Origin of the sequence: Corynebacterium sp. CCM 9204 (assembly GCF_041357695.1) — a bacterium.
Classification (GTDB): domain Bacteria; phylum Actinomycetota; class Actinomycetes; order Mycobacteriales; family Mycobacteriaceae; genus Corynebacterium.
Window position 1 is genome coordinate 807,272 of record NZ_JAUERX010000001.1, and the last position, 57,671, is coordinate 864,942.

Below are 57,671 nucleotides of genomic sequence, written 5' to 3' on the forward strand. Positions count from 1 at the left end.
GATGATGGTCTGGATGATACCCGCGGTGGTCACGGACACCACAGGATTCCTGCCGCGTGTGCGTAGTGCACGGGCGAGCGCCATTCCCGTGAATCCGAGGGCGATGAATCCGGTCATCTTGACCATGCCTCCTCCGGAAATCAGGATCCCGGAAAATATGATCATCGCCCATCCGGGTATCCGGTCCCGGAGCATGGGAAGGGATAGTCGTTCGATGCCCCGTAAACCGAATTCCATCCCGAGTAGCAGAAGCCCAAGCAGCACCGCTTCGTTGTGAATGCCGCCAACGAGATGCAGGAGTGTGAGTGGATTCAGTACGCCGAGCCAGAGTGCAGCCTGAACCCCGACCCCACATCTCGTCGCAAGTCTGGTCAGCGCCCATCCTGCAGCCGCGATCCCGAGGACGGCGAGCACGCGGTGAAGATATACTCCGACGAATACCGATTCGCCGGACATGGCGTAGATGGCTGCGGAGATGCCGCTCGCGACGGGACCGTAGGGGGACGGTGAATGGGACCAGATCAATGGAACGGATCGGGCGAGGGGATTGTCGGGCCCGAGCAGGTCAACCGGCCCAGCACTGTATGGGTCAAGGCCGCGAGCGGTAATCGCGCCTTGCGCGAGATACGAGTAGATGTCCTGGGTGAACATCGGGGCGCTTAGCGCTATGGGCAGGGTCCATGCCACGCAGGTTCGCTGTAGCTGCCCGGTACTGACGCGGATGGTGTGTCTCCGGCTCTGCAGGAGGTTCGCTCCGACGAACGGTGCCATGAGCACCCAAGCAATGACGATGAGAGCAACCCCCGTGAGTGCGACGGTCGATGAGGTCTGGAGCATACGCTGCATGAGCGACCCGCCGGGGAAGGAACGGTAGATGTTGTCCGTCACGGGGAGTGCTCCCGCTCCGAGAGCCCCGAAGCTCAGCATCAGGGCACCGACGGTTCCGACCCAGCGGAGAAGAGCGAAGCGCAACGGAAGTAAAGCGGACCCTTCGATCGGAGTGTCCGGAGTGCCCGGGGTCCGATCAGGACGGTGAAGTGACGCTGACCGGGACCCTGCTGATCCCAACCTGGGAAGTTCCCCGATGAGGGCGCGGAGGATCGCTGTTCGTCGGTGGGGAACATCTGGCACACGGGCATTCTAACCGTGTTCTGCCCGAATGAGGTGTATGAGTGGCGCTCGCCGGTGGCGTTATTTTCCATCCGGGGGTGCTTGTCGTTCTCTTTCCACACCCCCGTATGGATTCGTTGGAGGCCGGGTGGCCCGAGGATGGTTCGGTGGGGCAGGGATTCCCAAAGGGCACTGGAAAGGTGATGCCCGCGAAGTGGTGCTGTCGTGAAATATGCGGGGTCGGCCGTATCCTTACCGGTTGGACAATGGGAATGAATTACGGAACACTTGTGTTGTCTAATGACAGACGGCGGGCGTGACCCACCGTTGAACGACGTATCCCGATTGTCCGGAATCCGTTGGTTCCGTGATTGTGGGAACTACGGGCTGATTCCGGGGGCGGTTCAGGAAAACCGTATCCGAGAGAGCAGGAGGTGACATCGATGACGACAGTGCGACAAGATCAGTTGGGGTCACCCTGGGAATCTTCAGCGGCGACCTCCCGGTATCAGGACGGCGATACCCGCCGTGCGATCCTTCGGACGCTACTCGAGCACGCTCCGGTGAGTGCCTCCGCCATCGGCGCGCACCTCGGTTTCTCTGCCGCCGGAGTACGTCGCCATCTGGACATTCTGGTCGGAGAAGATCTGGTTGAGGTCACTCGACCTGTGGGACGTGGTCGCGGTCGCGGCCGTCCCGCCAAGGCCTTTCGTCTCACTGACCGCGGTCGGGCCACGTTTGGCCACGACTATGATTCGCTTGCCGCATCGGCTCTGCAGGCTCTGCGGGAGACCGGCGGTGAGGAGGCCGTTCGAGCGTTCGCTCGTCGGCGTATCTCCACAATCGTCGCCGGGATACCTCCCGCGGACGATGATGAGTCCGTCCCCGCGACAGCCCGCGCGGTGGCGGATGCTTTTTCCGCCCACGGCTACGCCGCCACGGTGCACCACGCCGGTGGAGGTGTGCAGATCTGCCAGCACCATTGTCCGATTTCTCAGGTCGCCTCCGAGTTCCCGGAACTCTGTGAGGCGGAACATGAGGCGATCTCCAAATTGCTGGGAAATCATGTTCAACCACTGGCGTCCATCGTAGAAGGACACGGAATCTGCACCACCAATATTCCGGCCGGGCAGCTCACTTTGACCCCCATATCTCATACTCCTGATGAAAGGAGAGGCTAAATGACCCAGGCCCAAGAAAAGCCGGTTGTCGACGCCCCCCGCACCGATGAGGAAATCATCGAATCCATCGGCGCCTACAACTATGGTTGGCACGATACAGATGTCGCCGGCGCATCCGCGAGGCGCGGACTCAGCGCTGAGGTGGTCGCAGACATCTCCGGAAAAAAGAGCGAACCAGAATGGATGCTCAAGAATCGGCTAAAGGCGCTCAACATCTTTGAGCGTAAGCCGATGCCCACCTGGGGTGCAGACCTCTCCGGAATCGATTTCGACAATATCAAGTACTTCGTACGTTCGACGGAGAAGCAGGCGACAACGTGGGATGAACTTCCCGCGGACATCAAGGAGACCTACGACAAGCTCGGTATTCCGGAGGCGGAGAAGCAGCGTCTCGTCGCTGGTGTCGCCGCACAGTACGAATCCGAGGTCGTCTACCACCAGATTCGTGAGGATCTGGAAGAGCAGGGGGTGATCTTCCTCGACACCGATACTGCACTGCGCGAGCACGAAGATCTGTTCCGTGAGTACTTCGGGACCGTCATCCCGGCAGGCGACAATAAGTTCGCAGCATTGAATACCGCCGTCTGGTCCGGTGGTTCGTTCGTCTACGTCCCGAAGGGGGTTCACGTTGACATCCCACTGCAGGCCTACTTCCGTATCAACACTGAGAACATGGGCCAGTTCGAGCGGACTCTGATCATCGTTGATGAGGATGCGTACGTCCACTACGTCGAGGGCTGCACTGCGCCGATCTACAAGTCGGACTCCCTGCACTCCGCCGTCGTAGAGATCATCGTCAAGAAGGGGGGCCGGTGCCGGTACACGACAATCCAGAACTGGTCGAACAACGTCTACAACCTTGTCACCAAACGCACCAAGTGTGAAGAAGGTGCCACGATGGAGTGGGTTGACGGCAACATCGGATCGAAGGTGACGATGAAGTACCCGGCGGTCTGGATGACTGGACCGCACGCCAAGGGTGAGGTGTTGTCCGTCGCCTTCGCAGGCGAGGGACAGTTCCAGGATACCGGCGCGAAGATGGTCCACATGGCGCCGCACACGTCGTCGAATATCGTCAGTAAGTCCGTCGCCAGATCGGGTGGCCGTGCCGCATACCGGGGTCTCGTGCAGATCAATACCAACGCGCATCACTCGACCTCCAACGTGGAGTGCGATGCTCTGCTCGTCGACAATATCTCTCGTTCGGACACGTACCCCTACAACGACATCCGTAACGATCATGTTTCTCTCGGACACGAGGCGACGGTGTCGCAGGTCTCCGAGGATCAGCTCTTCTACCTCATGAGCCGCGGCGTCGCACAGGATGAAGCCATGGCCATGATCGTTCGTGGTTTCGTCGAGCCCATCGCCAAGGAACTTCCGATGGAGTACGCGCTCGAACTCAACCGCTTGATTGAATTGCAGATGGAAGGATCGGTGGGTTAAACCCGATGACCGAAACAAAAGTGGAACGTGTCAAGAATGCGACTTACCACGACACCAAGGGTGACCTGTTCACCTCCTTCAACGTTGATGATTTCGACGTCCCGCGGGGACGTGACGAAGTCTGGCGATTCACGCCTCTTCGTCGACTGCGGGGTCTGCACGATGGTAAGTTCGCCACGGCTACCACAGCGGATGTCTCCGTCGCTGTTCCAGATGACGCTGATGGCGTGTGCGTCGAGACCGTGGCGCGGGATGACGAACGTATCGGCACCGCCGGCGCCCCGGTCGATAGGGTCGGAGCGCAGGCATGGACGTCGATGGAGGAAGCGACACTCGTCACCTTCGCGAAGAATTCGACAAACCGAGAACCCGTCACCGTCACAGTCACGGGTAAGGGAGATGACGCCACTTCCTTCACCGCGGTCAGTATCGTCGTCGAAGATGGCGCCGAAGCGGTGGTCAACATCCATTACACGGGTGACGGGACGCACGCCGACAACCACGAGTACGTCATCGGGGATAATGCTCGACTGACGGTTGTTGTCCACGTCGACTGGGAAGATACCGCCGTTCATCTCGGCAACCAGCGCGCCACGATGGGCCGCGACGCAGTACTCCGCCACAATGTCGCCTGCTTCGGTGGGGGCGTCGTTCGGTTGATCCCGAGCGTCAAGTTCACCGCACCGGGTGGTGACGCCGAACTGCTAGGTGTCTATTTCGCCGATGATGGACAGTTCTTCGAGCAGAGGCTTCTGGTCGATCATGCCGAACCCAACTGCCGTTCCAACGTCCTCTACAAGGGTGCTCTCCAGGCTGACCCGAACTCCGATCGTCCCGAGGCGCGCACGGCCTGGGTCGGCGACGTCCTCATTCGGGCAAATGCCCAGGGCACCGATACCTACGAGACGAACCGAAATCTGGTTCTTACTGAGGGAGCTCGTGCGGACGCGGTGCCCAACCTCGAGATCGAGACCGGAGAAATCGCTGGTGCAGGCCACGCTGCGACAGTCGGACGGTTTGATGACGATCAACTCTTCTACCTTCTCTCCCGTGGTATCGACCCGAACCAGGCGCGCCGTCTGATCGTTCGTGGCTTCTTCTCCGAGGTCATCGGCCGGATCCCGGTCAAGGCCGTTCGTGACCAGCTCGAAGCGCAGATCGCCGAGGAGCTCGAGGGCACGCACCTCTAAGAACGTAAAACGTCCACCGTGTGTACCGGCCACACGGATTCTCTGCAGTAGTACACCTCATAGCCCAAGAAAGAACCCATAATGAGCACTCTTGAAATCAAGAACCTCTCGGCACAGGTTGCCGCCACCGACGAACACAGTGAACCCAAGCAGATCCTTAAGGGTGTCAACCTGACGATCAAGTCTGGCGAGACTCACGCGATCATGGGGCCCAACGGTTCCGGTAAATCGACGCTCTCCTACACGATCGCCGGCCATCCAAAGTACGAGGTCACCGGCGGTGAAGTACTTCTCGACGGTGAAAATCTCCTAGACATGGAGGTCGACGAGCGTGCCCGCGCGGGACTGTTCCTCGCCATGCAGTACCCGGTGGAAGTTCCGGGTGTTTCGATGGCGAACTTCCTGCGTACCGCAGCTACCGCGGTCCGCGGTGAAGCGCCGAAACTGCGTGACTGGATCAAGGAAGTCCGTGAGGCACAGGACGAGCTCTCCATCGACCGTACGTTCTCTGAGCGCAGCGTCAACGAGGGGTTCTCAGGTGGTGAGAAAAAGCGCCACGAGATTCTTCAGCTCGGTCTGCTCCGCCCGAAGTTCGCCATCCTCGACGAGACTGATTCCGGTCTGGACGTCGATGCTCTGCGTGTCGTGAGCGAAGGCATCAACAACTACCGTGACCGCAACGACGGTGGGCTGCTCCTGATCACCCACTACAAGCGGATCCTCAACTATGTGAAGCCCGATCACGTGCATGTCTTTGCGAACGGACGTATCGTCACCTCCGGTGGACCGGAACTGGCTGACGAGCTTGAGGCCAACGGTTACGATCGCTTCATCTGATGACAGTGACATCCGCGATGTTCCGTCGTCCTGACGGGTCACTCAATGTCGACGCCGTACGCGCCGAGTTCCCGATCCTGGCCGAGACGGGACGGGACGGCTCCGTGGTTGCCTACCTGGATTCCGGTGCGACCTCGCAGCGCCCGGAGCGGGTATGGCGGGCGGAGGAGAAGTTCGTTCTCCAGACCAACGCGCCCGTCCATCGGGGTGCGTATCTGCTCGCGGAGAAGGCGACCGACGCTTACGAATCAGCCCGAGACCGAATCGCCCGGTTCGTTGGGGCGGAGGATCCCGAGATCGTCTTCACCAAGAACGCCACCGAGGGGCTCAACCTTGTGGCCCACGTTCTCGGTGATGACCGTTCCGGTGACCGTTGTATCAGGGCAGGTGACACTGTCGTGGTCACTGAGCTGGAGCACCATGCGAACCTGGTCCCGTGGCAGGAACTCTGTCGAAGGACCGGTGCGACGCTCAAGTGGTACGGAATCACTGCCGATGGTCGAATCGACCTTGATTCGCTCGAACTCGACGATACGGTCAAGGTAGTCGCCTTCACTCATCAGTCGAATGTGACGGGGGCAGTGTCGGATGTCGACGAGGTCGTCCGTCGTGCGCACATCGCAGGGGCACTCACGGTTCTTGACGCCTGCCAGTCGGTGCCACACCAGACGGTGGACCTCCACGAACTCAACGTGGACTTTGCGGTGTTCTCCGGTCACAAAATGTGCGGCCCCAGTGGTGTTGGAGTGTTGTATGGGCGAGCGTCGCTTCTCGCGGAGCTACCGCCGTTCCTAACCGGTGGTTCGATGATCGAGAAGGTCACCATGGAGGCCTCGACTTACACGGATCCCCCACAGCGCTTCGAAGCCGGTACCCAGATGAACAGTCAGGTCGTCGGTCTGGGTGCGGCCATTGACTTTCTCTCGGAGATCGGAATGGATGCGATACAGGAACATGAGAGGGAACTGACGTCACACGCCCTCGGTTCGCTCTCGTCGATCCCCGGTGTTCGGATCATTGGCCCGACGAACGTCAATATGCGGGGTAGCGCGGTTAGCTTTACCGTAGACGGCATCCATCCACATGATCTCGGTCAGGTGCTCGATGATGGTTCCGTCGCGGTTCGGGTCGGCCACCATTGTGCGTGGCCTGTTCACCGGGCCTGCGGAGTGCAGGCCACGGCCCGCGCTTCCTTCTACCTGTACAACACGCTTGACGAAGTGGATCGCCTTGCGGTCGGTGTTCGTCGGGCTCAAGAGTTCTTTGGGGTGAGTTGATGCGACTTGAACAGATGTACCAGGAGGTTATCCTGGATCATTACCGGCACCCGCAGCACAAAGGTCTCCGGGAACCGTTCGATGCAGAGGTCCATCACGTGAACACCTCCTGCGGTGACGAACTGACACTCCGTGTCCGCCTCTCCGCTGACGGTCATACCGTCGAAGACGTCTCCTATGAGGCAGTCGGTTGTTCCATCAGCCAAGCCTCCACATCGGTGATGGCGGAAGAAATCGTTGGAACGAGTGTGGCGGAGGCGATGGAGACCGTTAACGCCTTCGAGAAGATGGTCACCTCCCGGGGTGCCGAGGAGGGTGACGCTGACCTGATCGGAGATGGCATCGCATTCGCAGGTGTCGCTAAGTATCCGGCACGGGTGAAGTGTGCGTTACTCGGATGGAAAGCATTCCAAGCCGCGACTGCTCAATCCCTGAAGGAGAAGTAATGAGCGATCAGACAGAGAACATGGACACCTCCGACGCCGAAGGGGTGGATTTTCCGCCGGATCGTTCGGATGAGAAGGTCGAGAGGGTGCGCCCCGAGCAGTCGGAAGCGGACCTAGCGAAAGCGAGTGATGTCGAAGAATACATGCGAGACGTCATCGATCCCGAGTTGGGGATCAACGTCGTCGATCTTGGTCTCGTCTACGATATCTGGATCGAGAACGGAGATGAAGCTGTTGTACAGATGACTCTTACCTCCCCTGCCTGCCCGTTGACTGACATACTCGAGGAGCAGGCGGAGACTGCGGTCGTTGGCTCAGGGACCGCTAGTAAACTCAACTTGGAGTGGGTTTGGCGGCCACCGTGGGGACCACACATGATCACCGAGGATGGACGCGAGCAACTGCGCGCACTGGGTTTCTCCGTCTGACAGGAATCCTTGTTTTGCGGTCTGCCATTTCACGAGCATCGCCCCGATCCGGGGCATGCTCGTTTTTATGTTGAAGGGGCATCAGGTTTTTGCAGTTCGACGAGATGGACCCACCGGTCCATCAGGGATGGTGCTCGTAGATTTCTGAGAGCCTCATGAAACTCCGGGGGTCGGTGGTGATATTTTCACCACGCTCGCCACTGTGCACATGTTTCTGCATTAACTGTTCTGTATCTGTGCCGGGTGGGATTTGATTCTTCTTTTCTGGGTTTCTGGTTCATTTTCGGGACTGGCACCAGCGTGTTGATTTACACTGTAATTTAGTGTGATTCCGCACACAAGAATGTCAGAATGTGAAAGCGGTCACCTCATATGGGGCCGTTCCCTGTCCATCCATGACACCAAGGAAGTGAAGATGATAGTTCTGAAACGTCGAAAGGCAATGGTGGGGGCGATCAGTACCCTCACCCTGATCGGAGGGATGCTTGCGTCATCTGGTACACCCGGGGCGTATGCGGGGGAACGGCTGTCAGGCTCCGCGGGTTTTGATGCGAATGATGAGCTGACGGGTCAAGCCTTCTTCACTGATGAAGTGATCGCAACCGGGGGTGAAGAAGGATACGACTGCTATCGGATTCCTTCGCTGGGGGTGGCTCCAGATGGAACGGTCCTCGCTTCCTGGGATGGTCGGCCGGGTAGCTGCGCGGATGCACCCCAGGCAAACTCCATTGTTCTCCGGAAATCCTCGGATAGCGGTGAAAGTTGGACGCCTCAGGAGGTGATTGCCCAAGGTGACTCAGGGGCACCACGATACGGGTTCTCGGATCCGTCGATCGTCGTGGACTACCAGACCGGAGACATATTCAACTTCCATGTGAAGAGCTTCGATAGGGGTATCCGGGATTCTCAACTTGGAACCGATCCGGATGACCGTGACGTGCTCCATGCGGCTTTCGCCCGGAGCAGCGACAACGGTGCAACCTGGGATCCAGATCATGTGATCACACGTGCTGTGACCCGTGAGAACCCCTGGAGGGGGCGTTTCGCCACCTCGGGGAACGGTATCCAGCTTCAGTATGGCCGTTACGCGGGCAGGCTCGTCCAACCGGCGATGGTGGTCACCAGTTCGGGAGAATTCAGGGCTGTCACGTGGCTTTCCGATGACCACGGTGAAACCTGGTTTGCGGGCAGGGCATGGGGAACCGGAATGGACGAAAACAAGATCGTCGAGCTCTCAGACGGAACCCTGATGAACAACTCCCGGCGGTCTGGTGCCGGTGAGTCAGCCCGGAAGATCAGCTACAGCCATGATGGAGGAGTCACCTGGACCGAACCGTACTACGATCCTGCACTCCCAGATCCGAGAAACAATGCTTCGTTGATCAGGGTTTTCCCCAATGCACCTGAAGGATCCGCGAAGGCGAAGGTACTGCTTTTCAGTAACACCGCCTCCTCGAGCGGACGGGAGAACGGAACTGTGCGTATGAGCTGTGATGACGGACAGACCTGGCCTGTGTCCCGTCTCTTCCGGTCGGATAATCTTCAGTACACCTCAATGTCCACGCTTCCGGACGGAAACATCGGGTTGCTCTTCGAGGAGCACAACCGCGGAATCAACAACAACATCCACTTCGCCAAGTTCAATCTCGAATGGCTTGGTGCCGCCTGCATGGACCTCCAGAGCTCTTCCCGACCCGAGGTTCGTCCAGGTGAGACGGTGACGGTGGCCGGGACTCTGACGAACAACTTCGGTGGCGACATCGTCGACCGGGGAATCCAACTGGACCTCCCGGAGGGATGGACCGCTGTGGCGGATGCGGTTACGGTCGCTGACGGCGCTACCGTGCCGGTCGCATTCGAGATCACGGCCCCGGCTGATGCACCGAGCGGTACAGTTCAGGGACTCATGCGAATTGACGACGGCGGAACGGTCCGACAGGCTTCTTTCAAGGTCGATGTCATCGATGGGTACATTCCGGAGCCAGGGGATGTGAGCATCGTCGCGTCAGTGACCAATCCGGGCGACTTCGGGGAAGGCGACCGCATTCACTACAACTTCAGGGTCTCGAATCCCAACAGCACCCCGGTGGGAATCCTCCCGGACGGGGAATTGGAACTCTTTGACCCGGACACGTCCCCCCGGAAGAACTGCCGATGGAACACATTCAACGGAAATACCGAGGCGAGTTGCTCTTTCCCATTTCATACGGTCACCGCTGAGGACATTGAACGGGGTTACTATGAGCCGACTGTCACATGGCGGATCGGTAGGCCCGGGCACGGGGGAGAGGCATACAAGACGATCACCATGACCCTTCCCAGAGTCACTTTCGGGGAAAACGGAGATGATGCCACAGATCCGGTAGTCATTCACGCCGATCTGAATCTTGAACCGATCGCTCCGGTCCAGTCCAGGGGAGTACAACACGACCTCGAAGCACTGGTCACCGTGAACATGCGGGAGGATGGCACCCCGATACCGGATGATGCCCGCGTTATCCTCTATGTCGACAACAACAGAGTAGGGGATGCCGAAGTCATGGACGACGGTACCGCAGCGATTCCCTTCACCGTAGCGAATATAGCCAGCGGGCTCGATGCCGAGACTCACACGTTGCGGGCACGCCTGATCGCTACACCTCCTCAAGGCTTCCTGGTACGCGGAAGTGACGCCATCGGTGAAGTGACCGTCCTTCCGGAGGATCGACCGGTCACGGAACGGACGTTGACCCTCGGGCAACATCCCGACATCAACTCTGACGGCAAGCCCCGCTCAATTCCTCTGGCTGCGCGTGTCTCAGGCCCCGATGGGGCGGTTCGGGGCGCCACCGTGACATTTAGTATCGACGGTGAACCCGTCGCCGAGGCGATATCTAATACAGAGGGGCTCGCCGTTGTTCGTTACACCGTTGAATCAATCCCAGCAGGAGGTCAGGTACGTACCGTTACGGTGGTGGCGAGCGTACCCGAGTCGTCGGATGATGCCACCGACTATGCTGCAGCAACCGATGAGACAACCTTCAATGTTCTACCTGTTTCGCAGCCCGAATCGCCGGAGGTGACAACAAGCAGCGGGGCATCCACGATCATCGGTGCGCCCGGCGACGATGTGCTCTCTTCAGGAGGCATCGTCGGTATCGGGGCTGTTCTCGCTGCCGTTGCAGGCATTATGGGCCTGCTCGGTTTCCTGCCATGGTTCCATCACTTCACGGATCTCGGTTGGTGGGTACGCCCGCCGCACATCTGATCTGACCCAAGGGACCCCGGGCATGCACTCGCACGGCAACGCAGCCGCGCACAGGTGGAGGCTGCCCGGGGTATCTCCGTTGATCTGGGCCGAGACAGGAGTGCTGAGCAATCCGGCGGCTGGGTGATACGCCCCGATGGTAATAATGAGGAACAGATTCTCTGGTGTTACTTCCATAGCGACGGGAAAGCAACTACGCTGCGTCTCACGACACGATGCCGAATCGAACCCCCAGGAGCATACGATGAGAAGCCGAACAAAGCGTATCCTGTCCGTAGTCGTTGCCAACGTTGTTTTCCTAGGTATGGTCGGATCTGTAGGAGGTGCCGCCGCGAGGCCCACCCCACCGAATGATCCCTGTGTAATCACGCCCGGTCTCTTCAAACCGGCACCGGGGAACTGCGATTTTCCAAACCCCGTGGATCCGCTCCTCGTTGCACGAGAGCTCTCGCTTACGGTGGGGCCTGCCAGCGGGGTACTCCGGAAGATGAGTGTCACCGCGAAAGCAGAGACCTTCCCGGCGAATTTCGGGACAGTCGGCGAAACCGTCACCTTCATCATCGACGGCGTCGGGTACACCGCGGTGATGGATTCCGACTTCGAGGCGACGGTGACTTTTTCCCCGAGATCCGGAGGTGGAACGATTGTCGCGACGTTACCGACTGCAGTCGACTCCGAGAACCTCATCTACATTGATTCGGCACGAGCGGAGACGCGCTACGAAAATCCGACGGGATCCATCACCGACTACCTGACCGGAGTCGGGAGAGCCATCGAAGCTCTCATTCTCTGGTTCCGTGGACTATTCTCCACCAGCAGCTAAGAGAACCGCGCCCGTCCTGTTCCGCCAACCCCCGACAGGGAACAGAGGATCCTGAACCTCAACCGGGTGTCGGAATGAATGAAGATCCTCATCATCCCTCGCAGGGTGCCCACGGGATCCCCCGGGCTGAGAAAACGTCGCTGTGATGAGGTGTCGAGTCGGAAAACGAGCTCCATGAAATCAGGGAACTCATATTTGTCGAGATCCTTGAGAACTCTCTGTCCCATCCTCATCAGATACCGGTCAGTGCGGTATCTGAAGGTGTGCCACGGTAGTTTCTGTGGCGTACCCCCTGACATTGCGGCAGCAGCCAGCGCATCGAGGGTCGGCTCAACGAGAGAGAGTGATGTGGCGACGGAGAAACCGGATATGGGGGTTATGAAGCCCGCGCGTGCTCCGAAGGGCACAGGACCGTCAATGACGGGCCGACGACTGTTCCGGTCCATCGGGATGAGCACCGCCTCGGATCTCACGATCCGGTGGGCTGTGAAATCACCTATCCGCTGGCGCAGTGCCGTCTCCAACTCCGACCAGGGGAGACGCGAGTTCCGCACGAGAACCGTCTCCTGATGGAGAACACCACCCGAAACCGGGATCTGGTAATGGAACGTCGCCTCGGTGGTATCCGGTACCTGCCTGAGATCCATCCATACCGGGGGTGCATCATCGTCGATCACTACCCCGAAAGCTTGCTGAAAAGCGGATGCACGGCCCGGATCCACGCCCCGGGCATCGATGACAACCCTGGCTTGCATCGTGTGTCCGTCGGCACAGACGTGATGGCGTGCCACCGTGGTTGCCCGAGAAATCAGAACCGGAAAGGTGAGGAACCGGTTACGGAGCTTCTGATTGTCAAGGATGAGATATTCCCTACCCGGGGTGTAGACACGCGCGCCGATGATGACGGGAATGGATCTCGCTGCCGCCGGTGGATCTGGTAACCAGTCAGGTAGTTCATCGCTGAAGATCCCGTAGGTGTTCGGCCATTCCTCCCGGGGATCCACACCGAGAACGTTCCAGCCACGTCGGTGCGCGCGATGCGCAAGCGCCGCCCCCGCGGGGCCGAGACCGACAACGATCATATCGAACCGGGACTGCCCCGGGGTGTTTCCACCGTGTCGGGCAGGAGTCGCCATCTCGCTCACCGTTCCTCCCTGCGTTGTAGTCAGACCGGTGCCGCTGATTCCGGTACCAGTGGTATCGAAGGCGGTGGAAAGAATATTTCGGCTGGCCACTGATACACTGTCCGGCTGTGATTGTAACCAGTGATCTTGAAGTTCGTGTCGGTGCCCGAACGCTGCTCACCGCCCCCGGCCAGCACCTGCGGGTCCAACCCGGTGATCGTATCGGTTTGGTCGGCCGTAACGGTGCTGGGAAGACCACGACGATGAGAATCCTGGCTGGCGAGGCGGAAGCCTATGCGGGAACCGTTACTCGTTCCGGGACTCTCGGCTACCTGCCGCAAGACTCCCGTGAAGGTGACATCGAGGTGACCGCACGGGACCGGGTGCTCTCTGCACGTGGCCTGGACCGGCTCCAGTCGGCGATGGAGCGACAGCAGGAGATCATGGAAACGACGACGGATGATAACCGGCGTGATTCTGCTATCCGCAAGTATTCACGTCTCGAGGAGGAATACCACACTCTTGGTGGCTACGAGGCGGCCAGCGAGGCGGCACGGATATGTGATGCACTCGGTCTTCCCGCCCGTATCCTCGATCAGAAACTCAAGACGCTGTCCGGTGGTCAACGGAGAAGGGTGGAACTTGCGCAGATCCTCTTCGCGGCTTCCGCTGGATCCGGAAAATCCACCACGACGTTACTTCTCGACGAACCGACCAACCATTTGGACGCTGACTCCATCACATGGCTCCGAGAGTTCCTCACGCGCCATGAGGGGGGTCTCATCATGATCTCCCATGACGTCGACCTACTCGATGCGGTCTGCAATAAAGTTTGGTTCCTTGATGCGGTACGGGGCGAAGCGGATGTCTACAACATGGGATGGAAGAAGTACCTTGCCGCCCGAGCGACAGACGAGGCACGTCGCCGACGTGAACGTTCCAACGCGGAGAAGAAAGCGTCCGCACTGAAGCAGCAGGCGGCGAAACTCGGTGCGAAGGCAACGAAGGCTGCCGCGGCGAAACAGATGCTCGCCCGAGCCGAGAGAATGATCTCGGAGACCGATGAAATCCGTCGTTCCGACAAAGTTGCGCACATTTCCTTCCCGGAACCTGCCCCGTGCGGCAAAACCCCCATGAACGCCACCGGACTCACTAAAATGTACGGATCCCTCGAGGTGTTCGCCGGTGTAGATCTGGCGATTGACAAAGGGTCGAGGGTGGTTGTCCTCGGGTTCAATGGTGCAGGTAAAACCACCCTGCTCAAGCTCCTGGCCGGTGTCGAACGTACCGACGGTGAGGGCGGTATCGTTTCCGGGCACGGCCTTAAGATCGGCTACTTCGCCCAGGAACACGACACCATTGATCCGGAGGTATCCGTTTGGGAGAATACCGTCCGGGCATGTCCTGACGCCGCTGCCCAGGATCTACGGGGGTTACTCGGTGCCTTCATGTTCTCGGGGGACCAGTTGGAGCAGCCCGCAGGAACTTTGTCAGGCGGTGAGAAGACCCGACTGGCCCTTGCTGCCTTGGTCAGCTCGCGCGCCAATGTTCTGCTACTGGACGAACCAACCAACAACCTTGACCCTGTCTCCCGTGAACAGGTCCTCAATGCGCTGGGTACGTACACCGGAGCTGTGGTTCTGGTGACTCACGACCCCGGAGCGGTGAAGGCACTCGATCCCGAGCGTGTCATTGTCCTACCGGACGGGACAGAGGATCTCTGGAGTGACGAGTACATGGAGATCGTCGAACTGGCTTAGGAACACCCAAATTCCCGGGAGAGGAATCCAACCGGTGAAGCCGTACTCCTAGGCGTGTCTTAACTGAACGGTGATTCGCCAGACGGTGGCCGTATGGGACGAGCAAAATCGAGGTTTCACCATTTCACCGATGAGCAATGGGAACGGATCGAGTCCCTTTTTTGCCTTCCAACGCTGGGCGGCAGGGACATCCGTTTCAGGACAATCGCACGCTCGTCGAAGGGATCATCTACCGCTACCGGGCGGGCATTGCGTGGCGGTGATCCGCCTCGGGAGGAGTTCGTCCCGTGGCAGACGGTGTGCAAGCGCCATGTACGCTACGCCGAGAGCATCTGGGACCGGGTCCTGCACACGATTCTCGCTGACGCGGATACTGCCCGGGTTGATCAACTGGAACGTCTCGGTCGATGTCACCATCTGCCGCGCCCATCACCATGGCACGAACACAACGCGCCCCGAGCAGGACACAGAGGGCTCAATCGAATCACAAGAACCAGCCAGTCGTAGAGTGTGAACCTACAGGTCACCGTATCGGCCGCCCGCGTGGTGGACTAACGAGCACGATGCACAGTGCCATCGACGGGCGGGGTCGGCCTTGCACCGGTCCGGACGTGGTGATCGCCGACAAGGGGTACTCATCCGGCACGATCCGCCGCCAGTTCCGCAAGCGGAACATCGCCGCCGTCACCCTCTGTGCAATCCTGACCTGGGTACAACATTTAGGAGACACGCCCTAGCTGTACGGGATGCGCACCTGTGCGTGGAGCACAGTGGTGTGGGTACTACCCGGAATTAGCTTCCGTTATTCTCGGGGCATGGAATGCAGTGACAGGTCATGCGGTCGATTACGCCGATGGGCAGAGGAACTGACCTATCCGGACGAGCTTATCCTGACGACGTTGTGCAACACCGGCGAGCGTCCAGGTGGCGGGTTTCTGCAGGACAATTGGCGAGTCATTGACAAAAGCATCATTCTGGGGATGGGGCCAGGGGATTATCACGCCGCCTCCGAGCGCCTCATGACGTGGCGGGCACACGAATCCGCTGGTGTCGGCGTCGGATCCTGGCGCCCGGCCACCACCGACGATGTTGTCCGGGTTCGGTTCGCCGGAACAGATTCGCCGTGCCTGATCTTGTGCGCTGAGGTAGATGAGCTACAGACACGACTGGTGTACGGGACACTACCCGGCCACGTGGAGTGCGGAGAAGAGGCGTTCGCCATCACACTGGGACCGGATGGAACCGTGAGAGGGAGAATCACCGCATTCTCACGCCACGCATGGCTACCGGCGCGGCTGGCAGCTCCATTGGCGCGTTCAGTGCAGAATCTGATCACAGACCGCTACCTGGAAGGCATGCGCCCGTAAGTCCCGACGGTTCAGCGGGCGTAACGGTGAGCGAAGTTCCGGAGTAACCGGTTGTCCGTCGAAAGATCGTGACCGGAACAGGATTCGATGATCGAGTCGAATTCATCGGGATCGTAATATCCGGCATCGCGGTAAACCTCGAGCCGGTCACGGAAGCTCTCCAGTTCCAGCTCCGGATGGAATTGGGTCACGTAGATGTGGCGTTTGATTCGGTACATCTGGATCGGACAGTCTTCCCCCCGCACAAGCAGGGTTGCGCCGGGTGGAAGCTCCCGCGTGGCTTCTTTATGGCCGACGATGGTGGGAAACCTGTGGGGGAGCCCGTCAAGGATCGGATCCCCCCTACCCTCGTCGGTGACATCGACGAGAATGCACCGGGGTTTCTCACCGTAATGCCGGTCGATGATACCACCGGCTACGCTTCCGACTGCACCGACGCCGAAGCAGGCTCCAAAGAGCGGGAAATCCCGTTCAATGCACTCCCTGATCACCGTATTCAGACAGGTCTCGACCCTGACTTGATGATCTGTTTTATCGGGTTCAGTGGCGTTGTATGGTCCGCCACCGACGATGATTCCGGAGTAGTCATCGAGAATGACCCTGCCGAGAGGTTCCCGATTCACACGTTTTTGGATAAGAAAATCGGGTTTCAGCTCCATCATTGAGAGAAAAGAGCTGAACTCTGATTCCGCGGCATCATCCTCAGGCCGGGTACTCAGCAGAAGGAAAGGTTTGGTGATCTCGGTGACGGACATACCGTGTGATACTACTGGCTTTTCACCAAAATATGGGAACAATCACACGAAAAGCTGAGGAAAAATGATCAGACCGGTCTGCTCTGAGAATCAACTTTTCCCGGGTGTGGTGTCCTGACGCTGGCTTCGACGAGGTCGAGAACACGGTGTAGACACTCGGTGGGCTCGCCGCTGGCAAGCCGGGTGATGAAACCATCCATCACCGTCTCGAGATAGGTGTGGAGAACCTCGACCGCTACGTCGGTCCGCATACGTCCGGCGTCCACCCCGGCTTGGAGTCGGGATCGGATAGCTTCGTCGAGCACCGCCTGGTGCTCGACCCAGCGGGCCGAAAACACCGGATCAGTACGCAGCAGTCGGGTTATCTCTAACCGGGTCGAGAGCCAGTCATAGCGATCAGGGTGGGAAAGCATGTCCCGCATCACCTCAACCAGACCTTCCTCAGTTACCACATCCGCCATACGTGCCGCATCCTCTCGGGCGAGAGCGAGGAAAAGGTTCTCCTTGTCGGCGAAATGGTGGAAGATCGCACCCCGGGATTTTCCGGTGGCCTGTTCAAGACGTCTGACGGTCGCGCCGTCGTAACCGAACTCGGCAAAGCACCGGCGGGCCCCTTCGAGGATCTCCCGACGCCGTTGCGAGAGGTCCGAGGAACTGACCTTGGGCACGACAGTTCTCCTTATTAGTGGCGTTGTGATCCGTCCAGTACAACTGGGTTGCGGTACCACGAATGAATTGTACTGGTGTCAACGATGACGAGGGGGCTGCGTAATGGGGAGCGGCCGACCGTTCCTCATTACGCAGCCCCGTCGGTTGAGCCCGTGAGAGTCCGGATACCAGGGTCAATCCCGGCTATCGTAGACTCGGGAGGACTTGATCAAGCGGCACCCCGTGCCATGTTGCGCAGAACGTACTGCAGGATTCCTCCGTTACGGAAGTACGCGGCCTCACCGGGGGTGTCCACGCGGACCTTGGCGTCAAAGACGATGTCCTCTCCACCATCCTGCTTGTGTGCGGTTACCTTCACGGTCTGCGGGATTGTGTCGTTGTTGAATTCCTCAATGCCTTCGATATCGAAGACCTCGGTGCCATCCAACCCGAGGGACTCGTGGGTCTCGCCCTCGGGGAACTGCAGCGGAATTACACCCATACCGATCAGGTTCGAGCGGTGAATGCGTTCGAAGCTCTCGGTGATGACGGCTCGGACACCGAGAAGGTTCGTGCCCTTCGCCGCCCAGTCACGGGACGAACCCGTACCGTATTCCTTGCCACCGAGGACAACCAGCGGAATGCCCTCTGCCTTGTAGTTCTGGCACGCGTCGAAAATGAATGCCTGAGGGCCACCTTCCTGGGTGAAATCGCGGGTGTAGCCACCGGCCTGATCGACGAGTTGATTTTGAAGGCGAATGTTGGCGAATGTACCGCGCATCATCACCTCGTGATTACCACGCCGGGAACCGAGCGAGTTGTAGTCGTTGCGTTCGACACCGTTCTCATCCAGGTACTGAGCGGCGGGGGTACCAGGCTTGATCGACGAAGCCGGGGAGATGTGGTCGGTGGTGACCGAGTCGCCGAGCTTGCACAGAACGCGGGCGCCCTTGATATCTGCCACAGGCTCCGGTTCCATGGTCATACCGTCGAAGTACGGGGCCTTGCGGATGTAGGTCGAGGACTCGTCCCAGTCGAAGGTCTTTCCTTCGGGGGTGGGGAGGTTCTGCCACTGCTCGTCACCCTTGAAGACGTCAGCGTAATCAGCCTCGTAAAGTTCGCGAGAGATGCATTCCTCGATCGTGGCTTCGATCTCCTCGGTGGAGGGCCAGATGTCGGTCAGGAAGACATCGTTGCCGTTTTCATCCTGTCCAAGCGGTTGCGTCGCAAAGTCGAAGTCCATGGTGCCTGCGATGGCGTAGGCGATCACCATGATCGGGGATGCGAGATAGTTCATTTTCACGTCGGGGGAGATACGCCCCTCGAAGTTACGGTTACCCGATAGCACTGCGGTGGCGGTCAGATCATACTTGTTGATCGCCGCAGAGATTTCCTCCGGGAGTGGGCCGGAGTTACCAATACAGGTGGTACAACCGAAACCTGCGAGGTAGAAGCCCATGGCTTCCAGGTCCTTCCACAGGTCAGCGCGCTTGTAGTAGCCGTCAACGACCTGTGAACCGGGTGCACAGATAGTCTTGACCCATGGTTTTGCCTTGAGTCCCTTCGCAGCGGCTTTGCGTGCAATCAGACCCGCCCCGATCATGACGGAGGGATTGGAGGTGTTGGTGCAGGAGGTGATCGACGCGATCGCCACCATCCCGTGGTCAAGCGTGTACTCGCCCCCGTTGGGAGAGGTCACCGTGACCGGTCGTGATGCTCGTCCCTCCGCACCCTTCGCAGCAGACTCACCGCGGCCTTCGCGAGAGGAGTTGTAGAGATCCGCGACGTCGGCATCATCAAAGTCAAGTTCGCCTTCAGCATCCATGCGGACGGCGGGTCGGCTCTCATCCTCGACGAACTTGTCACTGCAGTAGTTCGGCAGATCTTTGCGGAACTGCTGCTTGGCCTCGGAGAGAAGAATACGGTCCTGCGGGCGCTTTGGACCTGCGATTGATGGCACAACCGTCGACAGATCAAGTTCGAGGTACTCGGAGTACTCGGCCTCGAGTGAGTCCTCATCCAGCCACATGCCCTGAGCCTTGGCATATGCTTCGACAAGCTCAATCTGCTCTTCGGAGCGGCCGGTCAGCTTGAGGTATTTGGTGGTTTGTTCATCGATGGGGAACATCGCACAGGTGGATCCGAACTCTGGCGACATGTTGCCGATGGTTGCGCGGTTCGCGAGTGGGACCTCCTTGACTCCGGACCCGTAGAACTCGACGAACTTTTGGACGACACCGTGCTTGCGAAGCATCTCGGTGATTGTCAGAACGACGTCCGTAGCGGTAACACCGGCGGGAATCGCTCCCGTGAGTTTAAATCCGACGACGCGGGGAATGAGCATTGAGACGGGTTGGCCGAGCATCGCTGCCTCTGCCTCGATACCACCAACGCCCCAGCCGAGAATACCGAGACCGTTTTCCATCGTGGTGTGGGAGTCAGTACCAATGCAGGTGTCTGGGTAAGCGACACCGTCGTTGTCGAAAACAACACGGGCGAGGTTCTCGATGTTGACCTGGTGGACGATGCCGGTTCCCGGAGGCACCACCCGGAAGTTGGAGAACGCCTTGGAACCCCAGCGGAGGAACTGATAGCGCTCCTCATTACGCTCGTACTCAATCTTGACGTTCTTCTCAAGGGAATCGGAGTGACCGAACGCCTCGATGATGACCGAGTGATCGATGACCATCTCTGCGGGGTTCAATGGATTGACGCCATCCGGATCTCCCCCGAGAGCCTTGATCGCCTCACGCATCGTCGCAAGGTCAACGACACAAGGAACGCCGGTGAAATCCTGCATCAACACCCGGGCTGGGGTGAACTGGATCTCGATACTGGGTTCTGCGGAGGCGTCCCAGTTCGCGATTGCCTTGATGTGGTCTCGAGTGATGTTGGCGCCGTCCTCTGTGCGAAGAAGGTTCTCGCCGAGAACTTTCAGGGAGTAAGGCAGCTTCTCCATGCCGGGCACAGCATCGAGAGCGTAGTACTCGTAGGACTTGTCGCCGACTTTGAGGGTGCTCTTGGCGTTGAATGAGTTCTGGCTCTCAGTCACGGTAGGCTCCGTTCCTAAACTAATCGGGTGAGTTAACGCATCGGCTGGGTGATTCTCCGGCTGGCACCGACGCAGGTCAAACATCGGTTCATCGCGCCGATAGGCTGGAATGAACGTCGTCTGCGGTAAAGTATAACAGTACGGGCGTTCTGTTCGGGAATTCTGGCACGTGGTGGGTTTCCCCACCCCCGTAATCTATCATTGAAGCCGCATAATGGGTGGTCGCAAACCGTGAGTGTGCGGATTGCTCACCCCCGGAACATGGATAGTCCTCGCGCGCACGGTGTCAAAAGGTTATTTGGCAAACGGCTTAGCGGAATGTCGGTGGACACGGTGTGTCCTCTGCCTATTTTGGAGACAGCGTGCCATAGTCGGGAGGGCGGGGGCGTCGGCACCGTCGATCCCGGACGCGGAAACACTGAGAGGAAATCATCGTCACATGATCCCCACCGAGATTGATCTGACGGACATCGTCGAGGATCTTGCCGATGATGATGTTGCTATCGGATCACTGGGGGCCGAGCATCCAGGACTTGAGAGTGCCCTTTCTAATGTCATCGATGATGCACGCCAGAGCGGGTTTGGTGAGCTCCGTTTTGTTTTTCTCGATTCAGCTCCCGCGATGTCCGCGGACCAGCGGGATATCGCACAGGATCTTCTCATGGACACTGGGGCGGATACCGTCATAGTTCGCTCACCGGCGGGCGGTGCTGTTGTCAGTGACAACCATTCACGAGCAGCGATTGAGTCCGCCCAGGTGGACCTCTTCCAGAATCCAGACCTGGTGGAGGGTACGAGAACTTTCGTCAATGATCTCGATGGTGCGATAGTTCCGTGGCAGGCCATCAATCTCGGAGTTCTGGCCGTCGTCCTTTGTGCGATCATGGTGACGGTGCTCGCACTACTGTCTAGGCGTTAGTGACGGATTGGAAATGACATGGTATGTCAAGTTTTGAAGCTTGACGTACCATGTTTGATAATTGGCACCCCTGAAAACTTCCCGTTGGCAAAATACTATGGAGGGGTGTGGATGTAGGAGGACACGTGCAGAAATTATCCAATGTGGTGAAAATCACACCTATTTTTCGGGGGTGAAAGTGCACAGGTCAGCAACCTTGCCAGTCACGGCGTCAGTCTTTACCGCTGTGACTAGTGGGATCACTGTTTACCCAAGTTCTTTGGAGTGAATTAACGTTCAGTTGTCAGCCCATGTGTTCCGTGAGTTCTACCTTCAGTTATCGATACGTCGATTCCGAACCGTCCAGTCGGCACCGGATCAACGTAGATGAAGATTGTTGGTGGTTCGTGAGGCACGTGGGGAAGCATGCCTGGCGGGTCCCATCCCTAGAGTCTCGTCAGGGACTCATGGGCTGTGCCGAATGTCCACCATCCGGAAATCGTCGGACTTCCTGTTCCGGCTGTTCCGGCCCACGATGCACGAAGCAGTCGCCGCTATCGACGGAGTCGCGCCAGCGCCTCCTGAACCTGGCACCTCCCTGCCCCGGGTTAGTCCGGTTCACGGGCTGGCATCAGGTAACGATGAAGCGGGGATAGGAGTTACTCAGTGGCAATGTTCACGCCTCGCCGTACAGCGGCACCCGGTGCAGCAGAGGGGGGCTCGACCCCTCGAGTACACCGGACGATCGGTGTTCTGTTGACCGCTTCGCTCACTTTCTCCCTGGCTCCGGCCTCGGCAGTGCCGCGAAATCCGGATGACTCGGAGATCGCAGCAGCCGAACAGGCGGTTGGGATGAGTTCCAACGAGGTAGCTTCACTTGCCGCTGGGCTATCCTCGGCGCAGGAACAGATCGTCAGTCTGGAGAACGATATGGGGCGTCTCCGCGAGGCGGTGAACAAGGCGCTCGTGGATCTTCACGACGCACAGGCTGGCGCGGAACAGGCACGGCAGAACGCTCGCGGCGCCCTAGCTGATCTGGATGAGACTCAGGACCGGTTGAATGCTGAGCAATCCAAACTTGATGAGATCTCCCGGTCTGCTTACCGTCGTGGAAGTACATCACTGGCAGTTAGTGGTCTTGCCGGAGCTAAGAATGCCGATGATGCTCTAGCGCGTCAGACCTTCATTCGTACCACTGCCGCGAAGAAAGAGGCTCTTCTCGACGAGCTCGATCGTCTGCGGACCGAGAACGCAAATGAAGAATCACGGTTGCGGGCCGCGAGGAGAGTTGCGGAACACCGTGAATCGGAGGCTGAGGCCGCCGAGGCTGCCGCCCGTGCCGACATTGAGACGAATGCCCGATTGATCGAGGAAGCCACGGCCCAACGTGATCGGCTCGCTGCGGAAAGAGATGCTGCGGAGGAACGTCTCGCTGCGGCACGTGCAACAGCCGGGAATCTAAACAATCAGCGGAGGGAATACGAGGAGTATTCGCGGGCGGAGGCTGAGCGGAAGGCGGCGGAAGTTGCGGCCGAGTTGGCGGCCAAACAGAAAGCGGCCGCAGAAGTTGATTCGGCAGACAGTCGTCAGGAGGCTGCTGCGGCTGCCAGCGCTGCTGCTGCAGCAGCGCTGGAGGCGCCGGACCGGAGCGAAGCCCGCGAGAAAGCGCAGGAAGCGGTTGATCAGGCAGTTCGCGCCCAAGAGGTCGCGGAAAAAGCCGCCTCTGACGTGGGAAGCAGTGGTGAGGACGCACAGCGGGTGGAGGATCTTCGTCGTGCAGCGAGTGCTGCGGCGTCTCTGGCGGCAGCGGCGTTGGTCGCGGTGAATTCTCCGGACCATGCAACGTTGACAAATCCTTATCCGAGTGAGGAATCTGACGCTGACACCCTCATCGCTGCAGTTCGCGATACCGTCGCGGTACTTGGTGAGAATTTCGGTGGCGGCTATTCTGCGGCTCCAGAACCTACCACTGCGAGAGAGAGTGCACTGGTAGGGAACGGTACCCGTGATGATGATTCTTCCGTTCCGGCGATTACGACAGTCACGCCGGTGACCACGACGGCCACACCGACGACCACTCGAAACGGTACAGCGGATGATCCCGTCAGTGGCACCATCGACACTTTGGTCGATTACGTGACCCTGACCGACCTGAATGAAATCACGGAGACCGCCACCGAGGTCATCTCCGGATCACGCTCCGAAAAGATTGAGGGGGTCATCGCACGGGCCACGGCCATGATCGGTACGCCGTATGCCTGGGGGGGTGGCAATGCAGCAGGTCCGACCCGAGGTATCCGGGACGGGGGAGTTGCCGACTCGTATGGTGATTACAACAAGATCGGATTCGATTGCTCTGGGTTGACTCTCTACGCTTTCGCAGGAGCGGGAATTGCGCTCCCGCACTACACCGGTTACCAGTACCAGCGCGGAACCAAAGTGTCGACAACGAACATTCAGCGTGGTGATCTGCTCTTTTGGGGGCCCAACGCTGAATACCATGTGGCCATTTATCTGGGTGACGGAATGATGATCGAGGCTCCGCAATCCGGTGGACACGTTCAGATCAGTCCTGTCCGGTGGTCCGGTATGAGTCCGTACGCGGTCCGACTGATCTGATCAGTAGTACTTCACGTCCTCACCGCCGGTACTGCAGGTGACCCGCTGAGTCGGTGGAGTGATGGCGTGTTGGGTATTCTGGAAATTATGTCTCACCCTCGCACCACTGATTATGACGCACTGCTGTTTCTCTCCTTCGGAGGACCAGAAGGTCACGATGACGTCCGCCCGTTCCTCGAGAATGTGACTCGAGGCAGGGGAATTCCCCCGGAGCGCCTGGATGAGGTGGAGGTGCACTACCACCACTTTGGTGGAGTGAGTCCGCTCAACCAACTGAATCGCGAGATCATAGGCAATGTCCGTGCTGAACTCGCCCGCCGTGGTATTGATCTTCCTGTCTATTTCGGCAACCGGAACTGGCATCCGATGGCTCCGGACACGGCCGCCGAGATGGCGCGGGACGGCGTCCGCAACGCACTCGTGTTCGCCACATCAGCGTGGGCTGGATATTCGGGCTGCAGACAATACGACGAAGATATCGCAGGCATGCGGGAACGTCTGGCTGCGGAGGGGCTACCGGAGATCCGGTTCACCAAACTGCGTCAGTTCTATGATCACCCGCTGTTCATTCGCGCGATGGCACACGCGGTGAGAGACGCCTATTCACGGTTGTCAGAGGACGTTCGCGCTTCCGCTCGGCTCATGTTCACCGCGCATTCGATTCCGACAGCAGCCGACAATGCAGCAGGTGTTGCGGCTGACGGTCCACTCTATTCAAGGCAGGTGCACGAAGCTGCGGCGCTGGTCGCCCGCGAGGTTGGAGTGGAGGATTATGACGTCGTGTGGCAGTCGCGGTCGGGTTCGCCGCACACGCCGTGGCTGGAGCCGGACATTGTTGATCACGTAACCGACCTGCATGAGGGAGCAGGGCTTCCGGCTGCTGTGGTCTGCCCCATCGGGTTCATTTCCGACCACATTGAAGTTGTGTGGGACCTGGATTCTGAGCTTGCAGAAGAGGCTGAGGAGTTCGGTATTCCCATCGAGAGAACTGGCACAGCGGGGCCGACCACTGAGTTCGCGCAGATGGTGGTTGCCTTGGTTCTCGAAATGATTGAGAAAAGGGATCCTCTGCGTCTCGGTAGTGCGCCTTTGCGGGGGTGCACCGTAAACGGTGCTTTCTGCGCCGAGGGCTGTTGTACTCCCGCTAGGCGGCCCGCGGCGGCTCAGCGCTCGGGATAGTTTTACCGCGGCGGCTCTCAATCCCCGGGTGTTCAACAATTGTTGAACACCCGGGGATTTTCACGTAGTGTGAGCGCTGTCCACATATTCAACAGTCGTTGAACACTGAAAGGGGGCCGCCATGCCACCCGTCATCACCGCCACTGGCCTTACGGTCAGCCGTGGTCCGAATCACCACCGGAGAACGATCATCGGACCTCTGTCCTTCACGGTTCCTCCTGGCTGCATCACCGGGTTGGTCGGCCCTTCCGGAGCGGGTAAGACCACACTGATCCGTGCTATCACCGGCCTGCAGCCTCATCAGGGCGAACTCACCGTCCTGGGACGCCGGGCGGGGCATCGTGCGAACCGGGGAAGAATCGGATACGACCCGCAGGAGGCCGCGGTGTATCCCGGACTCAGTGCCCGCGAGCACTGTCGCTACTACGGGACGCTCGGGCATGATTCCGTCCCTTCGCGTGAGGTCATCGATGAGCACCTGGAGGTGCTCGGGCTTGCAGAGGTGGCCGAAATAAGCGCGCATAGGCTCTCCGGAGGACAGCGCAAACGCGTCTCACTGGCCTGTGCACTCATCTCCCGGGCGAAACTCCTCGTTATCGATGAGCCCACCATCGGGCTCGATCCCTTGACCCGGGAATATCTCTGGAATCACTTCCGGAGCCTCGCAGCCGACGGTGTCACCTTCCTGTTGAGTTCACATGTTCTCGAGGAGGCCAACAGGTGCGACCGTGTGCTGATGCTCAGGCAGGGTGAACTGATCGCGGACGAAACACCGAGCGATCTGCGGCACCGGACCGGACGTCCTGATCTTGAGTCGGCATTCCTCACATTGCTACGGGAAGGCTTCGGCTCAAGCGGAGAGGGACGGAAGAGGTGAGTGCGATGAAACGAACTCTGTCTACTTCTGTACGGCTTTCCCTGGAGCTCATCCGTGACCGGAGACTCGCAACCCAGATGCTGATACTCCCGACGCTGCTCCTCACACTTCTGTACTTCGTTTACCTGGATCATCCGGGGTTCACGGTTGTCGCCCAGATGTTGCTCGGCCTCATGCCCATGGTGATGATGTTCATCGTCGCTGCTGTCGCCGTCCAGCGGGAGCGCACTGCTGGGAGTCTGGAACGCCTCTGGACGACCTGTCTCACCCATACCGAACTGTTGGTCGGCTATGCACTGACCTTCGGTAGTTTTGCCGTCGTGCAGGTGGCGGTCATGCTCGGGGTCGCTCATCAGGCTCTCGGTGTGGATCCACCTTCTGGAATCTTGGGCACGGGCGTTGTGACCCTCTTGTCCGGTGTTACCGGGTCCGTGTTGGGCCTGGTCGCGGGCAGTTTCGCCCGGAACGAATTCCAGGCTGTTCAGATGCTTCCCCTGGTTATCGGCCCGCAGCTCTTTCTCGCCGGAATTTTCGTTCCGACGTCGGCGATGCCCCTAGCACTCCAGTGGATCTCAGATATTCTGCCATTGACCTACGCCGTGAAGGCACAACAACACCTCGCTGTGGAAAACAGCGTCTACTCAGGCTTCGTAACGGACATGCTGATTCTCTCGGGGTTTTCAATGTGCGGAATGGCTGTGGCCGCGCTATTCATGCAGCGACGGACCTGACGCTGGGGAGGACACAGTCCGGAAGCTAGAATCCCGTAGATGGAGAAAAGCAGCGCCCGTAACCGAATACTCGCATCAGCGAGCGCACTATTCGCTGCCCGCGGATATCGTGGCACGACGCTGCGTGCCGTGGCGACGGGAGCCGGGTGTGACGTCGCCCTTGTTCCCCACTACTTCGGAAACAAGGAGGGACTGTTCCGAGCGGTGATCCAGTTCCCGGCGGACCCAGGAGACATTCACGCCGTGCTTGCTTCAGTGCCTTTCGACGATCTCGGTCCAGTACTGGTCAAGGAAATCATCGCTCTGTGGGAATCGCCCGTCGCCGACCAATTGCTCGCGATGGCACGTGGTGCTCTCGAGGATCCCGCCCCCTTCTCCGAGTACCTCACGTCCGTTCTGTGGGAGCCGGTTCGCGCAAGACTGAAGGAGAATGGCGTCGACCGTGCTGAAGCCGAGCGACGGATCGCCTTTTCCCAGTCGCAGTTGGCGGGGATCATCGTGACACGCTACCTATTTCGTCTTCCTGCCGCCCGGGAATTGTCCACTGCTGATCTCGTCAAGTCACTCGGTCCTGTTGTACAGGGTTTCCTCGACGGCAACTGAACCCGCACAGTCAGGAGCCGCGCCCGTACTCACCGACCGCATAGGCGACACCGGCCATCCGGGCCCTTCGGAGGTGTCCGAGAAGTTCCGTGAGTTCCGCGTCATGACTGTGGTCTCCTGCTTCGGTCACCACGCTCTCGATGATTGCGGCGACACGATCCGCACGGGCGAGAAGCTTACCGGCCCGTGGAGTGACCGAATCCGGGAGTCCGGGACCTGCATAGAAATCGCTGAGTCGACCCACCGTCAGACGGGGATCTATCAATGAGCTCCGCGTGAAACCTCGGGCCGTGATCCTGTCGGCTACACGTTCCGTCGCATTCGCGAGGAGTCGGTCAGCATCACCGGGACCCAGATGATCCGGTTCCGGTACCCGGCCGTGTTCGGTGAACCATCGCCACGAAACGACCTGATGGGGATCGCCGAACCCCTCATCCGGTACGAGGATGTGGCTGGTATCCGGATCGACATCCCGGATGATCAGTGCGCTGGATCCCGTCCGTCGTGCAGTCTCTGCGGAAGGTGAACCCGCGATCAGCCCGGGAACCTGTCCCGGGCCGCCGAAAACGAGTCGGAGAACTGGTTCTCCGGGTTGGAGATGCGCCACTAGAGGAGTACTGATTCTGCGGAGGCGCCGGAGTATGTCGATGAAGTCGCCTTCAGAGGTCTGCGGTGTGCCCCGGGTATCAGACGTGCACAGCACATGACGCAATCCATAACTGGTGAAGGTTTCGGTGAGTTCGTCGTAGCTGACTTTGCCGTAGATCCATCCAGCGAGCCAGATCGCGGCGTTCTGGAGGGGCGAGTACACCAAGGGACGGAAATCCATGGTTGTCAGAGTTTAGCCGATAGGGTGAAATCCCATGAGCTTTCATGACCCTTATTCCGGAGACATCCTCTCCGGACACGCCCGTCGCCGTAATCCGGAATACCCCACGATCCCTGCGGAACCTGGTCTGGTAGTGGAGGTGATCGCGGACGGGTTCGTGGGTGCGGTCACCCGATTCGAGCGCACATACGACGGCGATTTCATCGGACTAGAGGATAGGAACGGGAGAGAACGTCTGTTCAAGTTGAGAAACGGTGCGTTTCTTGTGGAAGGAAAAAGGGTGACACTCACCCGATACGTCCCGGACAACGGACCCCTACGCTCGAACTCGGGTTCCCGGAAAGTCGGGAACGTCACCGCCAAGATCGCAGCACCCTCGCGAATCTGGGTTGAAGGCATCCATGATGCGGCAATCATCGAGAAAGTGTGGGGCCATGACCTACGCGTCGAGGGGGTAGTGGTCGAGTACCTAGAAGGCCTCGACAATCTCCCGGAGCGTCTGGATGAGTTCCAGCCCGGCCCCGGGCGACGAGTCGGGGTACTCGCTGACCACCTCGTCGAGGGGTCCAAGGAAACTAGGCTCACCCAATCTCTGGGGCCGGATGTCCTGGTCACCGGGCATCCCTTCATTGATATCTGGGAAGCAGTGAAACCGGAGAAACTCGGCTTGCGGTCCTGGCCAGAGATTCCCCGAGGGGAAGACTGGAAGACCGGTATTTGTTCGCGTCTGAAGTGGGGGACACCACGTGAAGGGTGGAACAGGGTGTACGGAGCTGTGGAAAGCTACCGGGATCTTGATTCGGCCTTGATCGGTGCTGTCGAGAGGCTTGTGGATTTCGTGACCATTCCGGGCGTCGATAAGCGGGATCTGGTCTAATTCCGGTTCCGGGGCAAGAGAATATGTTCGGGTAGGGTGAAAACGTGGGTGCACTTGTTTGGTTGATAGCTGCGATTCTGCTGGCCGCTCTTGAACTGCTGGCCGGAGACTTCACCCTGTTGTTACTGGGTGGAGCTGCGCTCGCGACAGCCGGAATAGGCGTCTTCGATGTTCCCCTCTGGATGGAGATCGTGACGTTCGCCCTGTCATCGTTCGGTCTCCTCGTATTCGTCCGACCGATCCTCCGGCGCCGAACCCGCTCCGTAGGCGTGCTCGACACCTCGCCGCAGGCTCTGATCGGTACCACCGCCACGGTTCTTGAAGAAGTGGACGGTCACAGTGGTCAGATCCGGCTCGGAGGAGAGATCTGGTCCGCGAGAAGTCTCGACCCCACGCACAGATTCACCCCGGGCGAACGGGTGAATGTCGTCACGATCGACGGCGCAGTCGCCGTCGTCTGGAAGGAGATCTGACCATGGACGAAGTCGCTCTGGTCCAAATTGTCCTGATGGCGTTGATCGTCATCCTCATCGGACTGGTGGTGTCGAAGTCCCTGAAGCTCGTCCCCGAAGGTGAGGCCGCCGTCATCGAGAGGCTGGGCTCCTACACCCGAACCGCACAGGGGCTGACGTTCCTGATCCCGTTCATCGACCGGGTCCGTGCGAAGGTCGACACCCGCGAGCGGGTCGTCAGCTTCCCTCCGCAGGCCGTCATCACCAAGGATAATCTGACGGTGGACATCGATGTTGTGGTGACCTTCAAGATCAATGAACCGCATCTCGCTATCTACGGTGTGGACAATTACATCTACGGTGTCGAGCAGATCTCTGTCGCCACCCTCCGTGATGTCGTTGGCGGCATGGATCTGGAGGAGACGTTGACGTCTCGCGAGGTCATCAACCGCAGGCTGCGCAGCGAGCTTGACGGTGCTACAACGAAGTGGGGGCTGCGTATCGCGCGGGTTGAGCTCAAGGCGATCGATCCACCGCCCTCCATCAAACAGCCGATGGAGAAGCAGATGACCGCTGAGCGGGAGAAGCGTGCGATGATCCTCACCGCTGAGGGGCAGCGGGAGGCCTACATCAAGACTGCGGAGGGGCAGAAACAGGCACGTATTCTCGCAGCGGAGGGTGAGAAGCATGCCGCGATTCTCGCGGCTGAAGCGGAACGGCAGGCGGAGATGCTCCGTGCCGAGGGGGATCGTGCAGCAAGTTTTCTCCGTGCTCAGGGTGAGGCACGTTCAATCCAGAAAATTAACGCCGCCATCAAGGCCTCACAATTGACTCCGGAGGTTCTTGCCTACCAGTACCTCGATAAACTACCGAAGCTCGCAGAGGGCGACGCCAACAAGGTCTGGATGATCCCCAACCAATTCGGTGACTCCCTGGAGCAATTCGCCCGCGCGATGGCGAACAAGGACGAGGACGGTATCTTCCGTTTCGAACCCGCCGATGTCGACGAGCGAACCAGGGAAATCGCGGAGGATGGCGACACCGAGGGGTGGTTCTCCACAGAATCCGATCCGGAGATCGCAGCAGCCGTGGCTGCGGCGAATGCTGTAGCTAATAAGCCAGTGGATCCGGCTCCTCATCAGATGTCCGGGAAGCCTACGGTGTCCCCCGAGATTCCTGCTCGCTCTGTCGCCGGGGAGCAGCCTTCTCCGGGATCTCCAGATATTCATTTATCGGGAGCTCCGCGACCCGATGAGAAGCTCACCGATTAACTCCCTGAGAAAGCTCTCCATCTGTTGTCACGGTGGAGGGCTTTTCGGTTTCTGGGATCCACCGGGGTTTTCATCTCTCTTCAACGGCTCCCTGATCGACTTTCCTCAGAAGATCGACGGCCAGTTTCCATCCAGCGGTCTCTGCGGACCATCCTGCCGCCGCAAGCCGCTGGGACATCGCCTGTTTCGAAATGCCGAGCTTGGCTGCAGCCTCATTCTGATTCATGCCCCCGCGCATCAGTTGGGTTGCTTCTCTACCTTCCGTGGTGCGCTTCGCGAGAACGTGGGCCAGAAGGATGAACACGGTGGAGAGGTCATTCATGTCTGAACCTGTCCAGGATCTCACCTTGACGATACCGCTTCGACAGTGTCTCCCGATCGCGGTGGTGGCAAGTTCCCTAACCTCGGCAACTGGCCATCCCGCCCCAGGGCATATCCCGATTCCAATCGCCCAATCTCCGGCGGAGAGTAGTGCCATCGTGGTGTCAGTGACAGCCTCGGCGGAATCGATCACCGCACAAATGTCCTCGACGCCGAGCATCTCGAACTCCCCGACTCCATCGAGGGTCGACAGCGCTTCGGCTGAGCGCCGAACAAGGTCAGCGCGTCGGATCTCCCGGCCTCGGTAGCGGGCATGGACTGCGAACATGATTTCTCCCGGGGCTAGGTATGTTAAGCGAGGTCAGTGACGCTCCATGTTACCCGCAGTCTACCCCGTGGGCTTGACTGTCGGTACGGTTCGCCGGGCATCCGCCGCCATGTCGGAACATGATCCGAGGTCTCATCTGTGCCCCTGCCCGATATCGCTGCTAAGCCCCGGAGATGTTAGACCTTCTCCGCACCCGGGCGATGGAAGCCGCGATTCGACAACCAGGCCCGTGATTCCCGCCAGTGCGAGGATGATGGTGACGGGTATTACCATTGGATCCGTGTTCCCGGTCAACGCATCACCGAGCACCACCGTCATCGAGGTTCCGGGCGCTGAGCCCACGAGAGTGGCGAGCGCGAACGAACGGAGTGGTATCTGTGTGAATGCCGCAGTGTAGTTGAGAACGGAAAATGGAACCACGGCGATCATCCGGAGTGATGTCACCGCGAGCCATCCCCGCGCCTTCAGTCGGGCATTGATTCCAACGGCTGTGGGATGAGTGATCCGCGGTCGTATCCAGTCACCGAGGAGGGTTCGCACAAGCGTCAGGGAGAGAGCCGCAGAAAAGGTCGTGGCGGAAAGGGCGATGAGTATGCCGAGGGCTGGGCCGAAGAGTATCCCACTGGCGAGAGTCAGGAGTGTTCGGGGGATCGGAAACTGGGTGATAAGGATGTATCCGGCGAGGAAAAGAATGGGAAACCAGTTTCCGGCACCATCTGACCAGGTTCGCATCTGGGTGATTCCCGGAACATCAATGAAGAGAATCACGATGACAGTAGTTGCGGCGAACCCGAGAACGGCGAAACGCTTCAACGCGGGTAATGCGAGAAATCCCTCGTGGAGTTGTGCGGCGGGCATCGCGATGGCGCCGACGAACTTAGCTGTTGCTCTCCGGAGTCTGACCACCTGTACCAGCTTACGGCCCCCTGCACAGTGGTTCGGTAACCATCCTACTGGCAGTATGGTGCGCCACAAATCCGAGAATCATAGATGACAACAGTGTTCAAACCTGGCGGCGTAATCCCTCCGGAAGGAGGTGATTTCGGTCCTAAATATGGTACTGGAATGACGCTTAACCGGATAGACTCGGAAACTGCCGTGAAGACAGACACATTGACCGGACGGACAGGACTCGATCACAGTGACCATCACGCAGAATGAACACGAGCATCGGCGGAATGATCTTCACCGGATCCCGGAGCTCCCCGCTGATTTCAATGATCGCCGGGACGCCTGGTACCAATCTGTGGCTGCGGTCTTTGCGCGGGTACAGCGGAAGGACGTCTCCGAGATACCTCCGGACGCATGGCGGTCACTGATAAGGACAACGTACGACGGCATCGGTATCCGTCCCCTTTACACCCGCGCTGACGAGTTCGCTGAACTCGCTGCACCCGGGGTATTTCCCTTCACCCGTGGAAATGAGATCAAGGATGCCCAACGCGCAGGGTGGGGGGTGTCGGAGACCTTCGGGAACGAGGGGTTCGGCGATGTCCCCACCATCAACAAGCAGATTCTCCATGCCCTGTATAACGGAACCACGGACATCATCCTGGATCTCACTGATGATCCGGCACCCGAGGACCTCTCCGAACTGTTGAATGGCGTGCTCCTGGAGCTCGTACCGATCCGGCTGCACGCCGGAGTACGTACCTCGGCGGCGGCTCGTGAGTTATACCCGCTCATTGACGCATCGGATAACCCGGAGCAGGTGTCGGTGGAACTTTCCTGTACGCCACTCACCGCGATGATCGGTTCGGGAGACTCGATCAGTCTCGACGAGGCGACCGAGCTGGCGGTCGAGGCCGCAGCACATCCCGGAGATGTTCGTGCGATTCTCGTCGACGGGGCCGCCTTCAGTAACCAAGGGGCGACTGATGCTCAAGAGGTGGGGTTCGCACTCGCCGCCGGTGTCGAGTACCTGCGTGTGCTGGTCGATGCCGGTCTGGATACTGACGCAGCACTCCGCCAGGTGTCCTTCCGGTTCGCTGCGACTGATGAGCAGTTCGCCCAGATCGCCAAGTTTCGTGCCGCCCGGGAGCTGTGGGCACGGGTTGCCGAAGTTATCGGACACGCGGAGGCCGGGGCCGCACCTCAGCACGCTGTGACTGCTCCGGCCATGTTCAGTCAACGTGATCCGTGGGTCAATATGTTGCGCAGCACCGTCGCTGCGTTCGCCGCCGGAGTTGGTGGAGCGACGGATGTGGAGGTTCTTCCGTTCGATTCAGCGGTGCCCGGTGGGCTCCCGGGTACGTCGAGATCCTTCGCACACAGGATCGCCCGGAACACGAACCTTCTGCTGCTCGAGGAATCTCATCTCGGATTCGTCGTTGACCCGGGAGGAGGATCCTATTTCATCGAGGACTTGACCCGGGAGCTGGCTGATGCTGCGTGGGACATCTTCACGTGTGTCGAGGGGAAAGGGGGGTTCCGCAGATACCGTGCATCCGGTGATCTCCAGTCCTCGTTGGATGCGTCGTACCAGATGCTCAGGGATGACGTGGCCCATCGACGCAGGAAGATTACCGGTATCAACGAGTTCCCGAACCTCGCCGAGAAACCGCTGCCGGTGGAGCTCCGTACTGAACCGGTCGGTGTCCGGCGGTGGGCCGCTGGCTTCGAAGCCCTGCGAAACCGTTCAGACGCATTCCTGGAGGAACACGGCACCAGGCCCCGGGCGGTACTCATCCCGATCGGACCCCTGGCCAAGCACAACGTGCGGACGGGCTTTGCCACGAACCTCCTCGCCTCCGGTGGGATCGAGGTTGTCAATCCCGGACAGCTCGTACCGGGTACCGACGAGTTCACTGAGGCTGTACGAGGTGCTCGTATCGCAGTGCTCTGTGGGGCAGACCCCGAATATACCGCCACAGGTACCGAAGCGATCCGTGCCGCCCGCGCAGCGGGTATAGGCAGACTCCTGGTCGCGGGATCCCCGAAGTCTTTCGTGGATGCTGAGGACACCCCCGACGACTATCTCAACCTGACCATTGATGCTGCGGCCACATTGGCTGGCTTGCTCGAGATGCTGGGAGCATGACACTTACCATGAGTACCATCCCGAATTTCCATGACATCCCGCGTACCACCGGTGAGGTCGTCCCCCCTGTTGATGTTCCCGGTACGGAGGCTGGTCAGATCTGGGCGACACCGGAGGGTATCGGTGTTAAGCGGGTTTACACCCGTTCGGATCGGGATACCGCCGTCCTGGGTGACGGGGGGCATTCACCGTACCCGTTAGATTCCTTTCCCGGCGCTCCTCCGTACATGCGTGGCCCGTATCCGACCATGTACACCAACCAGCCATGGACGATCCGCCAGTATGCGGGGTTCTCCACTGCGGCGGAATCGAACGCGTTCTACCGGAGGAACCTCGCGGCGGGGCAGAAGGGACTGTCCGTCGCCTTCGACCTGGCTACCCACCGTGGTTACGACTCGGATAACGAGCGTGTCCTCGGTGACGTCGGTATGGCGGGTGTGGCGATTGATTCCATTCTCGACATGCGTCAACTGTTCGAGGGTATCGATCTTGGGGCGGTGTCTGTATCGATGACGATGAACGGTGCCGTTCTGCCGATCCTCGCCCTCTACATCGTGGCTGCAGAGGAACAGGGCGTCGGACCGGAACAGCTCGCGGGGACCATCCAGAACGATATCCTCAAGGAGTTCATGGTCCGCAACACCTACATCTACCCGCCGAAACCCTCAATGCGCATCATCTCGAACATCTTCGAGTACACATCGCTGAAAATGCCGCGGTTCAACTCGATTTCGATCTCGGGCTACCATATCCAGGAGGCCGGAGCGACGGCCGATCTCGAGCTCGCGTACACCCTCGCAGATGGCGTCGAGTACATCCGTGCGGGTAAGGAGGTTGGTCTCGACGTCGATAAATTTGCACCACGACTGTCGTTCTTCTGGGGCATCTCCATGTACACGTTCATGGAGATCGCAAAGCTGCGGGCCGGGCGTCTCCTCTGGAGCGAGCTGGTCGGCGATTTTGAACCTAAGAACAAGAAGAGCCAGAGCCTACGTACCCACTCGCAGACCTCGGGATGGTCATTGACCGCGCAGGATGTCTTCAACAATGTCCCGCGCACCTGTATCGAGGCGATGGCTGCGACGCAGGGACACACCCAATCACTGCATACCAACGCGCTGGACGAGGCACTGGCTCTACCGACAGATTTCTCCGCACGCATCGCCCGGAACACTCAACTCCTGTTGCAACAGGAATCTGGAACGGTATGCCCCGTCGATCCATGGGCGGGTTCCTATTACATCGAGTGGTTGACCAATGAGCTGGCGAATCGTGCCCGAGCACATATTGAAGAGGTCGAGGCAGCAGGTGGGATGGCCCAAGCTACGGCTGAAGGCATCCCGAAACTACGTATCGAGGAATCAGCGGCCCGAACACAGGCACGCATCGATTCCGGTCGCCAGGCACTCATCGGCGTCAACAAGTACATCGCCGAGGAAGACGAGGAGATCGAGGTACTCAAGGTCGATAACACCAAGGTCCGTCAGGAACAACTCGAGAAACTCGATCGTCTCCGTGCACAACGTGACAATGATGCGGTTCAGATCGCACTGGACAAGCTCACTGAAGCCTGCCGGATGGAGTCGAAGGATGCCGGCGATCTGGAGCACAATCTACTGAAACTCGCAGTCGACTGTGCCCGCGTTCAAGCCACAGTAGGGGAGATCTCCTACGCGATGGAGAAGGTCTTCGGGCGCCACGAAGCTGAGATCCGAACATTGTCCGGGGTTTACAGGGACGAGGTTGGCAAGGAGGGAACCGTGAGCAACGTCCAGCGCGCCATCGCGATGGCCGATGCTTTCGAGGCCGAGGAGGGTCGTCGACCGCGCATCTTCATCGCGAAGATGGGCCAGGACGGACATGATCGTGGCCAGAAGGTCGTGGCCTCCGCCTACGCGGATCTCGGAATGGACGTCGATGTCGGGCCTTTGTTCCAGACGCCCGCGGAGTCAGCCCGGGCAGCCGTTGACGCCGATGTGCACGTTGTCGGAGTGTCCTCCCTCGCAGCCGGTCATCTCACCCTGGTGCCCGCGTTGAAGGACGAACTCGCCAAACTCGGTCGCGAGGACATCATGATCGTCGTTGGTGGTGTCATCCCCCCAGGGGACTTCCAGGAACTCTACGACTGCGGCGCTGCTGCGATCTATCCACCCGGCACGGTCATCGCGGATTCCGCGATCGACATGATCACGAAGTTATCGGCAAACCTCGGTTTCGACCTGCATCTACCCGATGACCTGCAGGCCACGGCTGAGAGGGCCGAGGGGCCCTGCTGTGGTACACCGGTCGAATCAGAGAAAGGCCTTTAGCCAGAATGAGCATCGACGACGGTTTCCTTGAACACCATCTCGGTTCGCTCACTACGACGGCGGGGACAGATCTCGGTTCTGCGACGGCCATCGCCCCGGAAGTGGTCCGTCGTGCCCGACGTCGTATAGATGTCGATGAGCTGTTCGAGGCAGTCAGGAACCGGGACCGGACCCGCGTATCCCGGGCGATCACGCTGCTGGAATCGAGTGCTCCTGCCCACCGGGTACTTGCTCAGGAACTCCTCGTGCGGTTGCTGCCGTTCTCCGGGGATGCGCTCAGAGTCGGGATAACCGGGGTTCCGGGGGTGGGGAAGTCGACGTTCATCGAGGCGCTCGGCATGAAGTTGATTACGGAAGGACACCGGGTTGCGGTTCTCGCAATCGATCCTTCCTCGACCAGGACACGTGGGTCCATCCTCGGAGACAAGACCCGGATGTCGAAGCTGTCGACGCAGGACGATGCGTTCATCAGGCCCTCCCCATCTGCCGGCACTCTCGGCGGTGTGGCCAAGGCCACGCGAGAAGCAATGGTGGTGTTCGAGGCTGCCGGTTTCGACGTCATTCTCGTCGAAACAGTGGGAGTGGGGCAATCGGAGGTTGCCGTATCGAATATGGTCGATTGCTTCACATTCCTTGCATTGGCGGGTGCAGGGGATCAGCTTCAGGGCATCAAGAAAGGTGTGCTGGAGATGGCCGATCTGGTGGCCATCAACAAGGCCGACGGCTCTAATATCAAAGCCGCGAAACGTGCGGCACGGGAACTGTCCGCGGCGCTCAGGATGGTGCGCAGTGAGGATTCTGTCTGGCATCCACCGACGCTGACGATGTCGGCGGTGGAGGGAGACGGTGTCGACAGGTTCTGGCAGATCGTGCGGGATCACCATGCCGCGATGCTGGAGTGCGGTCGGTTCGAGGAGAACAGGCGGGAACAGCAGGTGGGGTGGATGTGGTCGATGGTCCATGAAACCCTCCTCCAGCGACTCAACACGAATGCGCGGGTGGGGGAGATCCGAGAGCGGGTCGAGGACCGTCTGCGGCATGGACGGATCACTCCCACGCTCGCTGCTGAGAAGATACTTGAGGCCCTCGATTCAGAATGAGGTAGATGCCGGAACATTGTCGTTTCGTGCGTTGAGCGTTCCTGTCCCGTACACCCGAAGCTCTGATTAACCAGCTCAAATGCATCACCCCCGCAACCTGAGTACAGTGGTTTTCGAGGGCGGCAAACTCTATGGATAAAAGGAGACTTATATGTCTGATCTTCGTACCGACCACGGCCCCAATCCGTATGTCCTTAACATCGAGAAAGCCACGGAGGAGAACGAGAATTTCCGGGATACACTATGGACCGGCAAGTTCCTCCAGATGACGGTAATGAACATTCCCGCTGGTGGCGAAATCGGTGCTGAGGTCCACGATGACCATGATCAGTTCCTCCGTGTCGAAGCCGGAGCGGGACACGTCATGATCGGTGATGACCCGGCTAACCTCGACATCGACAGAATTGTCGAAGATGACTGGGCGATCTTCGTTCCTGCAGGCAAGTGGCACAATGTCGTCAACGAAGGAACCGAGCCTCTCAAGGTCTACTCGATCTATGCTGCTCCAGACCACGTTCACGGCACGATCCATGCCACGAAGGAAGATGCCGACAACGATCCGAACGAGCAGCACGACCACTGATCCTCGGATGAGCATGACCCGGAGACGGTACCCGACTTCCGGGTACCGTCTCCGTTGTTCGCGGGTTATAACGAGATCCTGCGTCGGTCTTTTCCCGTCGAATCCCACCATTCACCCCTGGGGGTGGTGAATGGTGGGATTGTAGGTATGGAAGTTGACACTTTATGCCGCTTCGGACCTAGGCTTGGGGGTATCACCCGGGGTTTATCAAGGACGTATCCTTCCCGGGGGAGGGGTGTCCGACGATAGGCGCCCGGAGATCTATCCGAGAGGAACATACCGCATGGAGCGCAACTGGAAAGGCCTCGTATTCATTGTTACCAGCCTGGATGGATTCATCACCCGTCCAGACGGGGACGTGAGCTGGCTCCTCGACCAGGATCACGGGGTTGAACATCCCGTGAAACACGATCCGGGTAACGCGGGTGACTTCGCCCGCGTCTTCCGGGAGAGTCACGCTGTTGTGATCAGTCGCCCGGCATTCAACAAGTTGAATGAACTCCCGGAATGGCCGTACCCGGGAAAGGACGTCATCGTGATGACGACCCAGGACTCCTTCTCGGATGATCGGGTGACCGTAGCCCGAGACCTCGACGACGTCATCGCGTTGATCGATGAACGGGGCTATACCGGAGTATTCATCGACAGTGCCGGAAAGATCCGACAGTTCCTCGAGCGGGGGCTCGTCGACGAGCTGACCGTGACGACGGTACCGCTCATCCTCGGAGACGGCGTCCCATTGTTTGGCGGTATGCGCTGCGATGTTCCACTACGGCTACTTGACGCGGGTACTACGCGGGAGGGATACATGCACGCTCGGTATGAGGTACTTCCACCGGTACCGCATTCCGAGGACCATGACGCGACGCGCCCGTACACCCCGAACGTGAAGCGACCTCATATCGACTGACGAGGTCTTTCATGACACCGGACCTCTCGGACAACATCACCAGGAACTGGGGACGTAGTTCTTGAGGAAACATCCGTAGAGGTCCACACCATTCTCACCCTGCACGATCGGATCATAGACTCGGGCCGCACCGTCGACGAGATCGAGCGGCGCATGGAATCCCTCATCTGCGAGGCGGACCTTCGTGGTGTGGGGCCGCTCATCGGTGATCCACCCGGTATCCACCGCTGTCATCAGTATCCCGTTTTCGGCGAGTTCACCCGCAGCCGTGCGCGTCAGCATGTTCAGTGCAGCTTTAGCCATGTTCGTGTGTGGGTGCCCGGGCCCCTTGTAACCTCGACCGAATACGCCCTCCATTGCCGAGACATTGACGATGTACTTGCGGCGAGCTGGAGCAGCTTCCAACGCGGGCCGCAGACGGTCCACGAGGATGAACGGCGCGGTCGCGTTGCAGAGCTGTACCTCGAGCATCTCGAGAGGATCCACCTGACCTATTCGTGCAACCCAGGAGTTGTGGGCGACCTCATCGGGGACGAGTCCACCCGCATCGATGGCGGTACCGTCTCCTATCCGGTCGAGTGCAGCCGATCCGCCGGTCATCGCGAGTGCTGCGAGCCTGGAAGCATGGGCCTGCGCGGCCGCAGCGGATGCATCCACCGGAGTGTTTCCGGATGCCCCGAGTGCAGCGATGGCGGCATCTCCATCGGTACCTGCACCGGTGAGAGCCGCGGGATGAAGTGCTGAGGTTGAGCCAAGAGAGAGCGTGTCGACGTTTCGCTCGACTCCTTCCAAAGGAGCGGACTCGGCGTCGACGAGCCCGGAATAGGCCCCGGGGGACCGGCGGACGGTCTGCGCCGCATTGTTGATGAGAATATCAAGCGACCCTGCAGATACCACGGAGTCTGCGAGGCTGATCACCTGGGCGGGATCCCGGAGATCCACACCAACAACGTGAAGTCGGTGCAACCAGTCGGGCGAATCAGCTACCGCGGTGAAGCGACGTACCGCGTCTTTCGGGAAGCGGGTCGTGATGGTGAGATCCGCACCGTCTCGGAGCAATTTCAGGGCGATGTACATCCCGATCTTCGCGCGTCCGCCGGTTAGCAGGGCACGACGCCCGTTCAGGTCGACCCGCGCTTCTCTCCGTCTGCGGTTGTCCGCCGCACAATCCGGACATAACTGGTGATGGAAGGAATCGACGAGAGTGTAGGGCTGCTTGCAGACATAGCAGTTCTGGGCGCGCTGCAAGCGTCCCGCAAATCCGTGTGGGGTAGCCACCGCACCAGGTTCGAGTTGGACGGGGGAGCCCTCCGCAGGGGTGATAAGAAGGCCGGAAGTCTCGTCATCGATCCTCCGGGGGTTTGCTGTGGCCGTCGCATGAAGGACAGCTTCGTCAGCTTTTTTCTGACGTTCCCGGGCTGCGATCTTCCGGGAGCGCTTCACCTGTTTAAACAACGCCGCGACCGAGCGTTGCACCGCGACCGAATCGGGGTGCGCGGGATCTAGTTCACCGACCTGCTCAATCACCTTGAGACAGACGGCGAGATCATCGGGATCGATGGACATGGGGGATTCCTTCGGATGGGGATGATAGGGATGGCAAACGAAGAACCGGGGGCTGCAGCATCCTCTGATGCTGCAGCCCCCGGTTACTATCTGTGTCCGGAGGGGGACTTGAACCCCCACGTCCGTTAATAGGACACTAGCACCTCAAGCTAGCGCGTCTGCCATTCCGCCACCCGGACCCGGGTGAATATCTCTTTTTGTTTCCAGCCTTTCCGGCTGGGCACTCGCATACTGTAGCCCGAAATGCATGATCGGATCAAATCCCCAGTACAAAGCATGTTTTAAGGTCTATCAGCGGATCTCGGGCATCATCGAGAAACCATTCACCGCCTGGCTAACGGTGTATCGTCTTCACATGCTCTCGACTCCACCGAACACGACCCGGCAGCGGACCTGGTCCTGGTTCGTCCCCGATCAACCTCCCGTGGAACAGCCCTTCCACGCCCGCACTTCCCGGATGTCGCCCACGCGTATGACTCTGGCGGCACTACTCAATCATCCTCGTGTCGTGGTACTCGTCATCGCAACGACCCTGGTTGCCGAAGCCTGCGGAATTGCACAGTCCCGGATCGCCGGGTGGTCGACAACCGCGGTCATCGACACCGGACACACGGCTGCCCTGATCGGGACGGTCGTTCTCCTTTTGTTCCTCCAGGGGGTGGGTTTTTGGGCTGAATCGGCGAAGATCGGCCTGAACGACATGTCGGTGGCCCGGACCGTCCATGGTCTACGGCTGGAATTGACGCGGAATCTCATGGTGCTGGAGGCCCGATCCCTTACTCCCGGAACCGTCCTGAACACCGTCGACGAAGACACGTCCGCTCTCGCAGGTGTTAAGCAGTCCTACGATTTCACGCTGTCACTCTTCTTTTATCTGTTGGGGTCAGCATTCGTCATCGGGGCCGTGGACTGGCGCCTCGCACTCGGTGTAATTGGTGGGGGAGTCTGCACCGCACTCGTGGCCGCAGGAACCGCCGGTCCGTTGACCCGGGTGGCTGAGCGTCGGCGTGCGGCAGAGTCACAGTCAATCTCTCTCGCCACGGATTTCGCACAGGGCTCCAGGATCATCAAAGGACTCGGCGCTGTGGAGACCAGCCGCATGCGTTTCGACACGATATCTGACCGTGCACTGTCCGTGATGCTCAGGGAGGTGCGCATCGGTGCACTGCTTACCGTCGTCCGACAAGCGGTTCCGGCGATCTTCAGCTTCGGTCTCGTAGTCGCGGCCGCAATTCTTGCGTTTGATAGTCACATCACACCGGGTGAGTTCCTGACGGTCGTACTGTTGGCTCCACCGGCACTCACCGTCACCGGATTCTCCCTCGGATTCTTCATCGACGTCTGGTCCAGGGCACAGGCTTCTGCGGGTAGAATCGGTGTGTTCGCCGCAGCGTTGGAGTCGCCGGACGCTGGGGCCGGTGAAATGTCCGAGGTACACCCTAAACCGGGCCTGACAGTATGGGCACCCGACACCCCGGAGGGACGTCGGGCGGCAGTGGAAAAGAGCACCATCCTGATGGCAGTTCCTGGGGTGCTCTCCCCACCACACGCGGTGAACGTCTTCGAGGGGACCCTGCGAGAAAACGTTGATCCCACCGGTGAATTGGATACGGAGACAATTCGAACTGCACTCGATGCAGCATGCTGCGGTGATATCGTGGCTCGACTCGGTGGGTACAGGCCGGATCGTTCTCTTCCGGATACCCCCATCGGCGAAGCTGGCCTGAATCTCTCTGGCGGACAGCGGCAACGCGTCGCGCTCGCCCGGGCATTAGCCGCCGACCCGGAGGTCCTGTTGCTCGACGAGCCCACCACAGGGCTCGACACAGTGACCCTCGACAACGTCGCCCGCAAGGTCAAGGCTCTTCGTGTTCGTCGCTCCACGGTGATCATCACCACGAGCCGTGCATGGTGTTCCGTCGCGGACCGGGTGCTCACGGATGCGGAGCTTCTCCGATGACCGGCACGACTCCGGTGGAGCAGCAGCATGATGCTCTCGCGCCAGCGTCCATCGGGCGGATCCGGCGCTGTCTCGGCCAACTCCCGAACCGACCGGGTCGAGCATGGTGGTTTCTCACGGCCCTCATCTTCACCCTCAATCTGAGCGCGATGACCGGATCGTCAATCCTTCTCGGCAGGTCCGTGGACATCATCTCCGGGCTCTCCGTGGCACCCTTCGGTTCCGGGAAGACTGGGTTCACCGCTCTCCTCTTCGTCGTGGGCATGCTCATGCTCATCGAGCTGGTCACTCGTCCGGCGGCCGCCTATCTCATGTTCTCCCGGACCCGGAGGCTCACCGTGGATCTTCGCAGGAGATGCCTCGCAGCAACTCTGGAGGCTCCGATCCCGGACATACTCGAACTCGGCACCGGGAATGTGATAACCCGCTTGACCAAGGACATCGACACCGCTTACCGGGTTGTCCAGACGATGGGAACCCGCTTTGTCGTCACCGTTCTCATGTTTCCCTTCACCTTCGTGGCGCTCGCATTGATCTCGTCCTGGTATCTGCTGCTCCTTCTGATCCTTCCGGTCATCTTCTGGGTGCCCGTGAAACGGACGCTCGTAGAGTTGCCCGCCGCCACAAACGCACTCTCATCAGCCCAAGCGCGCCGCAACAACATGCTCCTGGATACGATTCGCGGTATGCCGACGATTAGGGCATTCGGGATTCGGGGGTGGGCGACCGAACGGCTCCGGAGAAACTCGTGGGCGACGGTTCAGCGTGAAGCCGACCGGATCCCACTGTTCCTCCGACTTATCGGAACCGGATATCTCGCGTATGGTGTCCTGCTCGCAGGCTCGATCATGGTGTCCACGCTACTTGTCTCACAGGGGGTGCTGACCACGGGGGAAGCCTCTGCAGCGGTGGTTCTGGTGGTTCGGCTGGAGATGCATGTGTTCAACGTACTGATTTTCAGCGGAGAGGTGCAGAACGCCCTCACGGCGCTGGGTCGGGCGGTCTCTCTCGCACTGCTCGCCGACAACACTGTCGCCTCGTCGACCCCAGCGGACTGTCCTGGATGCCCCGAGGTCCGGATCGAAAATCTCGAGTTCAGGTATCCAGGAGGCTCGCCAATCATCGAGAACCTCTCGTTGACACTTGAACCGGGTACGACAACGGCCCTTGTCGGAGCGTCCGGAGCCGGAAAATCCACTCTCGCAGGTCTCATCGCAGGACTGCAGAGACCGTCCTCCGGGCGGATACTCATCGATGGAACCGACACCACCACCGTGCCCGACACATGGACCGCCCGCCAGGTGTCTCTGATCAGCCAGGAGGTACACCTCTTCTCTGGGGCGCTGCGTGACGATCTCCATATGGCCGCACCTGAAGCTGATGACGAGACTCTCATCGCGGCGTTGTCTCTGGTCGGCCTAGCCCCGGAGAGCGCGGGATGGCAGCGATGGTTGCCTGATGGGTTGGACACTCCCGTAGGAGCAGGAAACACTGATCTTGCACCGGAGATTGAACAGCAGATCTCCCTCGCCCGGATGGTTCTGATTGATCCTCCCGTTTTGATCATGGACGAAGCCACGAGTGAGGCCGGTTCGGACAGTGCGCGTAGCCTTGAGCGGGCAGCACGGACCGTCTCATCAGGACGTACATCTCTCGTGGTTGCGCATCGTCTCGACCAAGCGGTCGCCGCTGACAGGATCATCCTGATGGATCAGGGAAGGATCATCGAGGACGGTTCTCACGATGATCTTCTCGCCGCGTGTGGCCGGTATTCGGACCTATACGACAGGTGGTGCGGGTAGATTCGCCGGTACGTGTGCTGGGTCACGAAGCAACATTTCAGACCGACTTCTGTTAAAAAAGGTGCATGACTTCTTATTCAGATGACAACCGATTCCCCGCAGCCGACCCGTACGCCCCGCTGAAGGATTTGCCTTCCTTCGGACTCCGCTCCGATGATTTCGAGAACGGCGGAACGTTCTCCGAGAGGCATCTCGGTGGCAACGATGTCTCTCCGCACCTCGCGTGGTCCGATCTACCGGAAGGCACCAAGTCCATCGCGGTCACCTGCTTCGATCCTGATGCGCCGACCGGCTCAGGATTCTGGCACTGGGCGGTGTTCAACATTCCCGCTGACGTCACCGAACTCCCTTCCGGTGCAGGAGCAGAGAAGCTCGACGGTATCGACGACGCGATTAGTCTGGTGGGGGACAGTGGTATCCGTGGTTACTTCGGACCACAGCCCCCCGAGGGACATGGTCCGCACCGTTACCTTTTCGCGGTCCACGCCGTTGATGTTGAGAAGCTCGAGATTCCGGAGGATGCCACTCCGGCAATCCTCGGTTTCAACCTCTACTTCCACAGCCTTGGTCGGGCTATTCTGTGGGGCTGGCACGAGAACAAGTGATCCAATCTCAATCTGGTTCACACCACTGACGGATGGAACCACCGTCATAGTTGGTCTCTGCATCAACGAGCATCGCCCCTGTGCAGTCCGGCCGCCCATTCACGGGGGCCGGACTGCACAGGGGCCTTCTCACCTTCAGATCATTCGGCCCGCCATTGTGGTAGCCCATACTTTGTCTTCACCGAGTGTCGAGCCAGGTGCGTCCGAGAATATGTCTACGGTTCCCTCCAGGATGGCATCTGACGTATGCCGCTCAATAAGACGTGTTTATCGCGCTGAAACCAGGTGATCGAGATAGGGATACCCCCGTCCACCTGCGAAAATATGGTGATACGGGGGTCTGGACACTAGAGTCGGGAGGCGTTATGACGAAACAGACTTCCGGCGACAATCCTGAACCGCAGCCGGTGAAAGCGGTTCCCACTGCAATGCGTGTGGGTGGTGCGTTCATCGCACTCGCCATCGTCCTCGTCTTGTGGACGTTCCTTGAGGTGGTGACGAACGGGTGGTTGGCGCCTTTCTACGTGACGACGCGTTTCTTGCTCATTTGCACCGCTGCCGTGATCATTGGTAGTTCAGCGACGGCGGGCCGGACACAATACGTCACACTGGGGAGGGTGGTGGCCCTCGGTGTCGCTCTCATGTTCCTCGTCCTGAGCCGCGTACTACCCAACCACATCTTCATGGTGATGGGCCAGTACTGGTTGCCTTCCTACGCGATCGTCTCGTTACTCGCGGGCCTCATCATCAAACGACAGATGATGCCTGCTTGAGACCTCAGATATCCAGCCAGGGGAGCCCACTTCCCACAGCCTCGGAGATTCCGGAAAGACCGTGGCCCCGAATCTGGTTTGCTATTCCCTTGTGGATATCGCGGATCCAACCCGGTCCACCATAGATGAAACCGGTGTACCCCTGGAGCAACGTCGCCCCGGCGGTGATCCGTTCCCATGCCTGTTCCGGTGTTTCAATTCCACCGACGCTGATAAGGACGAGATCTGTTCCCACTCTCTCATGAAGGCGCCGCAGGATTTCGAGGGAACGATCTGCAACCGGAGGACCGGAGATTCCACCTGCCCCCATCGCCTCAACCTTCGCGGACTCGGTGTGCAGTTCCACACGCGAGACTGTAGTGTTCGTCGCCACGATACCCGCGAGACCGAGTTCCACCGCGAGATCCGCAACAGCATCAACGTCATGGTCACTAAGATCAGGGGCGATCTTCACGAGGACTGGCGCCTCCGCGACGTTCAGCACCGCAGTGAGTATCGGACGCAACGACTCAACCGCCTGCAGGTCCCGCAAACCCGGGGTGTTCGGCGAGGAGACGTTTACCACGAGAAAATCTGCCAGCCTGCCCAGCATCTTCGCAGAGGTCCGGTAATCTTCCACCGCTTCCTCCGGTGGAACCACCTTGGTCTTTCCGATGTTGATGCCGATGACGTCGTCGGATTTGCGTCGGTGGAGGTTCCGGGCGATAGCCGCGGCCCCATGGTTGTTGAAGCCCATCCTGTTGAGAATCGCCCTGTCTTCAGGAAGTCGGAACAACCTCGGATGGGGGTTGCCAGGCTGTGGGGAAGCCGTTACCGTACCAAGCTCCGCGTACCCGAAACCGAGTGCTCCCCACGCATCGGAGCAGGACGCGTTCTTGTCGAAGCCTGCGGCGAGTCCGAGGGGTTGGGGTATCTCAACCCCGAACACCTCTTGGCGGAGCAGGGGATCGGAGACCCTGATAAATCGGCTAAGTTGACGATTCGTCCAGCTCATACCGTGGAGGACCTGGAGCCCGCTCATGATGCTGTTGTGAATGCGCTCGGGGGGGAGGGTGAACATCGCTCGTAAGGCGAGGTTGTACAGAGGTCTGGAAGGCAGATCGGACATGGTGGATCCTCAAGCTCGGGAAGTCAGAAGGGGAGAAGCCGGGCTACCGTGAAAAGCACGGTACCGGCCCCGGGAAACATACTACGGTGCGCCATGGGTGTCACCGCTCTGATGCCGGAGTAGCTACGGAGAAGCCGTGCCGCCGACAGTAGCGATCAGGGTATCGGCACCCACCACCTGGATACCGTCACCGCTAGCGGAGACGGCGACAAGTTCTCCGCTATCCGTGATACTCAAACCTCGGACGCCAGCGACGGAACGAACGGTACCGGTGGCAACGGGGACCCCCCCTGCGACTGAATACGCGGTAATGACGTTGTCTGCGGTATCCGACACCCAGACAACATGGTTATCGGGGTCCCAGGTCAAAGCCCAAGGGCTGGTACCTGCCGGAGCCATCTGGTGCAGCATGATGACGGGGCTGGTGGTGTAGACGAGAAGCTGGCCGCCACGGGTGTCCGATGCGAAGAGCACACCCGTGCCAGGTTCACCGACTGCCATGCGGCCGACACCGAGCCCCGCGCGCAGTGCGGCACCGGGTTTCGCATTCGTCCAGTCGACACCACTGATGACGATGTTGCCCCTGTCTATGAGGACTGCACGATCAGCCTGCCCATCGACAGGTACCGTGACGAGTTGGTCGACGGAATCTTTGATGCGGATGTCAGCCGTGATGTCCGCAGCACCGGAACCATCGGGTTTGAGTACCAGAACATCCCCTGCGTCGGCGAAACCCGCGAGGATACGTCCGTCACCGGTCAGTGCTGCTGTGGTGACCGGAGCGGAGACCTTAACTGTCCCGGACTGATCCGGGGAATCCACGTCGATCACATGTATGACCCCACCACCGGAACCGTCCGGACAAGCCAGAACAAAACGCGATTCACGAGCGGACAGCGGTCCGCATTCAGCGGCGACATCGACTGCGGTGAAGCCCCCGTTCTGTAGTTGGCGCAAAGTCCCGACCCCAAGATGTGACTCGGACCGAACCGCGAGAACGTCACCGTCCGCAACCGCAAGATCGATCAGATTCTCACCCGCGAGCACACCCGCCGGCCTGAACACCTCACCCTCGGGGTTCTCCGCGGGGGGCGAATCAACGACTGTCGCACCGGAAAGTTCCGGCAGCGATGAGCCGTCAGTCGGTGAGGGAGCGTTGCAGGCGGAGAGCGTGACGGCAGCAACGGCGAATACGGCTGTCAGGGGGAAACGACGTCGGTTACTCACACCGGGGACGTTACCAGAGGTCCAGGATGCTCCACCGATCCCGGGGGAACCAGGGAAAGACCAGTTCAGAACACGACTTTCACAGAACCGGAGGCTACAGGGAGACCTCGTCCAACGCAGCCCGAATCGCCTTGGGTAATCCGGCGTCGAGTCCCTCAAGAACCTCATCCAACTGCGTCACCGTCCGGGCCCCGATTACCGCTGATGTCACCGGGCTCTGGTCGCGGAGCCACGCGATTGCGGCGGCCACCGGAGGGATGTCCAATCCCTCGGCGGCGGTACACAACGCCTCAACGACTGGTGTGCTCCGTGGTACGAGGAGCCCCTGGACCTCCGCACCGTGGCGTGGCGACGCACCGCGGGAGTCAACAGGGATACGCTGCCGGTATTTCCCGGTCAGAACCCCCTGCGCGAGTGGAGCAGCAGCGAAGAAACCAACCCCGAGATGTTCGGTAGCCGGAAGCAGTTCCTCCTCGACCCGTCTGTCAAGGAGACTGTAACCGGCCTGCGCCACAACGATCGTCGTGTGTCTGCTCTTGGCCTGGGTCACCGCTAGTTGCCAACCTGTATAGCCCCGCACCCCGGCATACCGGGCTCTCCCGGAGGTAACAGCCCAATCGAGGGCGTCGGCCACCTCTTCCGGAGGTGTCCTCGGATCCCAGAATCCGACGTTCCAGATATCCACGTGGTCGGTTCCGAGAACATGGAGGGTTCTGTCAAGCTGCGCGATGAGAGCACGCCGTGAACAGTCCACTCGCCGGCCGAGAGGGAGCGTGGGATCGACTCCCGCTGAGGAGGACAGTACGAGACGCCCCCGGTCAACGACATCACGACGTAGTAGGTAGCCGAGAAGTTTCTCTGCTGCACCGTCTGCATACGCAGGGGAGGTATCGATCAGAGTTCCTCCAGCAGAAACGAACGCTCGCAGGATCGCGCCGGCGTCTTCTTCCGGGGTCACCTCACCCCAGGTGGACACACCCAGCCCCAGTTCGGAAACCCGTAATCCACTCATACCCACCAAGTTCTCTCTCACGGGCACCACCCTAGCGGCCCCACGGAGTACGGTGTGATGCGTGAGTCTGATGAGTCTTCTCGCCGGCATTCTGCCCGGCCGTACCCAAGTGTCCCTGACCGCTGCGAACCCGTCCATCAACGACGCCGCCGACCTTATGCAGCCACTGCACACTGCCGCGGGGGGGACACCTGAACACATGAGTTGGGCTCAGACCGTGGTTCTCTCCATTGTCCAAGGACTCACCGAGTTCCTGCCGGTGAGCTCCTCGGGACACCTGCGCATCGTCAGTTCACTGTTCTTTGGACAGGATGCTGGTGCCTCGTTCACCGCAGTCGTTCAGCTTGGTACCGAAGCCGCTGTCCTGGTCTATTTCGCCAGGGACATATGGCGGATCGCCACCGGATGGTTCCGTGGGCTGGCAGATAGGTCTAGGCGGGGGCTTGATTACCGTATGGGATGGATGGTCATCGTTGGAACGCTTCCCGTCGGGGTTCTCGGATACCTGGGTAAGGATCTGATCCGGGACAATCTGCGCAACCTCTGGATCACCGCGGCCATGCTCGTGCTGTTCAGCTTCGTTTTCATCGCCGCTGAGCGATGGGGATCCAAGAAGCGGTCCTTCGAGAACCTCACTATGCGGGACGCGGTTGTCATGGGCTTCGCACAATGTCTTGCGTTGATTCCGGGGGTGTCGCGGTCAGGCGGCACGATTTCCGCAGGCCTCTTCCTCGGGCTCGACCGCGAAGTCGCCGCTCGATTCTCGTTTCTACTCGCCATACCCGCTGTACTCGCTTCGGGTCTCTTCTCTCTCCCGGATGCCTTCGCCCCGGAAGCTGGGCAGGCGGCCTCCGCCGCTCAGCTCATCGTCGGAACCGGCATCGCTTTCGCCGTGGGCTACGCATCCATCGCCTGGCTACTGAAGTTCGTGTCCAACCACTCGTTCTCGTGGTTCGCCGCTTACCGCATCCCGGTAGGCGTCGCAGTGATGGGCCTGCTCGCGGCAGGTGTTCTACAGCCGTGACCCCGGATAGCATGTCGGTCTCAGGGTCAGTCCCCGGAACTTTGGAGGCCTCACGCTAGAGTTATCTCCATGCATTCCTGGCCTGCACCCGTGGTCCCCGTTGTCGAGGGGCCCGCAGTAGCACTGAAATTGTACGATACAGCGGACCGCAGAATCCGGCCCGTCAGTGTCACGGGGAATTCCGTCGGCATGTACGTCTGCGGTATCACCCCCTATGATTCGACCCACCTCGGCCACGCGGCGACCTATCTAACCTTCGATCTGATCAACCGTCAGTTACGGGACAACGGGCACTCCGTCCGTTACGTACAGAATGTGACCGACGTGGATGATCCCCTGTTCGAGCGCGCCACTCGTGATAACGTCGATTGGCGGGAGCTCGGGCGAGATCAGACCGATCTGTTCCGTTCCGACATGACGTCTCTCCGGGTGATTCCGCCGACCGATTTCATCGCGGTAACCGACATCGTCAATGAAGTGGTTGACATCATCTCGACCCTGTTGGACAACGATAGCGCATACGTTGTGGAGGACGAGTTTCCCGACATCTACGCAGCCCTCAAAGCAACCCCCAACTTCGGTTACGAGTCGAATTATGACCGTTCGACGATGACGAAGTACTTCACCGAGCGTGGAGGTGACCCGAATCGTATCGGAAAACGGGATCCACTGGATGCACTTATCTGGCGGGCTGCACGGCCCGGCGAACCCAGATGGGACGCGCCCTTCGGAGCGGGCCGCCCCGGCTGGCACATCGAGTGCGCCGCAATCGCGCTGAATCGCCTCGGTTCCCGGTTCACAATCCAGGGGGGAGGCACAGATCTCATATTCCCTCACCACGAATACAGTGCCGCGCACGTTGAAGCTGCGACCGGGTCCGAACGAATGGCCGGGCACTATGTACACAGTGCGATGATCGGTCTCGAAGGAACCAAGATGAGTAAATCTCTGGGAAACCTTGTGTTCGTGCACAAACTCACAGCTTCCGGTCATGATCCTGGTGCCATCCGGTTGGGAGTCTTCGCGGGTCACTACCGGAGTGACCGAGACTGGTCAGACCGGATTCTCGCGGTCGCTGAGGCACGTCTCGCACTGTGGCGTTCCGCCGCAGTCAAGGCGACCGACGTCGATGCCGCACGGAGCCTAATCCGGGAGGTCCGGGAAGCTCTCGCCGATGATCTCGACACGCCTCGGGCGCTGGTGGCTGTGGACAGATGGGCGGAGGATGTGTGCGCGGGGCAGGAAAATCTTGCGCTGGCCGACGAAGCCGGGATGCTGGTCTCCGGAGCACTCGACGCCTTGATGGGGGTTGCGCTCATCGGCGACGCCCACTGAAGAATAGGCCACAGGTGTTCCGAATGATGGGGTACTTCAATTCGGCTGGCCTCTCTGATACACAATGGAGGCATGACCTCCATGAGTATCAGCCAGCAGTTCGCTCCGGACGTTGATGAGTTCATCGACGATCTTGAGACTTTCGCTTCGGGATCCTATCTCGGGAAGGACGAGAAGGAGTTCTGGGATCAACCCTTCGACCCCTCTGTGCTCCCGACTCTCCGCACAATCCTCATGGGTTTTCTGACAGAACTCGATCTGCTCCCGGCATCCCCCGGTGCAGAGAACATCATTGATGCCGTGACCCGGTTCATCACCGCAGTGGAGACCTTCAACGTCCGGCACGCAGATGCTGTCATTGAGCCGGAAGAGTTCGATGAACTCAACAGTCTGATCTTTCGAGCCATCACAGCAACCGGTTTCATCCCGCCCGAGGTCGAAGACCCCGAAGACGGCTTCGTACTTCCCAGGTTCGAATAGGCGTGGTGCGGAAAAACATGGCTGCCCCCCAATTTGATCAGCTACCTGCGGCCGTCATCTGGGACATGGATGGTACGGTGACCGACACTGAACCACTGTGGGCCGTCGCCACCTACGAGATGAGCGAGAAAATGGGACGTCGGCTCACCACAGAGAAGCATGCGACAACGGTGGGGGGATCATTCGACAACACCTTCCGTGTCTGTGCGGAGCACGCCGGTGTCACCCCGGATCAGGCCGCGAAAGAACGTTACCGGCGGATTCTGTTCGACCGTTTCGCGGAGCTGTTCACCGAACGCCCCACCCTCAATCCGGGGGTTCACGAACTGCTCCGGGATCTTAAGCATCGGGGCATCGCGATGTATATCGCGACCAACACTCCCAGGGAGCTTGCTGATCCGGTGATCGCAGCGGTCGGCCGGGATCTCTTCGTTGACACGGTGTGCGGTGATGAGGTTCCCAAAGGGAAGCCCGCCCCAGACATCTACCTGGAGGTCGCACGGCGAGCGGGCCTCTCACCATGGGATTGTCTGGTCTTCGAGGACTCTGCGACCGGAATGCGTGCGGCACATGATGCCGGGTGCCGGGTCATCGGTGTCCCCGGGGATATGACCCTGGAACGACCAACGGGAGTACCCACCCTCGGGGAGTTGACCGGCCGACCTGAACTTGTCGGCGCGGACTTCCGTGGACTCGACGTCGATGCGATCGGGGTTCTGTTTCGTCGCCTAACCCGTACTCCTGCACCGGTGGTGGGAAAGGATGTGCAAGAATGATTCGCGTGAAAGACTTCGACGCCCTCTACGCTGAACTACTCTCCCGCGCGACCGAACGCCCCGAAGGTTCGGGTACGGTGGTCGCTCTCGATGCGGGTATCCATTCCCAGGGGAAGAAGGTCGTCGAGGAGGCTGCGGAAGTCTGGATGGCCGCAGAGTTCCAGTCGGACGAGGAGCTGGCCGAGGAGATTTCGCAACTCCTCTACTGGACCCAAGTGATCATGGTCGCCAGAGGCCTCAAACCCGAGGACGTGTACAAGCATCTCTGACGGCGCCACATCATCCGTCCGTCCACCATCTCTCTGAAAGATCCCCGGGAAAACATGCTCAAAGTCGCAGTACCTAATAAGGGCTCGCTGTCCGAGGCAGCAGTCGAGATTCTCTCCGAGGCAGGATATGTCGGCCGCGGCGATAGCAAGGCGCTGACGGTCACTGACAAAGCCAACAAGGTCGAGTTCTTTTTCCTCCGACCCAAGGACATCGCGATCTACGTGGCGAGTGGCCAACTGGATCTCGGTATTACTGGGCGTGACCTTGCGGCTGATTCTCTCGCGAACGTCCAGGAGGTTCTTTCCCTGGGTTTCGGGAGTTCAACCTTCAGGTATGCTGCACCTGCCGGGGAGGGCTGGACCGTCGATGATCTCGATGGAAAACGTATCGCCACGTCCTACCCGAACCTGGTTCGCTCTGATTTGGCGTCTCGAGGTCAGACAGCGGAGGTCATCCGACTTGACGGTGCTGTCGAGATCTCGATCCGACTCGGTGTCGCGGATGTGATCGCGGACGTTGTTTCCACCGGCCGGACGCTCCGGAAACAGGGACTCGAGCCTTTTGGCGAGACTCTGGTCACTTCGGAAGCCGTCATCGTCGGTCGGGCAGGCGAGAAGGTCACCCCGGAGCAGCGGGTTCTTCTGCGTCGTATCGAGGGTATTCTCCATGCCCAGAACTACCTGATGCTCGATTACAATGTCCCGCGGTCGCTACTCGACGCAGCAACCGCACTGACCCCGGGTATCTCCGGGCCAACGGTATCTCCACTAGCGTTGGAGGACTGGGTCGCGGTTCGCGCGATGATCCCGCGCAGCACTGCTAATGACGTGATGGACGAGCTCGATGAGTTAGGCGCAGAGGCGATTCTTGCCTCGGAGATCCGAATCGCTCGGCTCTGACCTCCACACGCGACCCCCGTAGCCGAATGTCGGCGTCACGGGGGTCTTTTCTCGCTACCGGAGTCACCAGAATCGGAAATTAGGCAGGTGCTCCACGCCCGTATACCATGCTCCACCCGGGGCGAATCATCCCCGCCATCGATCGTGCACACTCGTACCAGACGCATGATGCGCCTTGGATCAAGGCCAGGAAGAAGGCCTTTAACTGCAGGAACATCCTGCATGGTGGTGCACAATCAGCCACGAACTCCGCCGATCACGATAGCAACCTCCAGATCCACCTCCGTGTACTCGATCCTCGTTATGCTGGGGGGAACGAGTGGCCTTCGCGATACCCGAGTACCAAATGCTCAGGACACTCCAGGAAGAAGAGACCCACAGAGAGGTGGCACACGACATGGCCAAATCATCCAAGCGGAAGCCCACGACGGCGAAGGCAAAACGGGAAACCGGAACGAATAAAAGCCCCGACGAGCCATCTGCAACGCACGACGCCGTCATCGAATCGGACGAAGTGAAGGACTCCACTACTGCCACGCAGACAGCCGATGCCCCGGCGACAGGTGCCAGGCATGGAGAAAGCCGTACCCGAACTGAGGTGGATCTGCTTGGGGAACTGGACGTTCCGGATGAGGCCTACTACGGTATTCACACGCTCCGTGCAATGGAGAACTTCCGGATCTCCCGGATCACGGTCAACGAAATCCCGGAGTTCATCCGTGGCATGGTCCAGGTGAAGAAGGCCAGTGCCCTGGCCAATCGCAGGCTGCACACTCTTCCCGCCAAGAAGTGCGAGGCGATTATCTGGGCGTGTGACCAGATTCTGGTCGAGGGACGGTGCATGGACCAGTTCCCGCTCGATGTCTTCCAGGGCGGTGCCGGAACCAGCCTGAACATGAACACCAATGAGGTAATCGCGAACCTGGCGCTGGAGTATCTGGGAAAGCCGAAGGGTGCCTACGACATCATCAACCCGAATGATGACGTCAACATGAGCCAATCCACCAATGACGCCTACCCGACAGGATTCCGGCTCGGTGTTCACTACGCTCTCAATGACCTGATCGATTCCTTCGATGCTCTCGAAAGTTCCTTCGCCGCGAAGGGACACGAGTTCGTGGACATCCTGAAGATGGGTCGCACACAGCTCCAGGATGCGGTTCCCATGACACTCGGTGAGGAGTTTGCCGCCTTCGCCCACAATCTGTCTGAGGAGCGCGTCATCCTCCGCGATGCCTCGGAGCGTCTCCTGGAGGTCAATCTCGGGGCGACAGCCATCGGCACCGGAGTGAATACTCCAGCCGGCTACCGACACCAGGTCACGGCTTCCCTCAGTGAAGTCACGGGGCTGGAGGTCAAGTCAGCGAAGGACCTCATTGAGGCGACGAGCGACTGCGGTGCCTACGTTCTCGCTCATGGCGCGGTGAAGCGAGCCGCGATGAAGCTGTCGAAGATCTGCAACGATCTACGCCTGTTGTCCTCCGGTCCACGGGCCGGCCTGAACGAGATCAACCTCCCGGCCCGCCAGGCCGGTTCATCGATCATGCCTGCCAAGGTCAACCCGGTTATTCCCGAGGTCTGCAACCAGGTGTGCTTCAAGGTGTTCGGCAATGACATCACCGTTACCATGGCCGCCGAGGCTGGCCAGCTCCAGCTCAACGTCATGGAGCCGGTGATCGGGGAGTCCCTGTTCCAATCGATCCGCATCCTCCGGAACGCCGTCGAGACGCTCCGCACCAAGTGTGTCGACGGAATCACCGCGAACGAGGACGTCTGTCGGGCGTACGTCGACAACTCGATCGGAATCGTGACCTACCTGAACCCGTTCATCGGTCACCATAACGGTGACCTCATAGGTAAAGAAGCAGCAGAGACCGGCAAGACCGTTCGCGAGCTCGTCCTTGAGAAGGGACTGATGGACGCCGAGACCCTGGATCAAGTACTGAGCAAGGAGAATCTCATGCATCCGGTCTTCCGCGGGCAGCTTCACCTCGACCGTTAGGATTCTGACCCATTCTTCGATAAGGGCCCCGCCGTTCCAGCGGGGCCCTTCCAGGTCCATGAGCAGGTCGGGGCTTCAGTTTGATCCCCACTCCGATGGTACGTCTTCTTGAATAGCCAGTTATCCAACACAGGCACAACCGCGACAATCCACCAGGAGTACAGGCCGCGATTCTCAGCCATCAGATCATCGTCCGTCATTTCCGCTATCGTATTGGAGGCACGACCGGGTCCAATCGGCATCAGTCTCACCGGTGATCGAGGTATGCTCCTGCTCGGATTCGCGGGGACAGACGTGGTCTTCGCCGCCATGCAACGGGCCGCGGGAACGGACTGGCTGGTCGACCTGGCGGAGAAACTGCTCTGCAGGAATCCCCGGTACATCACCTACCTCGCCCCGGTAGTCACCTACACGATGATTATCCTCGCCGGCACCGGGTATCTCCAGTTACTCGCGGTCGTGCTCTCTGTCGACCTTCCTCGCAGTCTTTCCGACCGCGTTCGTGGCGAACCATCTCGGCCTCGACCTGGACAAGAACCCAATCTACCGCGAACGCCTCGAGAAGGGACTGGTCAGCTCACCAAAGAAACACGCAGAGAAGTAAGTGACCGCGGCGACCAAACTCGCGGTGTGGATTTTCGTTGCCGTCAGTGCACTGTTCGTCCTACCGACCTACCGATCCTGCTCGCCGCGGTAGAGATGGACCACACCGGCTCCACGAGAATCGGAAGGTATATCGTCAATCACCCGTTCCTCATACCGGGTGCCCTCTGCATCGCATTGTCCCCGGCGTTGGTGTTCCTGTTCGGTTCGGTCGTTCTCTGATCTCGGGTCCGCCTTTTGGGGGAAGTCCGGATTTCCCCGGTTCGGTGGGTGTTCCTTAGCGTCGGGGTATGACCAGTACATCGACAGACAACGAATTCCGGATACGAGGCCTCGAGGTGCGCTACGGCACAGATCGGGTCGTCCGGGACATGAGCCTGAGTGCCAAACCGGGACGTGTCACGTGTGTCCTCGGGCCCAACGGCGCAGGTAAGACGACGACGTTGCGCGCAGGCCTCGGTCTCGTCGGCCGGTACGCGGGCGAGTGCCACCGGCCGAAGCACACGAACATTCTGCTTGACGACGGCGGGCTCATCCCCGGTCTCACCGTCCGTCAGCATGTCACCGCACGGGCACTGTCCGTCGGCGTCTCGACCGGGTGTGTGGATGAC

General features: G+C 59.6%; 50 protein-coding genes, 1 tRNA gene and 1 pseudogene (2 of these 52 running past the window's edge). 39 read left to right on the top strand and 13 right to left on the bottom strand.

Annotated features, from left to right (window positions below; translation table 11 throughout):
- On the bottom strand, positions 1-1,131 hold the 5' portion of the coding sequence (mptB, locus tag QWU43_RS03575) for a polyprenol phosphomannose-dependent alpha 1,6 mannosyltransferase MptB (protein WP_370914136.1). 567 nt of this gene lie to the left of the window's left edge; the window shows 1,131 of its 1,698 coding nt (coding positions 1-1,131); it begins with the start codon at positions 1,129-1,131; its stop codon lies off the left edge, out of view.
- A 422-nt stretch (positions 1,132-1,553) separates the two neighbouring features.
- On the opposite strand from mptB, the gene QWU43_RS03580 reads away from it, so the two are divergent.
- From QWU43_RS03580 to QWU43_RS03620, 9 genes are all read left to right on the top strand, one after another.
- The gene (locus QWU43_RS03580) at positions 1,554-2,291 is read left to right on the top strand and encodes a helix-turn-helix transcriptional regulator (RefSeq protein ID WP_370917125.1); all 738 of its coding nucleotides are present in this window, start codon (positions 1,554-1,556) and stop codon (positions 2,289-2,291) included.
- Positions 2,292-3,737 (top strand): Fe-S cluster assembly protein SufB, encoded by a 1,446-nt coding sequence (sufB, locus tag QWU43_RS03585; protein ID WP_370914138.1) that lies wholly within the window; start codon positions 2,292-2,294, stop codon positions 3,735-3,737.
- A gap of 5 nt (positions 3,738-3,742) precedes the next feature.
- Entirely contained in the window at positions 3,743-4,927 is a 1,185-nt protein-coding gene (gene sufD, locus QWU43_RS03590) for a Fe-S cluster assembly protein SufD (RefSeq protein WP_370917126.1), read from the top strand.
- Between the two features lie 81 nt (positions 4,928-5,008).
- Entirely contained in the window at positions 5,009-5,764 is a 756-nt protein-coding gene (gene sufC, locus QWU43_RS03595) for a Fe-S cluster assembly ATPase SufC (protein WP_370914140.1), read from the top strand.
- Positions 5,764-7,041, top strand: coding sequence for a SufS family cysteine desulfurase (locus QWU43_RS03600; RefSeq protein WP_370917127.1), 1,278 nt, complete (start codon positions 5,764-5,766; stop codon positions 7,039-7,041). The genes sufC and QWU43_RS03600 overlap by 1 nt, the downstream gene beginning before the upstream one ends.
- Entirely contained in the window at positions 7,041-7,487 is a 447-nt protein-coding gene (gene sufU, locus QWU43_RS03605; protein WP_370914142.1) for a Fe-S cluster assembly sulfur transfer protein SufU, read from the top strand. The genes QWU43_RS03600 and sufU overlap by 1 nt, the downstream gene beginning before the upstream one ends.
- On the top strand, positions 7,487-7,915 hold the full coding sequence (locus QWU43_RS03610) for a metal-sulfur cluster assembly factor (protein WP_370914143.1): 429 nt from the start codon (positions 7,487-7,489) through the stop codon (positions 7,913-7,915). Before sufU ends, QWU43_RS03610 begins: the two co-directional genes overlap by 1 nt.
- A 415-nt stretch (positions 7,916-8,330) precedes the next feature.
- Positions 8,331-11,162, top strand: coding sequence for an exo-alpha-sialidase (locus QWU43_RS03615; protein WP_370917128.1), 2,832 nt, complete (start codon positions 8,331-8,333; stop codon positions 11,160-11,162).
- Positions 11,163-11,406: 244 nt separating this feature from the next.
- Positions 11,407-11,985: a hypothetical protein gene (locus QWU43_RS03620; protein ID WP_370914145.1), complete on the top strand. Its 579-nt coding sequence runs from the start codon at positions 11,407-11,409 to the stop codon at positions 11,983-11,985.
- Here the strand turns inward: QWU43_RS03620 and QWU43_RS03625 are convergent.
- Positions 11,982-13,220 carry a lycopene cyclase family protein gene (locus tag QWU43_RS03625; RefSeq protein ID WP_370917129.1) on the bottom strand — a complete coding sequence of 413 codons (1,239 nt, stop codon included), beginning with the start codon at positions 13,218-13,220 and terminating at the stop codon, positions 11,982-11,984. The genes QWU43_RS03620 and QWU43_RS03625 overlap by 4 nt on opposite strands.
- 17 nt (positions 13,221-13,237) lie before the next feature.
- Between QWU43_RS03625 and QWU43_RS03630 the strand changes: the two genes are divergently transcribed.
- The 3 genes from QWU43_RS03630 (at position 13,238) to QWU43_RS03640 (ending at position 16,236) form a co-directional block, all read left to right on the top strand.
- Complete coding sequence (locus QWU43_RS03630) at positions 13,238-14,869, top strand: ABC-F family ATP-binding cassette domain-containing protein (RefSeq protein WP_370914147.1); 1,632 nt, start codon at positions 13,238-13,240, stop codon at positions 14,867-14,869.
- A 563-nt stretch (positions 14,870-15,432) separates the two neighbouring features.
- Positions 15,433-15,606, top strand: a complete 174-nt coding sequence (locus QWU43_RS03635) for a hypothetical protein (protein ID WP_370917130.1) — start codon at positions 15,433-15,435, stop codon at positions 15,604-15,606.
- A gap of 78 nt (positions 15,607-15,684) precedes the next feature.
- Positions 15,685-16,236 carry a DUF1990 domain-containing protein gene (locus QWU43_RS03640; RefSeq protein ID WP_370917131.1) on the top strand — a complete coding sequence of 184 codons (552 nt, stop codon included), beginning with the start codon at positions 15,685-15,687 and terminating at the stop codon, positions 16,234-16,236.
- Positions 16,237-16,247: 11 nt separating this feature from the next.
- On the opposite strand, the gene QWU43_RS03645 is transcribed toward QWU43_RS03640, so the two are convergent.
- The 3 genes from QWU43_RS03645 to acnA all read right to left on the bottom strand — a co-directional run bounded on the left by QWU43_RS03645 (position 16,248) and on the right by acnA (position 20,691).
- On the bottom strand, positions 16,248-16,991 hold the full coding sequence (locus QWU43_RS03645) for a glutamine amidotransferase (RefSeq protein WP_370914150.1): 744 nt from the start codon (positions 16,989-16,991) through the stop codon (positions 16,248-16,250).
- A 68-nt stretch (positions 16,992-17,059) separates the two neighbouring features.
- Positions 17,060-17,659 (bottom strand): TetR/AcrR family transcriptional regulator, encoded by a 600-nt coding sequence (locus QWU43_RS03650; RefSeq protein WP_370914151.1) that lies wholly within the window; start codon positions 17,657-17,659, stop codon positions 17,060-17,062.
- Positions 17,660-17,868: 209 nt separating this feature from the next.
- On the bottom strand, positions 17,869-20,691 hold the full coding sequence (gene acnA / locus QWU43_RS03655; protein WP_370914152.1) for an aconitate hydratase AcnA: 2,823 nt from the start codon (positions 20,689-20,691) through the stop codon (positions 17,869-17,871).
- Positions 20,692-21,130: 439 nt separating this feature from the next.
- Here acnA and QWU43_RS03660 point away from each other — a divergent pair, with 439 nt between their 5' ends.
- From QWU43_RS03660 to QWU43_RS03685, 6 genes are all read left to right on the top strand, one after another.
- Entirely contained in the window at positions 21,131-21,610 is a 480-nt protein-coding gene (locus tag QWU43_RS03660) for a DUF6676 family protein (protein WP_370914153.1), read from the top strand.
- A 651-nt stretch (positions 21,611-22,261) separates the two neighbouring features.
- Positions 22,262-24,208: a DIP1281 family NlpC/P60 protein gene (locus tag QWU43_RS03665; protein ID WP_370917206.1), complete on the top strand. Its 1,947-nt coding sequence runs from the start codon at positions 22,262-22,264 to the stop codon at positions 24,206-24,208.
- Positions 24,209-24,295: 87 nt separating this feature from the next.
- Positions 24,296-25,387 (top strand): ferrochelatase, encoded by a 1,092-nt coding sequence (locus tag QWU43_RS03670; RefSeq protein ID WP_370914154.1) that lies wholly within the window; start codon positions 24,296-24,298, stop codon positions 25,385-25,387.
- Between the two features lie 121 nt (positions 25,388-25,508).
- Positions 25,509-26,264 (top strand): ABC transporter ATP-binding protein, encoded by a 756-nt coding sequence (locus QWU43_RS03675; RefSeq protein WP_370914155.1) that lies wholly within the window; start codon positions 25,509-25,511, stop codon positions 26,262-26,264.
- 5 nt (positions 26,265-26,269) lie between these two features.
- Positions 26,270-26,995: an ABC transporter permease gene (locus QWU43_RS03680; protein ID WP_370917132.1), complete on the top strand. Its 726-nt coding sequence runs from the start codon at positions 26,270-26,272 to the stop codon at positions 26,993-26,995.
- 39 nt (positions 26,996-27,034) lie between these two features.
- Positions 27,035-27,598 carry a TetR family transcriptional regulator gene (locus tag QWU43_RS03685; RefSeq protein WP_370914157.1) on the top strand — a complete coding sequence of 188 codons (564 nt, stop codon included), beginning with the start codon at positions 27,035-27,037 and terminating at the stop codon, positions 27,596-27,598.
- A 10-nt stretch (positions 27,599-27,608) separates the two neighbouring features.
- Here the strand turns inward: QWU43_RS03685 and QWU43_RS03690 are convergent, their stop codons facing one another.
- Entirely contained in the window at positions 27,609-28,427 is an 819-nt protein-coding gene (locus tag QWU43_RS03690; protein WP_370917133.1) for a hypothetical protein, read from the bottom strand.
- 34 nt (positions 28,428-28,461) lie between these two features.
- Here QWU43_RS03690 and QWU43_RS03695 point away from each other — a divergent pair, with 34 nt between their 5' ends.
- From QWU43_RS03695 to QWU43_RS03705, 3 genes are read left to right on the top strand one after another with little or no spacing between them, the layout of a single operon-like run.
- Positions 28,462-29,304 (top strand): DUF3097 domain-containing protein, encoded by an 843-nt coding sequence (locus QWU43_RS03695; protein WP_370914159.1) that lies wholly within the window; start codon positions 28,462-28,464, stop codon positions 29,302-29,304.
- Positions 29,305-29,348: 44 nt separating this feature from the next.
- Positions 29,349-29,777: an NfeD family protein gene (locus QWU43_RS03700; RefSeq protein ID WP_370914160.1), complete on the top strand. Its 429-nt coding sequence runs from the start codon at positions 29,349-29,351 to the stop codon at positions 29,775-29,777.
- Between the two features lie 35 nt (positions 29,778-29,812).
- Entirely contained in the window at positions 29,813-31,027 is a 1,215-nt protein-coding gene (locus QWU43_RS03705; protein ID WP_370914304.1) for an SPFH domain-containing protein, read from the top strand.
- A gap of 70 nt (positions 31,028-31,097) precedes the next feature.
- Here the strand turns inward: QWU43_RS03705 and QWU43_RS03710 are convergent, their stop codons facing one another.
- Both QWU43_RS03710 and QWU43_RS03715 read right to left on the bottom strand, forming a co-directional pair.
- Positions 31,098-31,676: a MarR family transcriptional regulator gene (locus QWU43_RS03710; RefSeq protein WP_370914161.1), complete on the bottom strand. Its 579-nt coding sequence runs from the start codon at positions 31,674-31,676 to the stop codon at positions 31,098-31,100.
- 132 nt (positions 31,677-31,808) lie between these two features.
- Entirely contained in the window at positions 31,809-32,582 is a 774-nt protein-coding gene (locus QWU43_RS03715) for a TVP38/TMEM64 family protein (RefSeq protein WP_370914162.1), read from the bottom strand.
- Between the two features lie 286 nt (positions 32,583-32,868).
- Between QWU43_RS03715 and QWU43_RS03720 the strand changes: the two genes are divergently transcribed.
- The 5 genes from QWU43_RS03720 (at position 32,869) to QWU43_RS03740 (ending at position 39,618) form a co-directional block, all read left to right on the top strand.
- The gene (locus QWU43_RS03720; RefSeq protein ID WP_370917207.1) at positions 32,869-34,716 is read left to right on the top strand and encodes a methylmalonyl-CoA mutase family protein; all 1,848 of its coding nucleotides are present in this window, start codon (positions 32,869-32,871) and stop codon (positions 34,714-34,716) included.
- An 8-nt stretch (positions 34,717-34,724) separates the two neighbouring features.
- Positions 34,725-37,025, top strand: a complete 2,301-nt coding sequence (gene scpA / locus QWU43_RS03725) for a methylmalonyl-CoA mutase (protein WP_370917134.1) — start codon at positions 34,725-34,727, stop codon at positions 37,023-37,025.
- A 5-nt stretch (positions 37,026-37,030) separates the two neighbouring features.
- Complete coding sequence (meaB, locus tag QWU43_RS03730) at positions 37,031-38,125, top strand: methylmalonyl Co-A mutase-associated GTPase MeaB (protein ID WP_370917135.1); 1,095 nt, start codon at positions 37,031-37,033, stop codon at positions 38,123-38,125.
- Between the two features lie 151 nt (positions 38,126-38,276).
- A complete protein-coding gene (locus QWU43_RS03735; RefSeq protein ID WP_370914165.1) occupies positions 38,277-38,708 on the top strand; it encodes a cupin domain-containing protein in 432 nt (143 codons plus the stop codon).
- A gap of 235 nt (positions 38,709-38,943) precedes the next feature.
- Positions 38,944-39,618: a dihydrofolate reductase family protein gene (locus tag QWU43_RS03740; RefSeq protein WP_370917136.1), complete on the top strand. Its 675-nt coding sequence runs from the start codon at positions 38,944-38,946 to the stop codon at positions 39,616-39,618.
- A 36-nt stretch (positions 39,619-39,654) separates the two neighbouring features.
- Here QWU43_RS03740 and QWU43_RS03745 read toward each other — a convergent pair whose 3' ends face one another.
- Both QWU43_RS03745 and QWU43_RS03750 read right to left on the bottom strand, forming a co-directional pair.
- The gene (locus QWU43_RS03745) at positions 39,655-41,184 is read right to left on the bottom strand and encodes an SDR family NAD(P)-dependent oxidoreductase (protein ID WP_370917137.1); all 1,530 of its coding nucleotides are present in this window, start codon (positions 41,182-41,184) and stop codon (positions 39,655-39,657) included.
- A gap of 93 nt (positions 41,185-41,277) precedes the next feature.
- Positions 41,278-41,363 (bottom strand) — tRNA-Leu (locus QWU43_RS03750).
- Between the two features lie 68 nt (positions 41,364-41,431).
- Here QWU43_RS03750 and QWU43_RS03755 point away from each other — a divergent pair.
- From QWU43_RS03755 to QWU43_RS03770, 4 genes are all read left to right on the top strand, one after another.
- The gene (locus QWU43_RS03755) at positions 41,432-43,144 is read left to right on the top strand and encodes an ABC transporter transmembrane domain-containing protein (protein ID WP_370917138.1); all 1,713 of its coding nucleotides are present in this window, start codon (positions 41,432-41,434) and stop codon (positions 43,142-43,144) included.
- On the top strand, positions 43,141-44,946 hold the full coding sequence (locus QWU43_RS03760) for an ABC transporter ATP-binding protein (protein ID WP_370914169.1): 1,806 nt from the start codon (positions 43,141-43,143) through the stop codon (positions 44,944-44,946). The genes QWU43_RS03755 and QWU43_RS03760 overlap by 4 nt, the downstream gene beginning before the upstream one ends.
- A 65-nt stretch (positions 44,947-45,011) precedes the next feature.
- On the top strand, positions 45,012-45,551 hold the full coding sequence (locus QWU43_RS03765; RefSeq protein ID WP_370914170.1) for a YbhB/YbcL family Raf kinase inhibitor-like protein: 540 nt from the start codon (positions 45,012-45,014) through the stop codon (positions 45,549-45,551).
- Between the two features lie 365 nt (positions 45,552-45,916).
- Complete coding sequence (locus QWU43_RS03770; RefSeq protein ID WP_370914171.1) at positions 45,917-46,324, top strand: hypothetical protein; 408 nt, start codon at positions 45,917-45,919, stop codon at positions 46,322-46,324.
- A gap of 4 nt (positions 46,325-46,328) precedes the next feature.
- Here QWU43_RS03770 and QWU43_RS03775 read toward each other — a convergent pair whose 3' ends face one another.
- From QWU43_RS03775 to QWU43_RS03785, 3 genes are all read right to left on the bottom strand, one after another.
- Positions 46,329-47,432 (bottom strand): quinone-dependent dihydroorotate dehydrogenase, encoded by a 1,104-nt coding sequence (locus QWU43_RS03775; RefSeq protein WP_370917139.1) that lies wholly within the window; start codon positions 47,430-47,432, stop codon positions 46,329-46,331.
- Positions 47,433-47,555: 123 nt separating this feature from the next.
- Positions 47,556-48,659, bottom strand: coding sequence for a YncE family protein (locus QWU43_RS03780; RefSeq protein ID WP_370917140.1), 1,104 nt, complete (start codon positions 48,657-48,659; stop codon positions 47,556-47,558).
- A 94-nt stretch (positions 48,660-48,753) separates the two neighbouring features.
- Positions 48,754-49,671, bottom strand: a complete 918-nt coding sequence (locus QWU43_RS03785; protein ID WP_370914306.1) for an aldo/keto reductase — start codon at positions 49,669-49,671, stop codon at positions 48,754-48,756.
- Between the two features lie 199 nt (positions 49,672-49,870).
- On the opposite strand from QWU43_RS03785, the gene QWU43_RS03790 reads away from it, so the two are divergent.
- The 9 genes and pseudogenes from QWU43_RS03790 to QWU43_RS03830 form a co-directional block, all read left to right on the top strand.
- On the top strand, positions 49,871-50,695 hold the full coding sequence (locus QWU43_RS03790) for an undecaprenyl-diphosphate phosphatase (protein ID WP_370914307.1): 825 nt from the start codon (positions 49,871-49,873) through the stop codon (positions 50,693-50,695).
- 69 nt (positions 50,696-50,764) lie between these two features.
- The gene (gene mshC, locus QWU43_RS03795; protein ID WP_370917141.1) at positions 50,765-52,030 is read left to right on the top strand and encodes a cysteine--1-D-myo-inosityl 2-amino-2-deoxy-alpha-D-glucopyranoside ligase; all 1,266 of its coding nucleotides are present in this window, start codon (positions 50,765-50,767) and stop codon (positions 52,028-52,030) included.
- Positions 52,031-52,102: 72 nt separating this feature from the next.
- The gene (locus QWU43_RS03800) at positions 52,103-52,510 is read left to right on the top strand and encodes a hypothetical protein (RefSeq protein ID WP_370914175.1); all 408 of its coding nucleotides are present in this window, start codon (positions 52,103-52,105) and stop codon (positions 52,508-52,510) included.
- 17 nt (positions 52,511-52,527) lie between these two features.
- The gene (locus QWU43_RS03805) at positions 52,528-53,286 is read left to right on the top strand and encodes an HAD family hydrolase (RefSeq protein ID WP_370917142.1); all 759 of its coding nucleotides are present in this window, start codon (positions 52,528-52,530) and stop codon (positions 53,284-53,286) included.
- On the top strand, positions 53,283-53,555 hold the full coding sequence (locus tag QWU43_RS03810; RefSeq protein WP_370914177.1) for a phosphoribosyl-ATP diphosphatase: 273 nt from the start codon (positions 53,283-53,285) through the stop codon (positions 53,553-53,555). The genes QWU43_RS03805 and QWU43_RS03810 overlap by 4 nt, the downstream gene beginning before the upstream one ends.
- A 54-nt stretch (positions 53,556-53,609) precedes the next feature.
- Positions 53,610-54,455: an ATP phosphoribosyltransferase gene (gene hisG, locus QWU43_RS03815; RefSeq protein WP_370914178.1), complete on the top strand. Its 846-nt coding sequence runs from the start codon at positions 53,610-53,612 to the stop codon at positions 54,453-54,455.
- A gap of 397 nt (positions 54,456-54,852) precedes the next feature.
- Positions 54,853-56,457, top strand: a complete 1,605-nt coding sequence (gene aspA / locus QWU43_RS03820; RefSeq protein ID WP_370917143.1) for an aspartate ammonia-lyase — start codon at positions 54,853-54,855, stop codon at positions 56,455-56,457.
- 180 nt (positions 56,458-56,637) lie between these two features.
- Positions 56,638-57,282: pseudogene (locus QWU43_RS03825) on the top strand (anaerobic C4-dicarboxylate transporter family protein).
- Positions 57,283-57,350: 68 nt separating this feature from the next.
- Positions 57,351-57,671, top strand: the 5' portion of a protein-coding gene (locus QWU43_RS03830; RefSeq protein ID WP_370917144.1) for an ATP-binding cassette domain-containing protein. Its footprint extends 117 nt past the window's final position; 321 of the gene's 438 nt are visible here — the first part of the coding sequence; its start codon is at positions 57,351-57,353; the stop codon falls past the right edge of the window.

What these genes read in the sequence shown, in the direction of transcription:
- QWU43_RS03580 (WP_370917125.1), top strand. Translation starts at nt 1,554, where the DNA reads ATGACGACAGTGCGACAAGATCAGTTGGGGTCACCCTGGGAATCTTCA.
- sufB (WP_370914138.1), top strand. Translation starts at nt 2,292, where the DNA reads ATGACCCAGGCCCAAGAAAAGCCGGTTGTCGACGCCCCCCGCACCGAT.
- sufD (WP_370917126.1), top strand. Translation starts at nt 3,743, where the DNA reads ATGACCGAAACAAAAGTGGAACGTGTCAAGAATGCGACTTACCACGAC.
- sufC (WP_370914140.1), top strand. Translation starts at nt 5,009, where the DNA reads ATGAGCACTCTTGAAATCAAGAACCTCTCGGCACAGGTTGCCGCCACC.
- QWU43_RS03600 (WP_370917127.1), top strand. Translation starts at nt 5,764, where the DNA reads ATGACAGTGACATCCGCGATGTTCCGTCGTCCTGACGGGTCACTCAAT.
- sufU (WP_370914142.1), top strand. Translation starts at nt 7,041, where the DNA reads ATGCGACTTGAACAGATGTACCAGGAGGTTATCCTGGATCATTACCGG.
- QWU43_RS03610 (WP_370914143.1), top strand. Translation starts at nt 7,487, where the DNA reads ATGAGCGATCAGACAGAGAACATGGACACCTCCGACGCCGAAGGGGTG.
- QWU43_RS03615 (WP_370917128.1), top strand. Translation starts at nt 8,331, where the DNA reads ATGATAGTTCTGAAACGTCGAAAGGCAATGGTGGGGGCGATCAGTACC.
- QWU43_RS03620 (WP_370914145.1), top strand. Translation starts at nt 11,407, where the DNA reads ATGAGAAGCCGAACAAAGCGTATCCTGTCCGTAGTCGTTGCCAACGTT.
- QWU43_RS03635 (WP_370917130.1), top strand. Translation starts at nt 15,433, where the DNA reads ATGCACAGTGCCATCGACGGGCGGGGTCGGCCTTGCACCGGTCCGGAC.
- QWU43_RS03640 (WP_370917131.1), top strand. Translation starts at nt 15,685, where the DNA reads ATGGAATGCAGTGACAGGTCATGCGGTCGATTACGCCGATGGGCAGAG.
- QWU43_RS03645 (WP_370914150.1), bottom strand. Translation starts at nt 16,991, where the DNA reads ATGTCCGTCACCGAGATCACCAAACCTTTCCTTCTGCTGAGTACCCGG.
- QWU43_RS03660 (WP_370914153.1), top strand. Translation starts at nt 21,131, where the DNA reads ATGATCCCCACCGAGATTGATCTGACGGACATCGTCGAGGATCTTGCC.
- QWU43_RS03665 (WP_370917206.1), top strand. Translation starts at nt 22,262, where the DNA reads ATGTTCACGCCTCGCCGTACAGCGGCACCCGGTGCAGCAGAGGGGGGC.
- QWU43_RS03670 (WP_370914154.1), top strand. Translation starts at nt 24,296, where the DNA reads ATGTCTCACCCTCGCACCACTGATTATGACGCACTGCTGTTTCTCTCC.
- QWU43_RS03675 (WP_370914155.1), top strand. Translation starts at nt 25,509, where the DNA reads ATGCCACCCGTCATCACCGCCACTGGCCTTACGGTCAGCCGTGGTCCG.
- QWU43_RS03680 (WP_370917132.1), top strand. Translation starts at nt 26,270, where the DNA reads ATGAAACGAACTCTGTCTACTTCTGTACGGCTTTCCCTGGAGCTCATC.
- QWU43_RS03685 (WP_370914157.1), top strand. Translation starts at nt 27,035, where the DNA reads ATGGAGAAAAGCAGCGCCCGTAACCGAATACTCGCATCAGCGAGCGCA.
- QWU43_RS03690 (WP_370917133.1), bottom strand. Translation starts at nt 28,427, where the DNA reads ATGGATTTCCGTCCCTTGGTGTACTCGCCCCTCCAGAACGCCGCGATC.
- QWU43_RS03695 (WP_370914159.1), top strand. Translation starts at nt 28,462, where the DNA reads ATGAGCTTTCATGACCCTTATTCCGGAGACATCCTCTCCGGACACGCC.
- QWU43_RS03705 (WP_370914304.1), top strand. Translation starts at nt 29,813, where the DNA reads ATGGCGTTGATCGTCATCCTCATCGGACTGGTGGTGTCGAAGTCCCTG.
- QWU43_RS03710 (WP_370914161.1), bottom strand. Translation starts at nt 31,676, where the DNA reads ATGTTCGCAGTCCATGCCCGCTACCGAGGCCGGGAGATCCGACGCGCT.
- scpA (WP_370917134.1), top strand. Translation starts at nt 34,725, where the DNA reads ATGAGTACCATCCCGAATTTCCATGACATCCCGCGTACCACCGGTGAG.
- meaB (WP_370917135.1), top strand. Translation starts at nt 37,031, where the DNA reads ATGAGCATCGACGACGGTTTCCTTGAACACCATCTCGGTTCGCTCACT.
- QWU43_RS03735 (WP_370914165.1), top strand. Translation starts at nt 38,277, where the DNA reads ATGTCTGATCTTCGTACCGACCACGGCCCCAATCCGTATGTCCTTAAC.
- QWU43_RS03745 (WP_370917137.1), bottom strand. Translation starts at nt 41,184, where the DNA reads ATGTCCATCGATCCCGATGATCTCGCCGTCTGTCTCAAGGTGATTGAG.
- QWU43_RS03755 (WP_370917138.1), top strand. Translation starts at nt 41,432, where the DNA reads ATGATCGGATCAAATCCCCAGTACAAAGCATGTTTTAAGGTCTATCAG.
- QWU43_RS03760 (WP_370914169.1), top strand. Translation starts at nt 43,141, where the DNA reads ATGACCGGCACGACTCCGGTGGAGCAGCAGCATGATGCTCTCGCGCCA.
- QWU43_RS03765 (WP_370914170.1), top strand. Translation starts at nt 45,012, where the DNA reads ATGACTTCTTATTCAGATGACAACCGATTCCCCGCAGCCGACCCGTAC.
- QWU43_RS03770 (WP_370914171.1), top strand. Translation starts at nt 45,917, where the DNA reads ATGACGAAACAGACTTCCGGCGACAATCCTGAACCGCAGCCGGTGAAA.
- QWU43_RS03775 (WP_370917139.1), bottom strand. Translation starts at nt 47,432, where the DNA reads ATGTCCGATCTGCCTTCCAGACCTCTGTACAACCTCGCCTTACGAGCG.
- QWU43_RS03785 (WP_370914306.1), bottom strand. Translation starts at nt 49,671, where the DNA reads ATGAGTGGATTACGGGTTTCCGAACTGGGGCTGGGTGTGTCCACCTGG.
- QWU43_RS03790 (WP_370914307.1), top strand. Translation starts at nt 49,871, where the DNA reads ATGAGTTGGGCTCAGACCGTGGTTCTCTCCATTGTCCAAGGACTCACC.
- mshC (WP_370917141.1), top strand. Translation starts at nt 50,765, where the DNA reads ATGCATTCCTGGCCTGCACCCGTGGTCCCCGTTGTCGAGGGGCCCGCA.
- QWU43_RS03800 (WP_370914175.1), top strand. Translation starts at nt 52,103, where the DNA reads ATGACCTCCATGAGTATCAGCCAGCAGTTCGCTCCGGACGTTGATGAG.
- QWU43_RS03805 (WP_370917142.1), top strand. Translation starts at nt 52,528, where the DNA reads ATGGCTGCCCCCCAATTTGATCAGCTACCTGCGGCCGTCATCTGGGAC.
- QWU43_RS03810 (WP_370914177.1), top strand. Translation starts at nt 53,283, where the DNA reads ATGATTCGCGTGAAAGACTTCGACGCCCTCTACGCTGAACTACTCTCC.
- hisG (WP_370914178.1), top strand. Translation starts at nt 53,610, where the DNA reads ATGCTCAAAGTCGCAGTACCTAATAAGGGCTCGCTGTCCGAGGCAGCA.
- aspA (WP_370917143.1), top strand. Translation starts at nt 54,853, where the DNA reads ATGGCCAAATCATCCAAGCGGAAGCCCACGACGGCGAAGGCAAAACGG.